Source organism: Aquimarina aquimarini (genome assembly GCF_900299535.1).
In the GTDB taxonomy this organism is placed as follows: domain Bacteria; phylum Bacteroidota; class Bacteroidia; order Flavobacteriales; family Flavobacteriaceae; genus Aquimarina; species Aquimarina aquimarini.
Window position 1 is genome coordinate 57,672 of the sequence record NZ_OMKE01000035.1, and the last position, 57,671, is coordinate 115,342.

Consider the following 57,671-nt stretch of genomic DNA (forward strand, 5'->3'; position numbering starts at 1 on the left):
TGCCACTTCTGGAGGTGGATTTTATAAATACTTCCAAAACAACTTCATGCATTATGACCAAAACACAGGACTAAAAAGCAATCGAGTATATGCTGTGCATGCTACAAAAAGTGGAATATGGGCATCTAATTCTGAGGTTGGCCTAGTACATATCGATTCTTTTGGGATTCATCATATCCCACAAGAAGAACGTTTGTCTGATGTAAAAATCAAAACACTTACCAGTGATCGTCGCGGCAACATCTGGGCAGGTACAGAGGGCAAAGGAATCTTATATAAAGAAGTGCACAAAATTGATAGCATCATTAGAGATACTATCAGTAATAAAAATCTAAGAGCAACTACTATTATAAAAACAGATACCATTACAAAAATGGTATTCAAAAATCACATTATTGATACTGATAAAGGGTTATTATCAGATTGGATAAGAACCATACAAGTAGTAGGTCGAACAATCTGGGTAGCATCGTATTCTACTGGGATTGCAAAACTTACTTATGACCCTAAAAAGGGACGAATTATCTCCTCTAAAAAATTTACTCAAAAAAGCGGAATAAAAGATTTACAAATTAGAGATATGAAACAAGATTCTCTTGGTAAAATCTGGTATGCGACTCAAAATGGGCATTTGGGATATATACATAGAAATAGAGTTACCCATCTAGGTAATGTTTTGAATCAAACCACCGCCATAAGCACCTTGTTATTTCATAAAAACAAACTCTATATAGGTACCGCGGGAAGAGGAATATGGTGGTCTGATTTGGGAAAAAACATCTCTTTCAAAAAATTAAAAGGTAGAAAAAGACCCTACTCTGATAATATCTACCAAATGATATTTGATGAAAAAAATAACCTCTGGGCAGGTAGCGAACGAGGAGTGGACAGAATAGAGCTCAATCAATCCAATGATATTGTAGATATTTTTCACTTTGGGAGAAATGATGGTTTTTTAGGAATCGAAACCTGTCTTAATGCGGTGACAAAAGACAATCAAGGAAATTTATGGTTTGGCGCCATATACGGGCTTACCAAATACCAGCCTACAGAAACTACCAAAACAACTATCAAACCAAGCATTCATTTTGAAGATGTTGAAGTAGCCTATCGCAGTGTAGATTCTATCCAATTAAATACCTGGGTAAATAGCGATCACATACTAAAACTAAGCCCTAACCAAACAGAATTATCATTTAGCTACAAAACAATTGATCTGGATCATCCAAATGACGTAGAATATCGTTGGAAACTAAACACCTCTGAATGGAGTCCCTGGTCTTCTGACAATAAACAAAATCTTGCTGGATTAGCTTATGGAGGACACTCTTTTACGGCACAATCCAGAAACTACCGATGGGAAGAAAGTGACCCTATTTCTTTTCGTTTTTTTATTGACAGCCCTATCTATGAGAAACCTTGGTTTCAACTCACTGTACTAGGAGGGATCATACTCATATTAGGAGGATACGGATTCTCTTATATTAGACGTGTAAAACGAAAAAACAAAATAGTGCGTGAACGTTTACAAATGCAAAACCACTTGCTTTCACTAGAACAAAAAGCATTGCGATTGCAAATGAATCCTCACTTTATCTTTAATGCACTTAATGGAATAAAAGCAATGGGAACCAGTAACCCTATTCGCATGAACACTACCATTAATACATTTGCCACATTGCTAAGAGAGACATTATATAATTCTAGAAAAGATCACATTACGCTAGGACAAGAAATACAAACCATAAAACACTATATAGAAATAGAGCAATTAATGTCTAATAAACCGTTTACCTATGATATAGTGATCGATTCTGATTTTGACCCCGAAGAAATTTTGATTCCACCAATGCTCATTCAACCTTTTATAGAAAATGCAATCAGACATGGTATCCTAAAAGGCAATCGAGAAGGTAAATTAAAAGTACAATTTCATACTACCGAAGATTTTTTACATTGTACTATATTAGACAACGGACAAGGTATTTTTCAGTCTCAAAAAAACAAAGCCAAAACAGATCACCAGTCTATGGCACTTACAGTAACTCGAGAACGATTGGAATCAATCTCAGGAAAAGACTCATTACATATAAAAGAAATTATTAAAGATGGTAATTGTGTAGCAGGAACCGAAATTATGTTTAAGATACCATTACAAACAGATTATTAAAAACACACTATGCTTACAGCTATTATTGTAGAAGATATGCCCGATGCGCTTCAGCTTTTAAAAAGTGATCTAAAAGCGAATCATCCCGAAATAAAAGTAATTGACACCGCACAAAGTGTAGTAGAAGCCGCAAAATCATTACGCAATACAGAACCCGATATCTTATTTTTGGATATTATGCTTGGTGATGGTACTGGTTTTGATATTCTTGAAATATTTCCTGAACTAAAATCTAAAATAATTTTTGTTACAGCTAGTGATGAATTTGCCATAAGAGCCTTTAAATTTGCGGCAATTGATTATGTATTAAAACCATATTCTAATGAAGAATTAGGACAAGCAATTGCGCGAGCAAAAGAACAAATACAACCCAACAAAGAACGCCTTGATATCCTTAAAGAAACGCTGTCTGCTCCAGAACAAAAACCAGATAAAATATCATTACACACACTAGACAAGATCATTATTGTAAGCCTTGATGATATTATTCGTTGTGAATCTGACAGTAATAATACTATTTTTTATCTGATGGATGGGCAAAAAATATTTGTAACCAAAACATTAAAATACTTTGCTGATATGCTCAAAAATTATCAGTTTTTACGGGTACACCAAAGTCATCTGGTAAACCTACAATGTATTAGTGCTTTTATAAAGACTGATGGTGGATATCTCATGCTAAAAAATGGAGAAAACATACCTGTATCAGTACGTAAAAAAATAGAGGTGATGGAAATTCTGGATCGTTTGCATCGATAACTAGATATAATACTATTTACAAATTAAAATTACTGGTGTAAAAATTTAGAAGTACTACTATTATAGGCATTCAGAAAATGAATTTTTCCATCAAAAAAAATTTAAATATTGATTCCCCTCTTTAGACTAAAAAGAGAGAGGGTATGGTCTATAGATACCTCCTATTTTATTTCTAATAGATTAGCAAAATTAACATCGCTATAGAAATGCGACAGACAACGCTATAAAAAAGAAATACTTATATTTTTTCTTGTTCAATCTCCATATCAATAAGATGGGCAAATGCTCTTATTGCTCTATCATGTTTCGTTACAAAAGGGTTAGTAGTATCCCATACATACCCAGCCAGAACAGCACATATTTGTCTTTTTACTTCTGGATTTTCTGGTTGGTGAAAAAATAATTTCTGTAGATTACCTGTGTACCATTCCTTTACGTAGGATGCAAAAACGTTCACCCCTCCTTTGATATATTCTGTATATTCTTGTTCCCAATCTATATTTTTGCCTTGCAACTCTTTGGTCACAAGCTTTGCTGCCAATAACGAAGACTCGGTAGCAAAGGTAACTCCAGAAGAAAACACAGGATCCAAAAATTCTGCACTATTACCTGTAAGCACATACCCTTTTCCGTATAGTTGCTTTACCGATTTTGAATAATTTTTAATAAACACAGGTTCAAAAAGAAAATCAACATCCTTAAAACGGTCATAAAAGTAATTAGATCGTTGTAGCATTTGCTGTAACTTTTCTGTTGCATCCCCTTCAAACGAATCCAAATACTCTGTAGGCCCCACATAACCAATACTTGTAACTCCATTAGAAAAAGGAATTACCCACAACCAAGTTTCTGTATCGATTACATCAAAAGTGATCAAAGTTCCCTCTGTTCCTTCGGGTCTTCTTATATCTTCTACATGCGTAAAAATCGAAGAATGTTTTGGTAATTCTGATGGTTTTTCTAAATCCAGCAATCTTGGCAATACTCTACCATAACCACTAGAATCAATAACGTATTTTGCAGTAACAATACTATCATTACCTTCTTTATCTCGTATTGTTGTTTTTGAAATAGCGCCTTCAAAATCTATTGCAATCACTTCTTTTTCAAAAGCGACATCAACTCCTTTTCTAGTCAGTTCATTGGTCAAAGCCATATCAAAATCAGCTCTCGGCACCTGCCATGTCCAATCCCAACCTTGTGTATGTTTTTTACTAAAGTCAAAATTACATACCTTTTCACCTTTTAAAAACCGTGCTCCCGATTTGACTTCGAACTGTTCTGTTTTCAAACATTCCAACAATCCTACCTCCTCAAAATGATCCATACATCGTGGTAAAAGACTCTCTCCTATCACAAATCTGGGGAAAAGATTTTTTTCTACTACCTTTACTTTAAAACCCTGAGTATGCAAATAAGAAGCTGCCACACAGCCCGAAGGCCCTGCTCCTATTACTAAAACATCAATATTTTCATCATTCATAATGCTACTAGACTCATTAATTCCTTAATTATTATAAATTTGCAAACCAAAATAACTGTTTTATTTTTGGTTATTAAAACAATATTCACAAAATTTCGAGCAAAATTATAGATGCAAACACTTAACGGGAAAATAGGAATACAGGATTTTTACAATATCATATTCAAAAAAGAATCGATTGCCATAGACAAAAGTGTTTTAGCAATTGTAGAAAAAAGTTTTAACTTTTTAAAAGAGTTTTCTGAAAACAAAGTCATTTACGGAGTAAATACTGGGTTTGGCCCCATGGCCCAATACAAAATAAATGATGAGGAAAGGAATCAACTACAATACAATTTGATTAGAAGTCACGCATCTGGAACAGGAAATCCTATTCCTCCTATGTATGTAAAAGCAGCTATGGTCGCTCGTCTAAACACATTATGTCTTGGTAACTCTGGGGTTCATAAATCTGTAGTCGATGTAATGACCTTAATGATCAATAAAGATATTACCCCACTCATTTATGAGCATGGAGGTGTTGGAGCTAGTGGAGACTTAGTACAACTGGCACATCTAGCCTTGACTTTGATTGGTGAAGGAGAAGTATTCTACCAAGGAGAAAGAAAAGCAACAAAAGAAGTTTTTGAAAAAGAAAACATAACCCCTATTACAGTTGCGCTTCGAGAAGGGCTTGCTATCATGAATGGCACCTCTGTAATGACAGGGATAGGATTAGTAAATACCGTCTATACAAGAAGACTACTTAACTGGATGGTTTCTGCTTCTTGTGCAATTAATGAAATTGTAAAAGCTTACGATGATCACTTATCATATGAGTTAAATCACGCAAAAAAACATATTGGTCAACAACAAATTGCCAAACAGATGCGTACGCATCTAGAAAACAGCTCTTTGACAAGAAAGAGAGAAGAATATTTATATACAGACCAAACTGAGGTAACCGTTTTTAAAGAAAAAGTACAAGAATATTACTCATTACGTTGCGTTCCTCAAATCCTTGGTCCTGTACTTGACACTTTAAATAATGTAGAGAAAATTCTTGTCGAAGAAGTAAATTCTGCCAATGACAATCCGATTATAGATGTAGAGAAAAAACATGTATATCATGGAGGGAATTTTCATGGAGACTATGTTTCTTTAGAAATGGATAAGTTAAAAATTGTAGTTGCAAAAATGACAATGCTAGCAGAACGTCAATTGAATTATTTATTAAACTCTAAGCTTAATAACATATTACCTCCTTTTGTAAACCTTGCCAAATTAGGACTAAACTTTGGAATGCAAGGAGTACAATTTACAGCTACATCTACAACTGCAGAAAACCAAATGCTATCAAACCCTATGTATGTACATAGTATCCCCAACAACAATGACAATCAAGACATTGTAAGCATGGGAACCAATGCCGCCTTGACCACAAAAAAGGTGATCGAAAATGCATTTGAAGTTATTGCAATTGAACTCATTACCATCGTACAAGCTATCGAATATCTAGAGGTAAAAGATGATATTTCTTCTGAAACAAAGAAAATGTATGATGCTATACGAAATATAGTTCCTATATTTACAGAAGATGTCGTTATGTACCCTTATGTGAATAAGGTGAAAGATTTTATTATAAATAATGAAACCAAAGAAGCGTAATGTATACTAAATACTTCTTAATTTTTATACTTTTTATCCACTCATTAGAAGTGTCTGCTCAAAAGCTGGCACTTGCTAATACTGATGGTAAATTTGGTTATATCACAACAACAGGAGATTGGCAAATCCCTGCAACATTCAAAAGTGCAAAAAACTTCTCTCAAGATCTTGCTGCCGCAACAAACGATAAACTTTGGGGGTTTATAAACAGAAAAGGAGAATGGGTCATAAAACCACAGTATGACAAAGTCAAAGCGTTTGATTCTGGAATAGCTGCAGTACTCAAAAACAAAGAATGGTTTTACATTGACACCAAAGGAGAAAAAGCTTTAACCGATATCAATACGGATAAAATCTATGATTTCAAAAATGGATATGCGATCATTAGAAATGAAGACAAGATTGGTTTTATCAATACAAAAGGAGAGGTTGTCGTTGCTCCAAAATTCTCAAAAGCATTTAACTTTGTAAATGGATATGCCAAGGTAAAAGAAAATGAAAAATGGGGACTAATAGATACCTCTGGGAACTATTTTGTAAAAACTATTTTTGATAAAATAAGCAATGTCTACAATAATCATATTATAGCATTCAAAGATGAATCATACGGATTAATCATCAATGGAGAATTCAAAGAAGTAGCAGGGGCCCAAAAAATATGGGATTTTTCTATTAATAAAGATATTACCTATGCAAAAAAAGATGATAAAATTGGATATATCAATGCTAGTGGTGATTGGGTAATCGAACCGACTTTTGACAAAGTTCGTGCATTCAAAAACGGCCTTGCTCCTGTAAATAAGGATGGAAAATGGGGATACATAAATACCTCAGGTAAAACAATAATACCATTTACCTTTAAGGATGCTGAAATTTTCAGTACTGATGGCTTAGCCCCTGTTAAACTCAAAAAACTTTGGGGTTTTATTGATACAAAAGGAGCCCTCGTTATCAAAGACGGCTATGAAATAACAGCTGGTGGTTTTTCCATTTTCAAAAAAAATGCACAAAAAGGTTTTGTAAATGGCCTAGCAAGAGTAAAACACAAAAAATCTTGGTGCTTTCTAAATACCAAAGGAGAAATTCTCAAAAATACGTGGTTTGAAAACTTAGAGCTATTTAGATAGCATTATTACTTAGTGCTCTAAAACCAAAAAATCTCCTTATTAAACAGAAAACAATATCATACTAAATGAAATGTGCTTTAATCACCGGTGGTTCCAGAGGAATTGGAAAAGCAATTTGTATACAACTTGCAAAAGATACCGACTATCATATATTAATAAATTACAATAGTAATAAAACTGCTGCCGAAGAAACCTTGGCGCTAGTAGAAGCTACTGGTCAAACTGCCGAGATTATTCAGTTTAATGTAGCAGATGCAGAGCAGGTAAAAGCAAAACTAGATACTTGGCAAGAAAACAACAAAGATGCTATTATAGAGGTCATTGTTAATAATGCTGGGATTACCAAAGATGGCTTATTTATGTGGATGCCTCAAAAAGATTGGCAAAACGTAATAAACACCTCTCTTGATGGATTTTATAATGTAACAAACCATCTAATTCAGAAATTGCTAAAAAACAGATACGGTAGAATTATCAATATCGCCTCTGTATCTGGTGTCAAAGGAACAGCAGGACAAACAAATTACTCTGCAGCAAAAGGAGCAATAGTAGGTGCCACAAAAGCATTAGCACAAGAAATTGCCAAAAGAAAAATTACTGTAAATGCAGTTGCCCCTGGATTTATCAAAACAGATATGACCAATGAACTAGACGAGAAAGAACTCAAAAAACTAATTCCTGCCAATAGATTTGGTGAGGCAGAAGAAGTGGCACATGTCGTTTCTTTTTTAGCTTCTAAAAATGCATCGTATATTACAGGGGAAGTAATCAATATAAACGGAGGAATTTATTCGTAACTTACATATGAAAAGAGTTGTAATCACAGGAATGGGGATATATTCTTGTATAGGTAAAAACCTTGAAGAAGTAAAAGCATCACTATATAACGGCACATCAGGTATTGTCTTTGATGAAACCAGAAAAGAATTTGGATATCGTTCTTGCCTTACAGGAATGGTAGCAGAACCCGACCTAAAAAAAGCACTCTCAAGAAGACAACGCATTAGCCTAGGACAAGAAGGCACATACGCATATATCGCTACAATTGAAGCCTTACAAAACGCTAATATCGATCAATCTTTCCTAGATCAAAACGAAGTAGGGATACTTTATGGAAATGATAGCACAGCAAAATCAGTGATCGAATCTGCTGATAAAATAAGAGAAAAAAAAGATACTACTTTGGTAGGTTCAGGAGCTATTTTTAAAGGAATGAACTCCTCTGTAACTATGAATCTATCTACTATATTCAAACTAAAAGGAATAAATTTTACAATTAGTGCAGCTTGTGCCAGTGGATCTCATGCTATTGGTATGGCCTATCAGCTTATAAAAAGCGGACTGCAAGATTGCATCATTTGTGGTGGGGCTCAAGAAATAAATAAGCTTGCCATGGGGAGTTTTGATGGACTAGGAGTATTTTCAACTAATACAGAAAACCCAGGAAAGGCCTCTCGTCCTTTTGACACTAATCGTGACGGACTAGTACCTAGTGGTGGAGCAGCAACCCTTATTGTAGAAAGCTATGAATCTGCAATCAAAAGAGGAGCTCCTATTTTGGGCGAAATCATAGGGTATGGATTCTCTTCTAATGGAGATCATATTTCTACCCCCAATGTTGATGGCCCCTCTATTGCTATGAAAAAAGCAATACAACAAGCTGATATAGAAACATCAACTATAGATTATGTTAATGCCCATGCAACCTCAACACCTGTAGGGGATGCAAATGAAGCAAAAGCAATCTTTAATGTATTTGGAGAAAACGGCCCTTATGTAAGCTCTACAAAATCAATGACAGGACACGAATGCTGGATGGCAGGAGCTAGCGAGGTCATTTATTCTATGCTTATGATGCAACATTCATTTATTGCTCCAAACATAAATTTAGAACATCCTGATGAAGATGCTACTAAACTAAATTTGGTGAATAAAACTCTAGATAAAAAAATTGATGTATTTTTGTCTAATTCATTTGGATTTGGGGGCACAAATTCCGCATTAATAATAAAAAACATAAAAGTAAAAGATGAATAAAGAAGTTATTATTGAAAAAATAAACGACTTTCTTATTGATGAGTTTGAAGTAGAGGCAGAAGAAATATCTCCTGAAGCAAACTTAAAAGAAACCCTTGAACTAGACAGTCTTGATTTTGTTGATCTAGTTGTTGCTGTAGAATCTAATTTTGGTGTAAAGCTTGTAGGTGAAGACTTTGTAGATATTGTCTCTCTTCAAAATTTTTATGACTTGATAGAAAACAAAATAAAAATGCTATAAAAATACATGGATACTGAATGGAAAGGAAAATCCAGAGGTAGTGTACTAGGATATAAAATTTTTGTTTTTCTAATAAAAAAAATAGGACTAAGCGCTGCTTATCTTATTTTATATTTTGTGGCTATATATTTTTGTGTTTTCTCCTTATCAAGTAGTAAAAGTATACATTATTACCTACACAAAAGACTTGGCCATGGTAAATACAAGAGTATTCTAAAGATATTTAGAAGCTACTATGTTTTTGGTCAAACTATTATTGACAAAGTAGCCATATCCTCAGGTCTTAGAGATAAATTCACCTATACATTTGATGGTGTAGAACTTATAAATGAAGCACTACGGCAAAAAAAAGGAGGCATCCTTATCAGTGCTCATCTTGGAAATTTTGAAATCGCCGAACATTTTTTTGGAGAATTAGAAGAAAACGCCTCGATAAGTATTCTCACCACCAATACAGAGCATACCGCTATCAAGGACTACCTAGAAAGTGTAATGCAAAAATCTGCTATCAATTACATTTATATTAATGAAGATCTTTCTCACATTTTTGAGATTAATGCTGCATTAGCTAGAAATGAAATTGTATGTATCACAGGAGATCGCTATCTTGAAGGCTCAAAATATTTAACACAAGATTTATTAGGGCAAGAGGCTAGGTTTCCTTCTGGTCCTTTTCTTTTGGCCTCTAGATTAAAAGTTCCTATTCTCTTTGTTTATGTAATGAAAGAAACCAACACACATTACCATTTATATGCTAGAAAAGCAATAGCAAAACAAAGAGATGCAAAAGGGTTATTAAAAGAGTATACAGAAAGTGTACAATGGATATTAGACAAATATCCATTGCAATGGTTTAACTATTTTGATTTCTGGAATGTAAAAAACAAATAAATGAAGCATGTATTAGTCATTCACTACTCTCAATCTGGTCAACTGTCAGAAATTGTTAACAATATTGTTGCCCCTTTAGCTTCATCAGAAGAAATAACAATTACACATCATAGAATAGAAATGGAAACTCCTTACCCTTTTCCTTGGGATAAGAAAAAGTTTTTTGATGTTTTTCCTGAGTCATTTCTTCAAATACCTGACAAAATAAAGCCTGTTCCTTCTGATATACTAAATCAAAAATATGATTTAATCATACTTGGTCATCAAGTATGGTATTTATCACCTTCGATTCCTATCAATTCTTTTTTAAAATCAGAAGATGCCAAAAAATTATTAAACGACACACCTGTAATTACAGTTATTGGTTGTAGAAATATGTGGATTCAGGCACAAGAAAAAGTAAAAACACTGCTAAACTTATGCAATGCAAAATTAGTTGGCAATATCGCTTTGATAGATAGGCATATTAACCACATCAGTGTATTAACTATAACGCACTGGATGTTTACTGGAAAAAAAAGCAGGTTTTTAGGATTTTTCCCAAAACCTGGTGTTTCTGAAAAAGATATAAACGATGCAGTAAAATTTGCCTTACCAATACAAAAAGCTCTACTTACCAATAATTATGCAACCCTACAAGACAGCCTTTTAAAATTAGATGCAGTAAAAATCAAACCTTTTCTTGTCCTTGTAGACAAAAGAGCCAATGTTTTATTCTCTAAGTGGGCAAACCTTATTTATAAAAAAGGTAAAATCAATACCGCAAAACGTAAGAAGCTACTTATTTTCTTTAACTATTATTTGTTATTTGCCATTTGGATAATTGCACCACTAGTTTTTATTGTATTTTTGGCTACTTATTTTTTGGTCTATCAAAAAATAAACATAAATAAAAAATACTACTCATCCGTCATCACAAAAAACGATTAATGAAAGAAGTATACATCACTCGGATATCAAAATTTTTACCCAACGAACCCGTCAGTAATGATCAAATGGAGGAACGATTAGGTATTCTTAATGGCACCGTATCAAAAGCCAGACGAGTTGTTTTACGTAACAACCAAATAAAGACTCGTTATTATGCACTTGATACTGATGGTCAAATAACACACAACAATGCAGAACTTACCAAAGAAGCAATAGCACTTTTATGCGACGCTGATTTTACAACTAATGACATCCAAATACTCTCTTGTGGTACAGGAAGTCCTGACCAGATACTACCATCACACACTGCAATGGTTCACGGGCATTTAAAAAACGGAAATCTTGAGATCAATTCTCCTTCGGGAGCTTGTTGTTCTGGAATGAATGCTTTAAAATATGGATATATGGCAATCAAATCAGCACAAAACACAAATGCTGTATGTACTGGTTCTGAACGTGCTTCTTCATGGATGAAATCTGACGTTTTTGAAAATGAAATTGAGCACCTTAAACAATTAGAAGAAACCCCAATTTTGGCATTCAATAAAGATTTTCTTCGTTGGATGTTATCAGATGGTGCAGGAGCATTTCTTCTAGAAAATCAACCCAATGGTAATTGCCCGCTAAAAATAGAGTGGATGCAAGGGTACTCTTATGCATATGAGTTAGAAGCTTGTATGTATGCAGGAGGAGACAAGCAAGAAAACGGAGAATTAAAACCATGGAGCGAATATCCTTCTGAGGAGTGGGCACAAAGATCATTATTTGCTATAAAGCAAGATGTCAAACTACTCTCAGAAAATATTCTAACAAAAGGAGTCGACAGCCTAAAGAAAGTGCTTGACAAAAATAATCTCAAGCCTCAGGACATCACTTATTATCTACCACATATCTCATCCTATTATTTTAAAGAGACCTTATATCAAGAGATGAAAAATCAAGGTATAGAGATCCCTTTAGAAAATTGGTTTATGAATTTGAGCAAAGTAGGAAATATTGGATCAGCATCTATTTATATTATGCTAGAAGAACTTGTTGCTTCAGGGAAATTAAAAAAAGGAGATACTATTTTATTATCTGTACCAGAAAGCTCTAGGTTTTCTTATACCTATGCATACCTAACCGTTTGTTAAAATGAAAGAACAGAGTTTACCTATTACAAATGTTTCTCACTTGATCCCTCAAAAAAAACCTTTTGAGATGGTCAGTGCCTTGCTAGCATTCTCAGAAACAAGTATTACCTCATCTTTGACAATTACTGCTCAAAATATCCTAGTAACGAACCATCAACTCACAGAACCTGGACTCGTAGAAAACATGGCACAAACAGTAGCCTTGCATACTGGTTATGATTATTTTTTAAAAGGATCCCCTGCCCCTATTGGCTATATAGGTTCTATAAAAAAAGTGATCATTTCGTCTCTTCCAAAAGTAGAAGAAACCATCACTACAAGAGCAGAAATATTACATGAGTTTATGGGGGTTACATTGGTGCAAGTAGACATATACAACCCCAACAAAGAAGTAATTGCTTCTGGGCAAATGAAAACAGTTATTGCTAATCAATGAATAAACTTGAAGAACTAGACATCAGTAAATTTTTACCTCATCGGGCTCCATTCTTGATGGTAGATAAGGTGTTAACACTAGATGATACACATGTATCAACTTCTTTCTACATAAAACCCGATTGTATCTTTATAGATAACCAAGTTTTTAACGAAATTGGTTTGGTAGAAAATGCGGCACAAACCTGTTCTTCTATTGTTGGTAAAAGCTACTTTGATGATGATGATCTTGAAGGGAAAGGCACAAAACTTATAGGTTTTATAAGTGCCATAAAAAAAGTCTCTATTACAGACCATCCTTCTATTGGGAAAACAATTATTTCTACCGCTGTATTAAAATCTAGATTTGATACTGAGCAATACAGTATATGCACTTTAAATTGTGAAATCCATGAAGAAGACAAAGAATTATTATCTTGTGAGATGAATTTATTTATCCAGGAAGTAAAATAAGTGATTATGAAAAAAAGCGATGTCCCTCAAGATAATAGCAGTTTAAAATCTGGTGATTTTAAAGAGCTATGTTATGCCGTTAATGAGGATGGAGAATATACAACTGCAAATAGTAGTGGATGGGAACCCAAAACCATTGCTTTAGACAATGCTATACAAGAAATAAATGAGCGTGTGGCACATGCAAAAGACAAGGTAATCAATAACCAAACGAGCCCTATAGAATATTATATGGAGCTTCATAAAATGGATATTTCTATTTTATCCAGCTATGTAGGTATTTGGAAATGGCGAGTAAAAAGACATTTTAAACCTAAGGTATTTCAGAATCTTTCATCAAAAATATTACAGAAATATGCTGATGCTTTTGAAATCACTTTAGATCAACTAAAAAATATTGAACATGGAGATTAATTTTACACACCATCAATCAGCACATTGCGAAAACGGTGTTGTATCCAATCTTATGAAACACAATGGTTTTGATGTAAGTGAGCCAATGGCTTTTGGTATTGGGTCTGGCCTGTTGTTTTGCTACATTCCGTTCTTAAAAGTAAACCATGCCCCTGCCCTTACCTACAGAGCTATGCCAGGTCTTATTTTTAAAAGATTTGCCAAAAGAGTAGGTATAAAAATAAAAAGAGAAAAATTTAAAAATCCAGAAACTGCCAAAATACGTCTAAACGAAAACCTTGCTGAAAATAATCCAGTAGGGTTACAAGTAGGAGTATACAACCTCGTTTATTTCCCTGATGAATATAGATTTCATTTTAACGCACATAACCTTGTTGTTTATGGTAAAAAGGGTGACACTTATCTAATAAGTGACCCTGTAATGGAAACGGTTACCACGTTGACAGAAAAAGAACTCGAAAAAGTTCGTTTTGCCAAAGGAGCTTTTGCTCCCAAAGGGCACATGTATTACCCAATAGATTTTCCTAAAGAACTGAATATAAGAAAAGCTATAGTTAAAGGCATCAAACATACCTGTAGAGACATGTTGGCTCCTGTACCAGTAGTAGGCGTAAAAGGAATTCGTATGGTTGCCAAACTTATTCGTAAGTGGCCAAAAAAGAAAGGCGTAAAAGTTGCCAATCATTATTTGGGGCAAATCGTTCGTATGCAAGAAGAAATAGGAACTGGTGGAGGTGGTTTTAGATATATATATGCTGCATTTTTGCAAGAAGCAGGAAAGCTTTTAGAGAATGACAGCCTTACTCAATTATCTACAGAAATGACAGAAATTGGAGATTCGTGGAGAGATTTTGCTCTAGATGCTTCTCGTATATACAAAAATAGAAGTGCAAAAGATGATGCCTATAACAATATAGCTTCTCAACTAGACGACCTCGCAAATAGAGAAGAAGCTTTCTTCAAAAAATTAAGGAAAGCCATATAAGATACATATGATTAAAATCGAACAGCTATCAAAAAAGTATAAAAGTGCAGAGACCTATTCTGTAGCTGATTTGGATTTATGTATTCCCGAGAAGGAGATTTTTGGGCTATTGGGGCCAAATGGTGCTGGAAAAACTACACTAATCTCATTACTCTGTTCTTTGATAAAACCTACATCAGGATCATTTACCATAGATAATCTCACGTATAAAAATTCTAATAAGTTAAAACAACGCATTGGGATTGTTCCTCAAGAATACGCATTATATCCTTCTTTGACAGCTTATGAAAACCTTGCCTATTTTGGAAGCATGTATGGGCTAAAAGGGACTGTACTAAAACACAAAATAAATAGTGCTATCGATATATTAGGTCTCTCAAGATTTACTCATAAAAAAGTAAGTACATTTTCTGGCGGAATGAAACGCCGCATAAATCTAATTGCAAGCATATTACATGATCCAAAAGTTTTATTTCTGGATGAACCCACTGTTGGAGTAGATGTACAATCAAAAAATGTAATCATCAAATACTTACAAGGTTTGAATGAAGCTGGAACTACTATAGTCTATACTTCACACCACCTTAACGAAGCCGAAAAATTCTGTTCCACTGTTGCGATTATAGATCATGGTAAAATAATTACTCAAGGACAGCCACAAGAATTAGTTTCTAATCAGAAAAATGCAAATAATCTTGAAGACGTATTTTTGGCATTGACAGGAAAAGCCCTTAGAGATCATGCATAAATTATGGGCATCTACATACAAAGAGTTTTTATTACTCACTAGAGATATTGGGGGAATTGCTATTTTATTTGTTATGCCGATAGTACTAATTATAACTATCACCATAATACAGGATAGCTCTTTCAAAACTATCGGAAATAATAAAATCCCAATACTTCTTGTAGATAATGATAATGGCACTGTATCAGAAACGATACACAATGGTTTAAAATCTTCTAACAGTTTTACAATTATTGAAAAACAACAAGAACATGAAGCCAAAGATCTCGTCTTTAAAGGAGAATATCAATTAGCTATTATTATCCCTAAAGATCTCTCTACAGATCTGAAGAAAAAAGTAGATCAAAATGTAGAAGGTATTTTAGAAAAATTTGGAGTTGAGGAAGAATCAGAAGAAATAAGCCTCAAACAAACTATTCCTAATAAAGAAGTTAGACTATACTTTGATCCCGCTACACAAGTAACTTTTAAGAACTCTGTAAAAAATGGTATCGATAAAATGATTTCTAAGATAGAAACGCAATCTATCTATAAAGCTTTTCAGGAACAGATATCTGATGATGAGAGTGAAGTTCTTTTTAAAACCGACAACTTTATTACTTTTAAAGAGATAATGCCCAAGCAAGGTAATAAAGAAATTATACCAAACTCTGTACAGCACAATGTACCAGCATGGACTTTATTTGCCATCTTTTTTATCATTGTGCCGTTATCTATAAATATTGTAAAAGAAAAAAACCAAGGAACCTTTGTAAGATTAAGAACAAATCCAGTTTCATACGCTACTGTTTTAGGAGGAAAAACAGCAGTATATCTTGCTGTATGTATGATTCAATTTATTATAATGCTACTTATAGGAGTTTATATATTCCCTAAACTCGGGCTTCCTGAATTAGAAATATCTGGCAGATTACTTAATCTGTTTATTGTTGCTTTTTTTGCTGGATTGGCTGCAATTGGATTAGGTTTATTACTTGGTACTATTGCAAAAACTCAAGAACAATCTGCTCCTTTTGGGGCTACTTTTGTAGTTATTCTAGCTGCTTTGGGAGGCGTCTGGGTACCTGTCTTTGCAATGCCTCAATTTATGCAAATTATATCTAATATTTCACCAATGAATTGGGGGCTAAATGCCTTCTACGACGTATTTTTACGAAATGCTAGTATTATCGAAATTGTTCCCGAAATAATATTACTTTTATTATTTTTTATAATAACTGTTTTAATTTCTATTGTTTATAATGAAAAGAAACATGCGGTCTAAAAATAGTAAAGAGATAAGCTTTACAACACAAATCAGAATACGTTTTGTAGAAACAGATCCTCTAGGAATTGTCTGGCATGGTAATTATATTCAATATTTTGAAGATGGCAGAGAAGCATTTGGAAGACATCATGGCATTTCTTACTTAGATCAAAAAGAGTTTGGTTATGCAACACCTATTGTAAAATCAAGTACAGAACATAAATTACCGTTACGATATGGTGATATTGCCACCATAAAAACAGTATATGTAGATAGTCCTGCAGCAAAAATGATTTTCAGATATGAGATTTATAACCAAGATGAGAAATTAGTATGTACAGGAGAAACCATACAGGTATTTGTTTCTGATATTGGCAATGGCGAATTATCATTAACAATTCCTCAATTTTTTCTAGATTGGAAACAAAAAGAAGGTCTTATATAAATGAGTAAAGTCTATCTATCATATAATAATATAACATCGCCTCTTGGTTTTGACAGTGAAACTGTAGTAAAGAACATTCATCACCAAAAATCAGGATTACGACTTATAAACGATAAAAACATTTTACCCGTTCCATTTTATTCGGCAATAATACCTTCAAAAGATGTATCAAATGACTTTGAACGGCTAAACATCTCTGGAGATTTTACTCGTTTAGAAAAAATGATGATTTCTTCATTAAGCAAAGTAATTAAAGCTTCAAATAAGCCTTTGACAGACCGTACTGGATTAATTATTTCTACCACCAAAGGAAATATTGATGTTCTGGATAAGAACAGTACATTCTCAAAAGAACGAGCAAACCTTAGCACCTTAGGAAAAGTGATTAAAAACACATTAGGATTCAAAAATGAAACTATTGTTGTTTCTAATGCCTGTGTGTCTGGAATTTTATCTGTTGCAATTGCAAAACGCTATATCAACCAAGGTATTTATGATGATGTGTTTATTGTAAGTGGTGATATGGTAACAAAATTCATACTCACAGGGTTTAATTCATTTCAAGCACTGAGCGACACCTTGTGCAAACCATATGACAAGGATAGAACTGGAGTAAATATTGGTGAAGCTATTGCCAGTGTTTTGGTTACCAATGATAAAAATGAATTACCAAACGAAGCTGTTGTCATTCTAGGAGAAGGCGCGTCCAACGATGCCAATCATATTTCTGGCCCTTCCCGTACAGGAGAAGGATTGTGTAGAAGTATTGAGTCTGCATGTAAAGAGGCAAAAGTAACCTCTAGTGACATCGACTATATATCTGCACATGGCACAGCAACATTATTTAACGATGAGACAGAAGCTATTGCTTTTAACAAATTAGATATGGGTGATATTCCTTTAAACAGTCTCAAAGGATATTTTGGACATACGTTAGGAGCTTCTGGATTGGTAGAAACAATAATTGGTATGCACTCACTATATAACAACACACTATATGCCTCATTAGGTTTTGATAAACACGGAACATCAAAGCCCTTAAACATAATAACAAAAACAACCACAAAGCCATTAGATATATTTATAAAAACTGCCTCTGGATTTGGAGGCTGTAATACAGCGGCGATATTCAAAAAAATTAAATAACTTATTATTCCAACACTATGCCCGTACAAACCATTAAAGCGATAGATGCAATTCAAGAAGCTCAAAAAATAGCATTCGCTCCTTTTGTTTTTCAAGCAACAATCTCATTGAGAAAACTAGGGATTTTAGATCTTATTTTTGAACGAAGAAAAAAAGGAGGAATCACACTAGAAAATATTGCTAAAGAATTATCGATTAGTGAATACGGAATTAGTGTATTGTTAGAAATTGCTGAAAGCTCAAATATTGTAAGTAAAAATGAAGGTAATGCATACGAGTTAACTAATATTGGTTATTTCTTAAATTATAACAAAACAGTCGATGTAAATATCAACTTTACCAATGATGTATGTTACAAAGGACTACACCATCTTAATGATGCTATAAAAAATGAAAAGCCTGAAGGATTAAAGGAATTGGGCAATTGGAATACAATATATGAAGGACTCTCTCAATTAGACCCAGAAATTCAAAAATCCTGGTTTGAGTTTGATCATCATTACTCTGATGATATTTTTCAGGAAGCATTAGAAATTGTATTTAGAAAAAACCCAAAATCAATATTTGATATTGGTGCAAACACAGGAAAATTTGCTATTAGCTCTTGTAACTATAATGAAGATGTTGCTATAACAATGATTGATTTACCTGGCCAATTAAAAAAAGCCCTCGCTTCTGCAAAAAACAATGGGTTTGAACATCGTATCAAAGGACACCCTATAGACTGGTTATCAGACAACCCAAAAATCCCTACTGGTGCAGACACCATATGGATGTGTCAGTTTCTTGATTGTTTTTCTAAAGAAGAAATTCTGAAAATATTAAAAGTCTGTGTAGCATCTATGGATGATACAACCGAGCTTCTCATCATGGAAACTTATACCGACAGGCAAAAGTTTGATAATGCTAAATTTATTCTGGAAGCTACATCTTTGTACTTTACAGTTCTTGCCAACGGAAACAGTAAAATGTACAAGTCTACAGAATTAATCGAACTAGTAAATAAGGCTGGATTAGTTATCAAAGAAGATTTAGCTGTAGGTGAATATCATACTATACTTGTTTGCAAAAAAAAGTAATCAATTTATGAAATCAGAGTTTCGTATAAAATCATTTTGTCATGTAAAAAACAATACCATTTCTTTTAATGGCTCTGTTATATATGAAAACCTAGAAAGTCCTGATTTTTTAGCTTTTGCCAAAGCAGCATATAGAAATTTTGACATAAAGTACTCCAAGTTTTTCAAAATGGATGGGTTAAGCAAACTAGCACTTTTAGCTTCGGATGTGATACTGAAAAACGAACATCTGGATTCTCAAAAAGAAAATAATATTGCTATTGTATTCTCTAATAAATCCTCTAGTTTAGACACTGATAGAAAACATCAGAGTTCTATCGAAGATGCAGACAACTACTATCCTAGCCCTGCCATATTTGTATATACTTTACCTAATATTTGTATTGGTGAGATAAGTATAAAATATAAACTTCATTCTGAAAATAGTTTTTTTATCTTTGACAGCTTTAATGCTGAGCATTTATTAAACTATTCAAATAGTTTATTATCAATTGGCAAAGCCGATGAGGTACTTTGCGGATGGGTAGAATATAATGGAACTACATATGAAGCATTTATGTATCTGGTTTCAAAAGAAGGAATAACACAACATACAAAACAAGACATAATAAAATTATATACTATATAACATGGAGGTTTTAAAACAAGAACTTAAGGAAAATATTATTGAGCAATTAAATCTTGAAGATATAACTGTTGAAGATATTGCTGATAATGATATCCTTTTTGGGGATGGTTTGGGTCTAGACTCAATCGATGCATTAGAACTAATCGTAATGCTAGACAAGAACTATGGAATCAAATTGACCGATCCCAAAGAAGGTCGCGAAATTTTTGGATCTATAGAAATAATGGCTAAATATATTACAGAGCATAGAACCAAATAAATTCTAAGATCCCTGAATGAGTAAAGGAGTAGCAATAACTGGAATGGGAGTAGTATCTGCTATTGGAAACAATGTTGCAGAAAACTACCAATCACTTATAAATAGCAACAAAGGAATTTCCAAAATTTCTAAAATTGACACTATCCATAAAAATGATATTATGGTTGGTGAGATTGCTTCTACCAATTCAGAATTAGAACAACAACTGGGTCTTTCTACAGACAACAACTATTCTAGGACAGCATTATTAGGGGCTATTGCCGCCAAACAGGCAGTGCAAAATGCTCAAATCACAAATATCAATAGCTATAAAACTGGGCTGATCTCTTCTACAAGTGTTGGTGGAATGGATATGACAGAGACCTATTATTATGACTATCTTGAAAACAAAAGTTCTCAAAAATATATTGATGGTCATCATGCTGGAGATTCTAGTCAAAAAATAGCAGAACAGTTAGGAATCAAACAAAGTCTAGTTACAACCATTAGCACTGCATGCTCTTCTGCGGCAAACGCTATAATGCTCGGAGCTAGATTGATAAAATCAGGAAAATTAGATCGAGTAATTGTAGGAGGAGCTGATTGCCTTTGTAAATTTACTATTAATGGATTCAAAACCTTAATGATTCTCTCTGACACCTATAATACTCCATTTGATGAAAACCGAAAAGGACTTAATCTAGGTGAGGCTGCTGCTTTTTTGGTACTGGAATCTGATAAAGTTATCTCGGAAGAAAAAAAAGAGGTTTTAGCATATGTAAAAGGGTATGGCAATGCGAATGATGCGTATCATCAAACAGCTTCTTCAGAAAACGGAGATGGTGCTACACTAGCAATGCAAAAAGCACTAAAAGTTGCTAACTATACTGCAAAAGATATCGATTATATCAATGCTCATGGTACAGCGACTGGCAATAATGATTTATCAGAAGGACGCGCTATTTTACGTGTTTTTGAAGATAACGTACCTGATTTTAGTTCTACAAAAGCATATACTGGGCATACATTGGCAGCGGCTGGAGCAATCGAAGCTGTATATGCAGTCCTTGCGCTACAAAACAATATAATATACCCTAATCTGAATTTTAAAACTCAGATGAAAGAGTTTGATATCACCCCTCAATTAGAACTTAAAGAAAAAGAACTACAAACAGTTTTGTCTAATTCATTAGGTTTTGGAGGTAATTGTTCTACGCTGATTTTTTCTAAAGAACAATAATAGTATTGTAGATAAAGAATTAAATATATTATTTAATCACAAAGAAACATGAGTGCAGTCTATATAAGCGGTCTCGGATCGATTTCTTGTCAAAAAACATTTGATAACAATGAGTTTTTAGACGAAATCATTACCTATACAGATACTGTAATAACCGCTGTTAACCCCAACTACAAAGAATATATTAAACCTGCCGCTGCACGTAGAATGGCAAAGGGTATTAAAATGGGCGTTGTAGCTTCTAGAATTGCTCTAAATGATGCAAACAAAGAACAGATTGATGCGATCATTACTGGAACAGGAATGGGGTGTGTAAGGGATTCAGAGAAATTTGTAAGTGCTATTATCGATAATAATGAGCAGTACCTTACCCCTACCTCATTTATACAATCTACTCACAATACAGTTGGCGGGCAAATCGCTCTAGAGCTTCAGTGCAAAGGGTATAATTTTACTTATGTACATGCCAGTGTATCTTTTGAATCAGCATTACTAGACGCCTCTTTACAGCTAGAAAATGACGAAGCCAATACAATATTGATAGGAGGAGTTGACGAACTAGGAGATCATACGGTTGCCATTCATAAAATTGTAAATCATATCAAACCAGAAAAGATAGACTCTACTGCATTATTAAACGCTACAACTGAAGGTGCTGTATTTGGAGAAGGCGCCAACTTTTTTGTAGTCTCAAATAAAAAACAAGCATCGAATTATGCCGAAGTTTTGGCTATAACTACATACAATACTGTTTCTAAAAACAAAATACAGCAACTCGCTCAAGAATTTTTACAAGATAATGGTATAAATATTGGTGACATAGATGCTATTGTACTAGGCAATAATGGTGATGTAAAACACGACTCGTTTTATCATGAGCTTAGCTCAGGAATATTTCAAAACACACAACAAATATACTATAAGCATCTGTGCGGTGAGTTTAACACTGCTTCTTCTTTTGGACTATGGTTAGCATCCAAAATATTAAAAACACAACATTTGCCTGATGTAGTTAAAATCAATAATAAGTCAATAACAAATTATACAACCATTCTATTATATAATCAGTATAGAGGAGAAAATCATAGCTTCACTTTACTACGTAAATGCTAAGTTATAACAAGGTAAACAAAGTAACACTGGTCATCTTTTTGGTTTTGCTAATAACCAATTACTGGATAGATCTACCTATATGGCTTTATTTCTTATTAGCTTTCACATGGTTTAATGTTACCGCATTAGGGTCTTCATTTATACAATGGAATTATCATTTTACATCTCTTAATTCTAATAAAAGTATTACTAAAAAACAGATAGCTATTACCTTTGATGATGGACCAAATCCTGAATTCACTCCACAGGTATTAAACTTATTAAAAAAGTATAATGCTAAAGCTACTTTTTTTTGTATCGGACAACATATTAACACCTACCCTGAAATTGTGCAAGATTGTATAAAGCAAGGGCATACCATAGGTAATCACACTTATTCTCATGCAAATACTTTTGGTTTTTTTGAAACAAAAAAAGTAATCTCAGAATTAAAGCAGACCAATGCAATCGTAAAAGAAAAAATTGGAGTCACTCTACAATTATACAGACCTGCTTTTGGTGTTACTAATCCAAGGATAAAAAAAGCATTACAAGTTACAGGTTTACAATCTATAGGATGGAATGTACGATCTTTGGATACCACCTCTAGAAATGTAAATACGATATTAAAACGAATAACAACTGGTTTGTCTCCAGGTGATGTTATCTTATTACATGATACAAGCGCTAAAACAATTCTTGTTTTGGAACAGTTATTGTTATTTTTACAGCAACAAAACCTAGAATCTGTCACTATAGATTCTCTATTTAAGATAAAAGCATATGCCTAAATTTATTTTTTTACTCCTTTTTATTACTACTACACTAGCTGCTCAAACAAAAATGAGTACTATAGAGGCTAATGCTCTAAAAGAAAAAGTAAAAACTTATGCTTCTACTATAAACACTATTTCTAGTGATTTTACACAGTACAAGCATTTGGATTTTTTGGCCAATGATATTGTTACTTCAGGAAAAATGGCTTTCAAAACCCCAAATATGGTAAAATGGGAATATAGTAAGCCTTTTAAATATTCGGTAGTATTCAAAAACCAATCACTGTATATCAATGATAATGGTAATAAGAATACTATAGACATTGGGTCGAGTGAGCAATTCAAGCAATTGAATAAATTGATCATCAATAGTGTAAAAGGAGATATGTTTGACACCAATGAGTTTAGTATCAATTACTATAAAAAAGGCAAAAATAGCGAAGTCCATTTTAATCCTAGAGACGAGAAATTCAAAACATTTATCAAAGTATTTCATATTACATTTAATACAAAAGGTGATGTTATTGAAGTAAAAATGATAGAGCCATCTGATGATTACACCACTATCATATTTAATAACAGAACAATAAATACACCTCTGGCAGATGAGATATTTGCTAATTAGTTTTTGTTTTCTTTGTGTAGGATGTGCTTCTTATCCAAAAAAAAATAAGTTTGAGAAAAAAGAAACTTCTGATACTTTCCTAAGGAATACACATTTCTCTGATAAGACAGAAGATTATATATACAAAGCATCTATTGATATTTACAAAAGGCATTTTGGAGGTATCTTGATTATAAAAAAAATAAATGATGCAAATCATCGTGTTGTTTTTACGACAGAAATGGGTAATAAAATTTTTGACTTTTCATTTATTGATAATGATTTTACTGTAAATCATATTCTTGATGACTTCAATAAAAAGATATTGATTTCTATTTTGAAAAAGGATTTCAGAACATTGATCAAAGAAAATATGAAACTCACAAATACGTATTCTCATCATGAGGATCTTGTTTTTGAAACCGAAATAGACAAAAAAAAACATTATTATTACCAAACAGATAATAAAATAAGTAAAATCGCCAGAGTTTCCAACGGAAAAGAAAAGGTAGTTTTTACTTTTTCAGAAATTAATGATACTATTGCAAATCTGATTACAATTGAACATAAAGGAATAAAACTTAAAATTAGTTTAAAATCAATTTAATAAAGTACAAACACAATTACCCCTAAGACATAATCTCAACAAATATGCTACTAAAAGATTTTTATAAAACCAATACACTAGAAACTGTTGATAATATCTCTACTGCCACTATCACAATCAATAAAAACCATGAGATTTTCAAAGGTCATTTTCCTGGAAATCCTGTGACTCCAGGTGTATGCATGATGCAAATCATAAAAGAACTGACAGAAGGTGTTGTTGGCAAAGAGCTTTTTATGGAGTCATCTAGTAATATAAAATTTATGGCTATTATAAATCCTGAGAAAACCCCTGATTTGGTGTTGACACTTGATATTACAGAGGAAGATTTGCACTACAAAGTAAAAAATATCACCAAATTTGAAGATACAGTAGCTTTAAAACTTACTACAAAATTCAAGGTAAAATAGTTTTATTATATCAAAACTGACTGATTTTATCTCTATTTACTTAAAAAACCATATAAATGAAATTCTTACTCATATTCGTTTCTCTATTACAATTCACAACATTTTCTATAGATGTGAATATGATTAGAAAAGCATATAAGGTTGCTGCGCATGATAAAACGAAAATAGCTGAGTTAAATAAATTACTTTTTTCGGTAACAAAACAAGACAATGCGACATTAATAGCATACAAAGGAGCAGGAATAGCATTACAAGCCAGACAAAAAAAAACAATTAAAGAAAAAAAACGTCTATTTATTGAGGGAATCTCGTATCTAGAATATGCAATACAAAAGAATCCTAATGCTATTGAACCTCGCTTTATAAGAATAGGAATACAGGAGAATACTCCTAAACTTTTAAAATATAAATCTAATATAGAAGAGGATAAATCATTTCTTCTAAAACATTACAAAACGATAACACCAAAAGTTTTAAAAAAACAAATAGGAGAATACATTTTACAGTCCAAATCTTTTAGTGATAAAGAAAAAGCAGTAATTTTAGTTCCTAAATAAACCGAAACACTTCATTGAGTGATAAACCAGTGTACACAACAGATTGAAGCATTTAATGTATGTGTGATAATCCCTACCTACAATAACTGTAACACATTACGACGAGTTATTGATGGTGTATTACCATATACTTCTAATATTATTGTGGTCAACGACGGTTCTACCGATACGACCCCGAGTATATTAGAAAAATACTCACAGTTACACCAAATTCATATCCCAAAGAATAAAGGAAAAGGCAATGCCCTACGTGTTGGGTTTACGTATGCAACGCAACACGGATTTGATTATGCCATAACAATAGATTCTGATGGGCAACATTTTCCTGAGGATTTATCGACCTTTATGACTACCCTAGAAAATGCTGAGAATAAAAACATACTACTTATTGGTGCCAGAAATATGGATCAAGATAGTGTGCCAAAAAAGAGTAGTTTTGGGAATAAGTTTTCTAATTTTTGGTTTTGGGTAGAGACTGGTATACAGCTTATGGATACGCAGTCTGGGTATAGATTATACCCATTACAGTCACTAAAAAACATAAAATTTTATACTTCAAAGTTTGAATTTGAAATTGAAGTTATTGTAAAAGCTGCTTGGAAAGGTGTAGAGGTACAAAATGTCCCTGTAAGAGTATTATATGATATGACCGAACGGGTTTCTCATTTTAGACCATTTAAGGATTTTACAAGAATCAGTATTCTTAATACTTGGTTGGTTATTGTTACCTTTTTCTATATAAAACCCAGAAATGCCTTTCGTAAAATTAAAAAAAAAGGATGGAAACGTTTTTTTTATGAAGATTTTTTAGAAAGTCATGATTCTCCACAAAAAAAGGCACTCTCTGTTTCTCTGGGGGTTTTTATTGGATTATCACCACTATGGGGGTTTCACTCTGTAATTGTTATTTTTCTCGCGGTTGTTTTACAACTGAATAAGGTAATTGCTTTTGCTTTTTCTAATGTAAGCTTCCCTCCTTTTATTCCATTTATCGTTTTTGCTAGTTTAAAACTAGGAGGTTTTATTTTGGGACACAATTATTCTATTTCGATAGATGAGATTACAGAAAATTATGATTTTCTAAATGATTTAAAAACATATATTATTGGTAGTTTTTCTTTAGCTATTATTACAGCATTAATTCTAGGAACCTTGAGTTACATTATTCTCTCGTTATTCAATAGAAAAAATAATATTTCATAATGGATACGTTTTTTATAAAAGTATATCAAATTATCTTTTCCAAAAAAATATGGAGTAGTATTGCTATGCTTTTCTTATTCTCGGGTTTAATTTTTGTAGCTACAAGAATTGAGTTTGAAGAAGACATTACAAAATTAATTCCTACCAATGATAAAACTAGTGATGCTCAAAAGGTACTGAAGACGGTTAATTTTGCTGATAAAATCATTGTAAATATTATGCTTGATTCTGTAGGTTCTGTAGATGACCTAACAGGTTATGCAACTTCTTTTATAGATAGTATTACCAAAAAATCAGGCACCTATATCAAAAACATACAAGGTAAAATAGATGATGATAATGTCCTTACTACACTAGATTTTGTGTATCAAAACCTACCTCTATTTCTAGATGAGCAAGATTATAAAACAATACATCATAAAATTCAAAAAGATAGTATTGATGCTATAACGAATCAAAATTATAAAACCTTAATTTCTCCTACAGGGCTTGTTGCTAAAAAAACAATCTTAAAAGATCCTTTTGGATTATCATTTATTGCACTCAAAAAACTACAGCAACTTAATATAGGAGATCAATTCACTTTATATAATGGGTACTTACTTACCAAGGACAAGAAAAATATTTTGTTGTTTATCAATCCCGCCTTAGAATCTAGTGAGACCTCAGAAAACGCAAAATTTGTCGCAGATTTATATGATGTCAATTCGCAACTTAACACTACCTATCAAAATAAAGTAAAAAGTGAATATTATGGAGCAACATTAATGGCTGTATCCAATGCACAACAGATCAAGACAGATATTCAAATCACCATCAGCATTGCACTTACGATACTGTTAATCATTTTGGTACTTTTCTATAAAAAGATAACCATTCCGATCATATTATTTGTTCCAACATTATTTGGAGGATTACTGGCTATTGCCTTATTATTTTTGATACGAGAAAAAATATCTGCCATATCATTGGGTATTGGCTCTGTATTACTTGGTGTTACATTAGATTATTCATTACACATCCTTACTCATATAAGAAGTAATAACTCGATTAGTAATTTATATAAAGATATTAGTAAGCCAATTTTAATGAGCAGTCTTACTACTGCTTGTGCATTTTTATGTCTTTTATTTTTGAGCTCTCAAGCATTGCAAGATCTAGGGATTTTTGCCGCAACTAGTGTATTAGGAGCTTCTTTTTTTGCTCTTATTTTTATTCCACAAGTATATCGGGATACATCAAAAAAGAAAAGCAAGAAAACTAGCATTGATACCTTGGCTTCTTATAATCTTCACAAAAATAAGTGGTGTATTATTGGTTTGGCAGTAGTTTTATTACTTAGTGTTTTTACATATAACAACGTCTTTTTCAATAAAGATTTAGCGCAATTAAATTATAAATCAGAGATTCTAAAAGATGCAGAAACACGATTAGATCATTTATTGAACATTGCCAAAAAATCTATGTATATCGCTACCTATGGCAATAATGAGCAAGAAGCGCTAAAAATTAATGATCATATCTATAAAAAGTTATCTGAGCTTAAAGAACAAGATGAGATAATAGATTTTAGTTCTATTGGTGCCTTTGTACACTCAAAAGAAAATCAACGTCAAAAAATTAATTTATGGCATCAATTCTGGAATACACAAACTATACAAAATACCAGAACTAATCTTATAGAAAGTGGAGAAAAACTAGGTTTTAAACACAATGCGTTTCATCCCTTCTATACATTATTAGATAAAAAATTTAATCCTATATCTGTTCAAGATTACACCGCCTTAACAGCTTTTACACTGGATGATTATATCTCTACCAAAAATGATTTTACTACAGTAACTTCTTTGATAAAGGTAGACCAACATAATACAGAAAAAATACGAAACCTCTTTAAAGATAAGCAACAAACGATTCTTATAGATAGACAACATATGAACGAAACTTTTTTAGGTAATCTAAAAAATGATTTCGATACGCTTATAAAATATTCATTGATTGTTGTTTTACTTATTCTATTCATCTTTTATAGAAGTCTTTCTCTTACTATCGTTACTAGTATTCCTATATTTTTGACTTGGTTATTGACTATCGGTATAATGGGGCTATTGGGAATTGAATTTAATATATTCAATATTATTATCTCTACATTTATTTTTGGTCTTGGTATCGACTACAGTATATTTATTACAAATGGATTATTGACAGAGTATAGAACAGGAGAAAAGACATTACCTACTCATAAAACATCTATTATTCTCTCTTTGATTACTACCATTTTGGGAGTAGGGGTATTAATCTTTGCAAAACACCCTGCCTTATACTCTATTTCTATAGTTTCTATCATTGGTATTTTATCTGCTGTTTTTGTTGCCTTTACTATTCAACCTATTCTATTTACTCTTTTTATAGGCAGTAAAACAAAAAGACCCATTACATTGCGATTATTGGTACACTCTACCATCTCTTTTGGTTATTTTGGTATCGGTGGGCTTTTACTCTCTATATGTAGTGTAACCCTGATGAAGATCATTCCTATATCCAAAAAAATTAAAATGAAATGGTTTCATACCATAGTTTCCAAGTTTATGAAATCGGTATTATATTCTAATCCATTTGTAAAAAAAGAAATTATTAATCCTCATAATGAAACCTTTGATAAACAAGCTATTATTATTGCCAACCACACTTCATTTCTAGACATTTTGACTATTGGGATGCTACATCCAAAAATGATATTCCTGGTCAATGATTGGGTGTATAATTCTCCTATTTTTGGAAAAGCTATCCAAATGGCAGGATTCTACCCTGTATCTAGTGGTATAGAAAATGGCTTGGATCATTTACAAGACAAAATAGCACAAGGATATTCTTTGATGGCTTTTCCAGAAGGGAAAAGATCAAATACCAATGCTATAAAACGGTTTCATAAAGGAGCTTTTTATCTTGCAGAAAAATTTAATTTAGATATTATCCCTGTTTTAATTCATGGTAATTCTGAGGTATTGCCAAAAGGCACTTTTATCATCAAAGACGGAAGCATTACTGTAAAAATACTGGATAGAATCACTGCAAAAGATCCTCGTTTTGATGATCTATATTCAAAAAAGACAAAACAAATCAGTACCTATTTTAGAAAAGAATTCAGTGAACTACGAAAAGCAATTGAACAAAGTGATTATTTTCATAAAATCATTTTAGAAGAATACCGATATAAAGGAAATATAACTTACAAAGATGTTTACAAAGATCTTGAGACAAACAAAGAAACCTACTATCGTATTATCAATACAATAGATAAAAAGAATACGGTTATTCACCTTTCTAAAGATTCTGGGCAATTAGATTTTCTAGTATCTTTAGACGCGCCAAATCGCAAGCTTATAAGTTGTATAAAAAATGATGCATTGCGAACTTTGGTAAAAAACAGTTACATAACCAATAATCATAGTAAAATCACAATTACTAACACAATACAAAAAGCACTAGCAGAACAAGCTAAAACACTCATTATAAACCTCCCTGATATAGATAAAAACCAACTAAAATCTATATTAGAACAAAAGTATGATACTATCATTTTATTGAAAGAAGGAATACAGTATTTAAAAAATATTGAGTCAGAATTTTACAAAAATGAACATCATAGTGATAACCTTATTATCTTGAAAACTATAAATGGCACTAAATAAAATGAAAGATCAATATAATGTTGTAATTATTGGAAGTGGTCTAGGAGGATTGATCTCTGCTAATATATTGGCAAGAGAAGGGTATAGCGTCTGCATATTAGAAAAGAATAATCAATATGGGGGGAATCTACAAACTTTTGTAAGAGACAAGACTATTTTTGATACAGGAGTACATTATATAGGTGGGCTTTCTAAGGGTCAAAATCTTTATCGATATTTTACTTATCTAGATATTATTGATGATCTAAATCTAAAAAAATTAGATGAAGATGGTTTTGACATCATTACTTTTGGCGAGGATGCTACAGAATACAAACACGCGCAGGGGTATCAAAATTTTATAAAAACACTGCTGGATCAATTTCCTGATGAAGAGAAAGCAATTAGAACATATTGCAAAAAACTAAAAGAAACATGTGATCAATTCCCGCTATATCATCTCAAAAACGGTAAATCTTATATTGAAAACATTGATCTTTTTGAGTTAGGCGCCAAAGAATATATAGATAGCATAACAACCAATAAAAAACTAAAGGCTGTTTTATCTGGCTCAAACCTATTATATGCTGGTGATGCCAAAATCACTCCTTTTTATGTACATGCCTTATCTGTAAATTCATATATCGAGAGTGCATATCGATGTGTCAATGGTGGTGGCCAGATTTCTAAAGCTTTGATTAAAAAACTCAAAAAATTTGGTGGTGAAGCTTATAAATATAAAGAGGTGGTCAAATTTAATTTTGAGGATAAAAAAATAACCTCTGCGATTACAACAGATGGAACCGAAATCAAAGGTGATATCTTTATCTCTAATGTAGATCCTAAACAAACATTAAAACTTATTGGAGAACAAAAGCTTAGAAAATCCTATGTAAATAGGATACAAAAAATAAAAAGTGTGATCTCTGTTTTTAGTGTTTACATTGTACTAAAACCTAAGTCATTCAAATACATAAATAAGAATCATTATCATTTTAAAAATGAAGATAGTGTATGGAACAGTCAAAATTACACGCAAGAAAGCTGGCCTGAGACTTATATGATCTCTATGGGGGTAAATAAAAATATGGATGAATGGGGAGAGAGCATTACAGTAATGACCTATATGCATTATGATGAAGTGGCTCCTTGGGAAAACACTTTTAATACCGTAGCGCAAAAAAATGACAGAGGGCAGACTTATGAGGAATTCAAGGCTCAAAAAGCAGAAACCTTAATTAAAGAAATTGAGAAAAAATTTCCCAATATCAGAAACTGTATTCATGATGTATATACTTCTACTCCGCTATCGTATAGAGATTATATTGGTAATAATCGTGGATCGGCTTATGGGTATATCAAAGATGTAAATAATCCTCTAAAATCTTTTGTTCATCCTCGTACCAAAATCAATAATTTATTATTTACAGGTCAAAGCCTTAATATGCATGGCATTTTGGGGGTAACAATCAGTGCTGTAATTACCTGCTCGGAACTACTGGGTAGAGAATATTTATTAAATAAGATAGTTGAAGCTACTATAAAAAAGGAAGACCCTCTTTAAAATTTAAGGTTACAATCAGTACTAAAAATGCTAAAAAGACAATAGTTATGAACATCAAAAAACGCATAATACCAAGGTTTTTATGCTATCTGGCGTTACCATTTCTACTTATCTCCTGTGGAATTTCTAAATCTTTAAAAGATGTTCCAGACATTAGCGCATATAATAGTGATATTACCCAGCGGATACAACTATCTGACACCACTTTTGTAGCTGGAGAGAGCTTTCTTACCAAAAATAAACAAGGATTATGGGAGTTCTATGTTACAGGAGACCCTCTAGAAAGAGGGTTACTTACAGGGCATCTAACTCAAGAACTATTTCATAATCAAGAACATGCTTTTTTGTCTAAAGTAAATGAACTTGTACCTTCAAAAACAAAACAAAACTTACTAAGGAAATTTTTGGCATGGTTCAACAGAAAAATGTATTTACATGTCCCAGAAGAATATAAAACTGAAATTTATGGTCTTTCCAGATATGCCTCTGATACTTATAATCATATTGCAGATCCATATTTGAGGATTCTTTATTTACATGGGGCTCACGATATTGGTCATGCGTTACAAGATCTCGCCCTAGTAGGGTGCTCATCGTTTGCTGCCTGGGGAGATAAAACTGAAGATGGAAGCTTGATTATTGGCAGAAACTTTGATTTCTATGCTGGAGATGATTTTGCCAAAGAGAAAATTATTGCCTTTACAGCTCCCAATCAAGGACACAAATTTATGTCTGTAACTTGGGGAGGAATGATTGGTGTTGTCTCAGGTATGAATGAGCACGGACTTACTGTTTCTATCAATGCTGGGAAATCAAAAATTCCATTAATAGCCAAAACTCCTATATCTATTGTTACTCGAGAAATTTTGCAATATGCATCTACCATAGAAGAGGCTATTGCAATCGCAAAAAAAAGACAGGTTTTTGTTTCTGAATCAATATTTGTAGGAAGCGCAAAAGATAAAAAAGCAATCTTAATAGAAGTGTCACCAAAGAATTTTGGAGTATACGAGGTACCTAACTCTAATCAACTTATTTGTTCTAATCATTTTCAGAGTAAACCCTATGCTAATGATAAAAAAAACAAAGCGCATATCAAAGAAAGTCATTCACAGTACCGCTATGAACGGATGCAGGAGTTATTGCAACAAACCCCTAAATTAACTCCAAAAATTGCTGTTGATATCTTACGAAATAAAGAAGGGCTAGATAACAAAAAAATTGGATACGGTAATGAGAAAGCACTCAATCAATTATTAGCACATCATGCTATTGTTTTTAAACCTGAACAACGATTAGTCTGGGTATCTTCAAACCCATACCAATTAGGAGAATTTGTGGGGTATGATCTAAACAAGATATTCAAAAACTCATATAAAAATGCAAAAAACACAACGCTTGCAGATCCACACCTTACTATAGAAAAAGATTCTTTTCAATATACTACAGCATATAAAAACTATGAGCGTTACAGGCAATTGAAAGATACAATTAGTACTGCTATCAATACAAAAAAAAGTCTTTCTCCTGATATTCTCAAAAATATACAAGATAGTAATCCTCAATATTGGGAAGCCTATTATATTGCAGGCAGATACTATGAGCAACAAAAAAACTATATTGCTGCCTTACGAGCTTTTCAACAAGCAAGTACAAAAGAGATTACTACGTTTCAAGATCAACAAAAAATTGAATCGTATATCAAAAAATTAAAAAGGAAGGTAAAAAAATGATTCCCGAAATAGAAAAAGCATCACTGGATCAGATCAAAATGATACAGGAACAAAAACTAATCGAATTAATGCAGTATCTATCTGATCATTCTGCATATTATCAAGGAGTTTTTAAAACCCACAAGATACTTCCTTCTTCTATCAAAACGCTAGACGATTTGGTGACCATTCCTGTTACTACAAAAGAGCAACTACAACAATATAATGATGACTTTATCTGTGTTGATAAACGTGATATTATAGATTATGTTACTACTTCTGGAACTTTGGGAGAACCTGTTACATTTGCTTTGACAGACAATGATTTAAAGCGTCTTGCTTATAATGAGGCTATTTCTTTTGCTTGCGCAGGGGTACAGCAAGATGATATTTTACAATTGATGACCACTATTGATCGTCGCTTTATGGCAGGGTTAGCTTATTTTTTGGGTGCGCGAGAACTGGGAGCAGGAATTATAAGAGTAGGTGCAGGAATCCCCGAATTGCAATGGGATTCTATCCTCAAATTCAAGCCTACCTACCTTATCGTAGTCCCTTCTTTTTTATTAAAACTTATTACCTATGCTAAAGAACATAATATTGATCTTAATTCCTCTGGAATAAAAGGTGCTATTTGTATCGGTGAGTCTCTTAGAGATCAAGATTTTACGTTGAATACGCTTGCAAAAAAAATAAAAGATCGCTGGAATATAGAATTGTACTCTACTTATGCCTCTACAGAAATGAGTACTGCATTTACAGAATGTAGTGAGCAACAAGGAGGACACCACCACCCTGAACTTATCATTGCAGAAATTCTAGACGATCATAATGTTCCTGTTTCTCCTGGAGAAACAGGAGAACTTACCATCACCACTTTGGGGGTAGAGGCAATGCCTTTATTACGGTTCAAAACTGGTGATATGGTCAAAGCACATACTACACCTTGTGGGTGTGGTAGAACTACGATGCGATTAGGCCCTGTAGTAGGAAGAAAAAGACAAATGATTAAATACAAAGGAACTACTTTGTATCCTCCAGCGATGTATAATATTCTTAATGATTTTAGTGAGGTAGATAATTATATCATAGAGATTTCTCATAACAACATTGGTACCGATGAAATCCTAATCAAAATAGCTGTACAATCTCCTACAGAAGAATTATTGCATGATATAAAAGATCATTTCAGAGCAAAACTTAGGGTTTCTCCAAAAATCGAATTTCATGACAAGCAATATATTCAGAAATTGCAATTTCCTAAATTGAGTAGAAAACCTGTCATCGTTATTGATAAACGATAAGAGCTAAAACAAAAGTAGAAGTATAAAGAATGAAAACTACTTCCTAACATTAACCATTTGTATATTCTCTATTCATCTGCTAGCAACTTCTTTTTATCAAAACCTTTAAATATCAAAAACAACCCTAGAAATAATTCTAAAAATGCTGTTGGTACATTTAAAACCAAATATTCTGTTGTAATGATTTCTACAACTTGAAATAAAACTAAAATACTTGCTAATAAAGACAAGGTTGTCCCTAATAATCCCCATATAGAAATCCATTTGGGAACTAATTTTGATTTTATCAGTAAAGTATACATCATAAAATTACTGACACATAAAGTCAAAATCATGAATACATGGTTTATATAATCACGTGTAATTTTAAGCATATTCCCTACGATCTCAACACTCAAAATAGCATTGGGTAAGTCTTTTGTAAATTCTTGGCTCAACGCTAAAATTGACAACAATACTATGGTGCCTATTACTACAAGTGTTGATGCTATTATTCTAAAACTCAAAAAACCAATCGATAAAGCGGCTCCAAATCTTTTGACCATAGGATATAACAATATCCCAACACCTACATATATCAAAGACATCATAAATTGTGAAGCTGCCCCCAAAAGTACTTGATAGGTATTTGTAGAAGCCTCGATTAGATACTTTTCAGAATCAACTGCTGGAGTAATACTAAAGATACCAGCGACCATACTTGCTATAAATAATACCCCTATTAACGCACTTTCTCTTTTTATCGAATTCATGGTTTCTTTTTATACTACAATATACTATTCATTTACTGTTTTTTGAGGGTTTCTAATTTTATAAGATACATCATATTCTATTCGTAATAGAGTCCAAATCTTCTAGATTTCAGGTGATGTATTGATTGATAACGATATGTTATTAGAGCTTTTTTATTTTTCAGATTCTATTTTTTCAAGTCTTGATTGTAATTCTATAAATTTTTTATTTAGTAAACTTAATTCCTCATTCTTTTTTTCAAGCTTTTCAATTTTTGAATCTTGAGATTTTAGTTTTTTATCTTGTTGTATGGTATATAGTGTTAACTCTTCTATTTTTTGTAGTAGTCTAGCATCCATTTGCCCTAAAAAAAACCCATCTTTTTTCACTTCTTCTGCACTCGGTATATCTTTTAAATGTCCTTTTTCTTTGATATGAGTTTCCACTTCTTGTAAAGTCGGGAGTACATATTCTTTATCAAAAACAAAATCTGCCCATTGTGCATGTAAGGCTACTTTTACTTCTTCGGCAGCAATTCTCCCTTTTACACCTAGTTTAAAACCTTTCGTATTTACGACTCCAATACCAACATCACCAGTATTTGTAATTCGAAATCTTTCAACATTATTAGTCCCTATAGAAAAACTCTTATTAGCGATTGTTCCTAATATCATATTTCCATTAGAGTACATAGTATTTCCATCAAGATATAAACTTGATTCATTATCCTGAATTCTTAAACCTGCATTAGCAGGAGTAACCGATGGAAAACCTCCAGTGGTTGCATTTCTATAGATATGAACAAGTCCGTTTGATGGTGATCTAGTACCAATACCAACATTACCAGCATTTGTAATTTTAAATCTTTCAACATTATTAGTCCCTATAGAAAAACTCTTATTAGCGATTGTTCCTAATATCATATTTCCATTAGAGTACATAGTATTTCCATCAAGATATAAACTTGATCCATTATCCTGAATTCTTAAACCTGCATTAGCAGGAGTAACCGATGGAAAACCTCCAGTGGTTGCTTTTCTATAGATATGAACAAGTCCGTTTGATGGTGTTCTAGTACCAATACCAATCTTGCCTCCTAAGTCATTTAAGATAATATCTCCACTATAAATACTATCCTTTTTGCTTCGTATAAAAAGGTTCCCATCAGGAGCCTGATGTTCTAATACAAAATGATTGTTATTATCTCCAGATGTTCTAATCTTAAATTTATTTTCAAATTGAATTCCATTAGCAGCACCTAAACCACCTAAATGTAGTTTTGTTTCTGGGTTAATTGTTCCTATACCAACATTTCCATTTGCTAATTCAGTAATCTGTGATTGTGCCTTCACTCCAAAAGTGATTCCAAATATTACTATGTATAATAGCCTTGTTTTCATTACTATGTTTATTTTCTATTTATATAGATATATGTCTTCGATCTTAAAATTGTTACCTTATAATACTATAAATAATTACTAGTACTTGCCTTCATATTCACTTAGTTTCATTCTATTTCTTGAATTTTAAGCACAAATTCATCGAATAACTTTTGTTCGTTTTGTTTTTCTTTTGATATTTCTGATATTTATAATAACATATTTTATCATTTACTAGCTATTATACCTTTATCTCTAGTTCTTTTTTCAGCAATCCTTTTCCTCCTGCCATTAAGCTTTTTATTTTTTTGTTTTCAATTAATAAATCCACAATTATTAAACTTGGTGATGGTTCTTTCATGTATTTACCTTGTTGAATATAAAAACGTTTTTTCTTATTTTTTAAAACATCAAATAAATAACATGCAAGTGGTCCCGCAGCCATTCCTGTTCCTGCTTCCTCTAATATACCATACCGTGGCGCAAACATTCTTGAGGTAGCATCTTTTTTTGAATCCTCTGTTTTATTAGAAAACACATAATATCCTATCAGATCAAGTTCTTCGCTTATAGTATTTATTAGATTGAAATCGGGAGTTATATTCTTTAAAACTTCAATATCCTTTACTGGAATAATAACAAATGAATTTCCTGTATTTACTAGTTTAATAGGTACATTGGATATGAGATCTGTTTTTTGTAATCCTAAAGATTCTAGAATTACATTTTCTTTGTGACTCATATCTAAATAACTAGGTGCTAACTGTTCCATAAAGGCTAGGTCACCTGTTAATTTTATTTTTCTTCTACCATCTATAGTTTCTTTTGAAGAATTATTACTCTGTACAGCTCCTATTTGTTGTAAATATGAAAATGTTGCTACAGTAGCATGCCCGCAGTGTGCTATTTGTTTGGTTGGCGTAAAGAAATCTAGCTTAAAATCTTCTGTATTGGATTTTGAAACAAAGGCCGTTTCAGATAGCCCTACTTTTTTTGCAATGGCAAGTTTATTTTTAGCAGATAATTTATCCGCATTCAATACTACTCCTGCAGGATTACCTCCTTTATCATTTTCTACAAAAGCACTTAGTATATGTACTGTAATTTTTTTTGAATCGTCCATGTTAATCATTTTTTTGAATTGTTATACCTAATGGACGTTTGGGGTAAAGAAAAGACGTAGCTTATTTTAATTATCTTCGAAGTCTATCAATTTTCCTGAGTTATCGGATTCTACATTTGGGCAATCCAAAATATTTTCTTTCAAAATTCTTCTTGCTTTTTGAACTCTTGATTTTGTTCCCGAATAAGATAATTTTAAATGTTCTGCCAGTTCTTTTTGAGAATAATTTTTAAAAGATGTTAGAACAATTACTTCCTTGTGTATTGAAGTAAGATTCTCTATTTTTTTAGCAATGCAATTACTTAGTTTTGAATACTCAAAATTATCACTTTCTACCTCTGGAATATCTAAATCATCTATAGGTAGGTTTTTTATTTTTACTTTTCTGAAATGATCAAAAATTGTATTCCTAGTAATTTGATATACCCAGGAAGTAAGCTTAGAGCTATGTTGTAATTGATGGATTTTAGTTTGAATTTTTAAAAAAACCTCTTGATGAATATCTTTTGTTATTTGTTCATCTTTTATTTTTTCTAAAATAAATCGATAAATTTCTTCATGTAAGTCAACCCAAATAGTATTGATTTCATTTTTCATCTTTTTTTAGCGTCTATAAAATGTAACATGATTAAATATACTATCTTTTTTTGTTTAATCCGCGATCAAAATTTTGTAGAATACCTCTTAATATTCTCACACCAAAATCGGTCTTTATTCTTATGTTATACCAATAATATACTCTTCTGGTTTCTTTTTTCTATATCGTAAAACTTTGACAGGAAGAGGAGTTGGATTATCACTTGTCAATGTAGCATTATACGTATGGCCATTTACCACATATTTATAAATATGAATATACTCTACACTCCTTGTCATAACTTGTTTACTGAAAGTTTGCTCAAAAGATTTTACTGTTGATTCCCCTACTAATGTTCTGTTGAATATTGCTTTTATTCTTGGCCAACGTTTCTTCACCTTGATACGACGCAATTCTTCATATGCCTCCCTTTTCTGTTTCCGTTCCCATTGAACTGCTCTTGTCTGCACCTCATCACCTTCTCCTGTAAGTTTTATAAGTGTAATTTCTGCATGCTCAGCTATTGCACTCATATAGCTTTCTATAGTAGCGTTTTGATGTGTAATTTTGATCATCTTTTTTACTAGAGGGATCGCTTTTTGATCACCTCTAGTACCAATAATAGTTAGTGCGGTTTTAACTACTTTTTCTAAGGGATGGTCTAACAGTTTGTATAAAAAATTCTGTGCACGAGTATCTCCTTCCTTTAATCTTTTATGTAGCCATCGGTACAATGCATTTTCTACAAATGGATTATCGGCCGATAACATATCAAATGCATGTTGATAAAGATCATCATCATTATACATGGGTGATTTTCTATCTACTTCATAAATAACCCATTTCTCATTGGGTGCAAAACATTTATTTATCGTATTGTTTGACTCATAAAGTAAGGTTCCATCTTGTGTCCAATATCGATCCCTACTATTTAATCGATCATACTCTCTAATTAATACCCCTTGAGGATTGTATTTACGAAAAAAATAATCCCCAGCATGCTCATTATTTCTTGAATAGCTTGATAAGGTTCCTGATTCATACCACTTGAACTTCTCTTTTATCGCTTCGTCTTCTTCATAATACCCATCTTTGGCTAATTGACCATTTGTATGAATCTGCACACACCTTCCGTTTCGAACGCCACCTCTCATTGTATCTTCACTTATTAATCCTCTAAATTCAGACCATGCAACTCCATTAAATGGCTTTTCATTATAATAATATGATCCTTCATCCAAAATATATGGATCTTGCACATACTCTAAATCATTATAGCTAACACGAGGTTTTTCAGTAAAAAAAGGAATTCTTATTTTTTCTTTTTTCTGTAAACTCATTGCTTTTCTTCTTTTTAAACAATTCATGGATTATACCATTTTCACCTTATTGATATACAAACCTAATTGATTTCTTATTAAGTAAGAATTATTCACAATAAGGATTGAAACCTTTATCTTTTTTCGATGTATTTATCTATTAAAAAACAATTTACTTCTGCTTATAGGAACTTATCGAGTTGTCTTTCTTTAATCATTTCTAATTACATTATCATTTTCTATTTATCTTTATAGAAACACCATTCATCGGAAGTAATACGCATTTCGCCGAGAGAACAATTATTTCCTGCAATAAAAAGAACATCTTTATTGTTGCTGGAAAATAATTTTTAACTTAACTTAAAACACTAAAAACAATGAGTTTAACTTTTTTATTAATTGATGATGATGAAGTAGAACGATTAAAATTCGCACGAGTACTGCAAAAAAACGGCTATACACACAAACTGATAGAAGCAAAAAACGGAGAAGAGGCTTTACAACACTTAGAAAACAAAGAACAGCTACCTGATTTGATTTTATTAGACCTTAACATGCCAAAGATGAATGGTCTCGAATTTCTAAAAATCTTAAAATCTGATGCTGCTCTTAAATATATTCCAGCAGTTATTCTAAGTACATCTAATAATCATAGTGATCTAAAGGGCTGTTACGAAATAGGAATTACAGGATACATTGTAAAACCATTGAAATATCAGGATTATGAATATAAAATAAAATGTCTGGTAGAGTATTGGAGTATCAATGATCTTGTGCAATTATAATTTTTTAAGTATCGACGTATTATGAAAGGTATTGTATTTACAGAGTTTTTAGAATTGGTAGAAGATAAATTTGGATTGGATGTAGTTGATAAAATCATACAACAATCCAATCTCCCATCACAAGGAGTATATACAGCAATAGGCACCTATAACTTTTCTGAAATGTTAAGTTTATTGAATCATCTAAGTGAGCATACACAATTGAGTATTGATGACCTTCTTTTGGTCTATGCTGAACATTTTTTTAGTGTATTGGTGACTAGTTATTCTGGGTTAATAAATATGTATTCTGATCCTATCGAGTTATTATCCTCTATAGAAAATCATATTCATGTAGAGGTAAAAAAAATATATCCAGATGCAGAGCTACCCACCTTTGAAATACAAGAAAAAACAACATCCAAACTCGTCATGATATACAAATCAAGTAGAGCAATGTATAGCTTTGGACTAGGATTAATGCGTAAAACTTTTGAGCATTTTGATGCTACTGCAAATATAACCATGGAGAAACTAATGTCAGACGGAACAGAAGTAAAATTTAGTATCGTTAAAACAAATGGGTAATGACGAAATACATATTTTAAAAAGGGCTTTACAGAGAGAAAAATCGGCACGTAAACAGGCTGAAAAAATTCTTGAACAAAAATCAGGAGAACTCTACGATATTACTCAAAAACTAAAAAAGGCTAACAAAAAATTAAAAGATCAGGTAGGGAAAAAAGAATCTGAACTACAAGGAGTATTTGACAACTTGGTCGATGCATATGTACTTATGGATATATCTGGTAATGTTCTAGAAATGAATGATACTGCAAAACAGCTTTTTGGGTATGATATCGCACAAGAAAAACTCAATGTGGTAGGGCTTATCTATAAAGATGATTATCGCTATGCTATGGAATCATTTCAAGAATTGATTACAAAAGGTTCTTTTTCTGATTATCAAGCCAGAGTATATACTAAAAAAATTGGGGTAAGAACTGTACACATTAATGCCAGCCTTATCAGAGATAAAAACAAAAAACCAATAGGTGCTCAAGGAATTGTTACAGATATCACAGAGAAAATTGAGCAAAAACAAATATTCGAAGAGCAAAAAAAACAATTATCTATTATAGTAGAAAACTCTTCGTTGGGGATTGTATTAGCTCAATTTGGTAAAATACTTCAAACTAATAAAGCTTTTCAAGATTTATTAGGATATACTAAAGAAGAGTTACAACAAAAAGAGGTTAAGGATATTTCTGTAAAAGATGAATATGTGTCTGTTGCTGATGATCTCGAAAAAGTGTATACAGGGCAGATCGATAACTTATCTATAAACAAAAGGTATAAAAAAAGAGATGGCACTTCTTTTTGGGCAAAAACTAATATTTCTGCTGTACGAGATCATAACGGAAACATCAAATACCAAGTAGCTCTTATCGAAGATATTACCGAACATCTAGAATCTGAAAAACAACGTGATTTATTGGTGAAAAAATTAGAACGTAGTAATAATGACCTCAATGATTATGCACATATTGTATCTCATGATCTAAAATCTCCTTTGCGTAGTATGAATGCACTTATCACATGGTTAAAAGAAGATTATGAAGACACTCTTGATGATGATGCTCATAAATCGCTAGATATGCTACTAAAAAAAGTAGATAAAATGGATCACCTAATCAACGGGATTCTAAAATACTCTAGTATTGACAAACAGGAACATCCTAATAAAAATATTGCGCTCAACGATATTCTGACTGATATAATAGATGTTATTCATATTCCTAATCATATCTCTATATCTATCCCTCAAAACTTACCTATTATCAAAGGAGATAAGTTTAGACTACAACAGCTATTTCAGAACCTAATCAGTAATGCTATAAAATATAACAATAAAGAAAAAGGAACTGTAAAAGTCTCTTGCAAAGATCAAGAGGATTTCTGGGAATTTGCCATTTCTGATAATGGACAAGGTATTCCTAAAAAATATCATGATAAGATATTTCAGATATTTCAAACATTAGATGATAAAAAAGAATCTACTGGAGTGGGGCTATCAATAGTAAAAAAAATTATTGATCTATATAATGGTTATATATGGATTGAATCGCAAGAAGGAATTGGAACTACTTTTTATTTTACTTTAAAAAAATAACCTATGAACGAGACCCCTAACCTTATTTACATCAAAGAACTTTCTGCTGGCTCTCAAGAGTTTGAACAAAAGCTGATTGCTATTGTAAAACGAGAATTCCCAGAAGAAAAGAATGAGTTTTTTACTAACTATGCCTCAAAAGCATACTTAATGGCAGCAGAAAATGTGCACAAACTGAAACATAAAATAGGAATGCTAGGTTTTGAATCAGGCTATCAGATCACTATAGATTTTGAAGAAGGTTTAAAAAAGAATGATACTTCGTTATATTCAAAATTTATAGTAATTTTAGATACCATAGAACATTTTCTTAAAACGCTTTAAAAAACCAACTTATATGAACTGCATAATTATAGATGATGAAGAGACTTCTAGGTTTATTATAAAACAACTATGCTCACAAGTAGAGGAGCTAAATGTAAGTCAGGATTTTCCTAATGCAATTCAGGCTATCAAGTTCTTAAACAAAGAAGCTATAGATCTTATATTTCTAGATATTCACATGCCTGATTTTACAGGGTTTGATTTTATAGATACCTTAAAAAATCCACCACAGGTAATCCTAACTACTTCTGATAAAAAATTTGCTCTTGAAGCTTTTGAATATGATTGTATTGTAGATTATTTGGTAAAACCTATTACTTTGCCTCGGTTTCTAAAAGCAATTCAGAAAGTAGAAAGTACTCCAAAAACCACACCTGTAATAGAAAAGGCTGCTGAAACCACCACTACAAATCAAACCGAAAAAAACGAACTCTATATAAATATCGATCGTAGATTGATTAAAATAAATATCCCCACAATCAATCTGGTAGAAGCCAAAGGGGATTATGTTTTAATCAAAACAGAAAAACAGAATTATACGGTACATTCTACCTTAAAAAAAGTAGAAGAAAAACTACCCGATGATCTTTTTCTAAAAGTACATCGCTCTTACATAATAAACATCAAAAAAATTATTGATATAGAGGATAACAGCGTTCTTATTGCAAAAGATGTGGTTCCTGTAAGTCGCTCTAATCGCCCTGAATTAATGAGACGATTAAACTTACTGTAACCATCTTAAAACCAAAACATATAATATAATCAACATAATTTTTTAAATAAAACTGTGTTGAAAAACTTCTTACACCTATCTAAATTATTAGGTATTTCATTTTTTTGATTTCACCTAAATATATTGTACACCAAATTTTAAACCCCAATAAAATATTATCTTATAACTTATTCAACCTCCTACACAATCAACTCATCTACAACAAACTACAGCTTATCGAATTATCTTCTCAAAAAAGCAGGTATCCATTAGTTTTGACTATCAGAACACTAAACCCATACCGCAATGAAAAAAATAACTACTCTTCTCGTCCTACTAATTACTTTTTCTATATACGCCCAACAACCTTTTGATTGTGATGAAGGTAATTTTTATCAAGTGATCTCTGGTGTAATGAAAGCTTATGACCCTATCACGGGTTCATATTCTGATGGATTACATAGCTATTCTTCTTATAATGCGGGTGGATATAATGTGGTTGACAACTATTTATATGCTATCAAAAAAAGCGATAAACACTTACTGAGAATAGCAAAAGACATGGTAGTTGACCTAGGAGCTGTAACTCCATCAGGAACAGTAGTCTTTGGTGGTGGATATGCAGCAGATGTTGATCCAGATGGAAACTTATGGGTTTTTCAGAATACTACCAAAAATACGTTTCATAAAATAACAAATTTAAAAGATTATGACGGCACATCCTCTCCTGTTTTTGAGGTTATTACAGCTGATCAAACGTCCCCTAGTACATGTGCCGATATCGCATACATCAATGGTGCTTTTTATGGAGGTAGCAGAGGAAAATTATACAAATGGGATCTCTCATCTGGAACTCCTATGTTTTCTAGTAAAGATGTAACCAATCTTCCTAGTAGTACATTTGGAGCAGCTTATGCAGATGTCAATAATCGACTGTATTTATCAGACAATAGTGGCGGACTTTATCTAATAAATGACTATACGAGTGATACTCCTACAGCAACATTACTAAATCTTACCGAAACTACAAACTCTAATGATGGCTTTAAATGTGCTAGTGGTATTTCTCCCCTAGATAAAGATCAAGATGGTGCTTTGGATTCTATGGATATCGACAGCGATGGTGATGGAATCACAAATACCGTAGAATGCAATGGTATAGACCCTTATGGGGATAGTGATGGTGATGACCTGTACAATTACCTAGATAATGATACTAGTGGTAACGGAGATAATGTTGTACAGGATGATTTTGACAGAGACAGTGATGGGATTCCTGATTTCTTTGATATTGATTCTGATAACGATGGCATATATGATATTGTAGAGGCAGGACAAGGTGATAAAGACTCTAATAATGACGGAATTTATAATGGACTAGATGCCAACTTTATAGACACAGATGCAGATGGATTAGCAGATGCTTTTGATCCAGATCAAACTGGTACAAACCTACAACTAATTGATACCGATAATGACACTATCTATGATTGTTACGATATTGATTCTGATAATGATGGAATTGTAGACCTTATAGAAGGGCAAGATGCTACTTCTTATCTTGGATTATCTAATACCGATGTTGATAATGATGGATTAGATGATGCTTTTGATTCTGATTATGGAGGAACAACAAACGGTACAATCAATACAGATGGCACAGATACTTATGACCACCTCGATACAGATTCTGATAATAATGGTATATCAGATAGTACTGAAGCATATGACAGTGATGGTGATGGAGTTGCTGAAACTACTTTATCAGGAATTGATAATGACCAAGATGGGCTGGATGATAGCTTTGATTTAAGAAAAAGTAGTTTTTCTACTGATAATGGTGGGCAGACTCCTGAGAGTTTTCCTATCCCAGAAATTTGCGATAGATATAATTATCTTGGTAGTTTCTCTACCGACGGAACCCCACAATATCTTGACGGGCAAGATGTCGTAACTCAAGAAACGATAGATATGATTAATGGCGCTTTGCCAGAAGGATATCCTGTACCTGATTTTAATCCACACTATATTACATCTGGATATGATACTGATGTGGTGGTACAAGAACAAGCTGATATATGGGTTACTTTTGTAGGAGAAGGAGCGGGATATAGAAATACATTAGGGTTTTATACCTATGACACCAATACTCCTTCTTCATCTATTCCAGCACCAGAAGATATTACGATTATTTTTCCTAACGTATCTGCAGTAGGTAGTGGTGGCGGGTTACAGATAGGCGATAAAGTAAAAATAGGAAGTTTCCCCCCAAATACGGGTATTGGATGGGTATTATTGGCCAATGCGTGGGAAAATAATTGTGTTGGAACAGGATACTGGCAATTATATTCTAATCCTGATTATAACCCAGAGAGCGATGCTACACTAAGGTATCATAATGTATTGCTATCAGATCCCGATAACGAAAGAATTATTTTAGGATTTGAAGATATAAGAAGAGATTATGCCTCTTGTGATCAAGATTTTAATGATGCCTTATTCTATATCACAGCAAGTCCATACACCGCAATCACCACAGATAATTATGTAGATATTGATACTGCAACCGATGTAACTTCTGCTAATAACGGGGGATTAGAAAGCAACGGGGATTTAGCAAATCTGATCGCCCAACGAAATTTTAATCGTACAAAAACAAACCGTGTTTTTAATACAAAAAAGGCACAACAAAAGTTTCAACCAAGTGTAAAATCATATAAATCCAGTAATGGCGAGGATTTAAGTACTTATTTCCCAGAGACAGGAATCTTTAAAACAGAATCTACCTATGTATCGAGTCCTGATGATTTATTGGGGATCACAAATGCAAATGCTGTATTCTCTGTAGATTACTATAACGGACAAGAAAGAGTGGCTGCTGCACTAGCAACATCAACAGAAGGAACTGTTTATGACCATTCAAAAACAATTTGTGATCGATTAAATGGCTCTAAGTTATTAGATGTAAGAACTGTAAACATAAAAAAGCATACTCTAATAAGTACAAGAATAGAGAGAGCTACTGGCGAAATAGAATACGCAATCGCTTTTTCTATCAAAAAAGGAGAATATGAAAATGAAATCTATAGTTTATGGAATATAGACAACTACCCAGAAGGAGATTATATTAATTTTCAAGTATGGGGAGGTTCTGTACCACAAGTTGCAAATATTGCAAATCATATTCTGGATTCCTTTTTAACAAATAAACCACTACGAAGTCATAAAACCAATAAAACAGTGCCTACAGTATTTGTAGAAAAAGGATCGTATCGTAATGGAAAACTCATACTTAATATCGTCAATAAATTTGGTGCAAGTCATATCAATTTCTCAGGAAACATAAGAGCAACCGAACTATCAGAAGAACGTAATATGACTCAAACAATAGCACTGTCTGGAGCTTATAATGAACAAATAAGCATAAATACTGGAAACCTTTTTGATATAGGATTCTCTATTGCAACAGAAGATTCCTCTCAACTAGATGCCCTTTACCTAGCCGATGGCCCTTGGGGTATAGATTATCTAGATCAGGGAGCAGTTATCCAAAATTTTGAGATCACACAACACAACCCAGAAATCAAAGACAATAGCTATACTATAGAACGTAATGCCGTAGTAGAAGGCGAAGTAAAAGAAACTATAAACTTATTCAGAAATATTCTGGCAGGTGAACTTACACTGGATGTGTCTGATTATGATGCAATACAATTTGACATGCAAGCTGATAAGGATATAGAAATCATATTAGTAACCGAAAATCTAACGGATTGGAATAATAGGCTGAGATATACAATTGATGCTTCTTCAGAAAATAAGACATATACCCTTTCTTTTTCTGATTTCTCTAACGGTAGCAAAAGTAAAGAGGGTATAGGAAATATACGAAGCGTTGTATTTTCTATTCAGGGAGATTACCAAAACTTCTCTCCATTCTATCTAGAGGTGGCTAATCTTGGTTTTACAAAAATACCAACGACTACTCCTGACCTTGAGCCTGAAAGTGAAAACGAAGAAATTGCTCTTGCAGAAACAATAGAACAAGTTACAATAACTCAACTTAGCAATTACCCTAACCCATTCAAAAACAACACAACGATCCAAGTGCCTCATACACACGATGCATTAGAAATAACTGTAGTAGATATGCTAGGAAGAATCGTTCGACAAGGAAGTATTGTGACCAATAATAATACTTTCATTTTTGAAACAAAAGACCTTACGTCTGGGGTATACTACTATATTCTCAGAGGAGATAACAAGCAACAATATAAAGGTAGTTTTTTGATACAATAATTATTAAGATTGGTTTTTTTTCAGGATTTGGGTAATAGCGAGGATAATTATACATATTATCCTCGTTATTTTTTATTTTTCTACCAAACCTCAAAAAAATCAATAACTAACACATAATCAATAAGTTAAATCTATTTCCTTTCTTTTTATTCTTAGTAGATCAGAATACAATTCTCATATTTTTTTATTTTTTTTTTAGCCAGTTTCAAAAAATGGTACTTGTGCGCTGTAATATTGCATAAGAAATTTAGTCCAATGACACAGATTTATAAAAAACCATTTTTTGCAACCTTGATTTATCTTAAAAAATCTATTAAAGTAAATCAATTATCAAAAAAATAAATCTGCCTTTAAATTATTTGTATGAAAAAACGACTTTTAGGTATTCTAATTCTGGTACATGCTATGACTTTTGGTCAAGAAATTACTGGATCCAACCCTCTTAAAGAAACTTTACAGGTTTTTCCAGTTACACCAGAAGCATCTTCACTAGGTAGCTATGGGAATGTTCCTGTAAATTTAGCTTCTGGTAAAATCAACTACACAGTTCCTCTTTATACTATAAAAATTGGTGATTTTGAATGGCCAATCTATTTATCTTACAATTATAATGGGTTAATCACAGAGGAAGATCACCCAATGACAGGAATGGGTTGGGACCTTATCGCAAATGGATATATCATTAGGCAAGTTCGCGGTATGGATGATGATTTTGGTAATCAAGCATACAAAGACAATACTATTGTCCCTTTTTTAAAAGGAGATTTTAACCATCTTTCACTGGCAGAAGTTGATAAAATTCGATATCAGATATATGACAATGTAGCCAACAGAAATTATGATAGTCAACAAGACAAATATAGTATCAATGTTCCTGGATTAGATGGTAGTTTTGTCTATAATGAAAAAGGAGATATTGTATTCATTAATTATAAAAATTATAACATTGTTAAAACTGCTAATACCTTTAAAATCACAAATGAAAAAGGGATTATCTATCATTTTGATATATTTGAAACAGCAACCTATGATTATTATGCTTTCAATGAGACAGTAAGCTACTCTGTTCCTGTAAACTATTTATTAACCAAAGTACAGTTGCCCAATAATAAAGGGAATATTGTTTTTGAATATGCTCCTACAGAAGTATATACCAAACGAGTAGTATCAGAATCTCAAACATCAGGAGTGGCTGTAGCTACAGAAACCAAAACAGGATATACTTTTGGAACACTAACCCGTAATAGACTTAATAAAATCATTTTCCCTAATGGAGAAGTAAGGCTTAGCACTACTAGTTCTATAGATGAAAGTATTGCTACTTTAGCCCTAAATAATATCTCTGTATGGAACAATAGTAAACAAATTGTTAACTATGATTTTACCTATGATAGGCCTGACAAAAATAGAAAAACACTCATAAAAATAATCAAAAGCAATGCAGAAATGACTCTCCCATGGTATGAGTTTATATATCATTATTACCCCACAAATCTTCCTATCAAAGATAATTACAAAACTCAGGATTTTTGGGGATACTATAATGGTAATAGAAATTCATTGCTAGGTGGTGGTCGAGGAATTGTTCCTGAAAAAACCATCTCAGGAGCCTTAAAAGAAATTAAATACCCCACAGAAGGATCTACTAAAATTTTTTATGAGCAAAACAGCTTAGGGTCCAGTATTGTAAATACTTCAAATTGTAGTTATTCTCATAATAAAGTAAAAAGTGGAGGTTTCCAAGCCACTCCTGGTGGTGATCAAAGAATGATCGATGAAATTATTGAAGTTCCAAAAAATAGTGTAATTAGTGTTTACGCCAGAGTTATTTTGGGAGAAGGAGCAGATAATAACCATTTTGGCGCAGAAGCTCAACTTCAAATTAAAACAGATTCTGGAAGCTGCGGTTATAATAAGGTTAATATGGACTTTTCTATATTTGGAGAAACCATCTCTTGTAACCAAACTAGGGATTGTAAAGATTATTATTCTGAACATAATGAAAAATTAGGGTACACACGAGATGGAAAAGTTCGTATTACTGGTAGACTATGGGCTCCTGTTGGCACATCGGCTAGAGTACGATACATAATAAATTATGGTACAATGAATGGTGGAGAAATTAGCCATAGATATGTTGGAGGAATACGAGTAAAGAGCACAATCGATTATGATAATAATGGCAACCAAATCCGTAAAGATTATAAATATATCCTTGAGGACGGGAAGCCAAGTGGTATTTTAGTTGGCTCACCTGCATCTTTTGAATATAGGACTACAGAAAGAAAAAACAATCATTCTGTCAAAAAAACCCATAGGGTTGCCAAAAGCATGCAAGATTTCACTAGTTATCAAGGAGCTCCCATATTATATAGACGAGTAGAAGTTTTAGAAAATTATGGCCATAACGGAAAAACAGTAAATCATTATTCTTCATTTACAAACGGAGGAGGAGGATTTCCTTATGTTACACCAATAAATAATGACTGGAAAAAAGGAAAACTCTTAAAGTCTGAAGTATTCAAAAAGGGGAACAAACCAAATGGTCCTACATATATAAAGCAGAAAGAAACCATAAATGAATATGAAGAAGTATTTCCTTTTGGTAGAAGTATACAAAGTACCAAAAAAGCTTATGGAATGGCTGTTTCCCGTATAATGTATAGATATAAGGGAGAGGGAAGTCATTTTGTTCTGCAAGAAGATATTTCACAAGATTATGTTAAGAGTTTTTATGTAGACTATCCCAAAGAGTATAAATTAAAGAAAACAACTACCCATGAGTTTTTTAACCTCAATAATTCAACCACAGACACATTAACCAATGAGGTTGTATACGCATATGATCACCCATATGGTCAACTTAAAACGCAAACCGTAAAAGATAGTAAAGGTTCTACCATTGCAACTACTTATAGATATCCATATGATATCAATACAAGTAGTAATAATGCTTTGATTTCTCAAAACAGGATTAGTACTCCGTTGACTGTACAAAGCAAAAAAAATGGAAACACACTTTTTACTCAAACTACAACCTTTAAAAGGTGGGGAGGTGAAATTCTTCTTCCTGAAATTACCAAAACAATCAAAAAAGATCTTACACCTGTATCACAAATTGTATATCACAGCTATGATAATCAAGGATACCCTCTAGAGGTATCTGAAGATAGTGGCATACACATACTATTTGTTTGGGGGTATAACAATACGCAACCAATTCTAAAAATCGATAATTCCAGTTATACAGGTATGCCTAATACTGCAATGAGTTTGATTACGCAATTAAAAACCTTATCAGATACAGAGACAACAGTGACAGGGGAAACCAATATGAGAAATCTGTTTAATCAACTTAGAAATCATTCTTATTTTAAAAATTCTCAAATAACAGGCTATACTTACAACCCTTTAATAGGAGTAAGCAGTCAAACGGATCCCAAAGGATACACCACTTATTATAAGTATGACTCGTTTAATCGCCTTCAATATATTTTAGACAAAAATCAAAATATAATTAAAAAAATAAATTATAATTATGAGAACCAACTAATTAGTCAGCACGGCGCATTAACTATATTCCATACGAGACCTCTTGTTCCCGAAAAACCAATTATTTTTTCTACAAGATTATCTGGGGATACTAGTAAATTTATATATACTTGGTATATAGATAATATCAAAGAAGAATGTAATGTAAATAGTACTTCATTTACCAAAACTTTTACTAATGAAGGAGTTTTTGCAATTACTGTTATCGTTTATGATCCTAACACCAAAATTTCTGTTACAAAAACCATTACTGTTGATGTAAAATATCCTCCATTACTACAGCCTTTACTGAGTGATAATCACCCACACATACTCAAGAACACACAGACTACATATACTGTCTCTAATATTGGGGGAGGATCTGGTCGTTATAAATATGAATGGTATCTCAACAACATAAAACAAAGCAATAACACTGCAAAGTATTCGTATAATTTTCCTTCTCATGGTACGTATACCGTATACTGTAAAGTTATTGATATCAAAACTAATAAATCAATCGATAGTAATGCAAGAACATTACATGTTTACAATCCTATTACTATAACGATAAGTTCTCCTACTCATATTGTTAAAGGAACCTCAGTAACCTTTAAGGCTAATACTTATAACGGATCAGGAAATTATAAGTATGAATGGTATCTAAACAATGTAAAACAAAGTACTACTACAAACAATTTTTCTTATAGACATTTAACACCAGGAAGTTATAAGATAAAAGTAAAAACAATTGATAACTTGATACGCCCTACTCATTATAAGTGGAGCAGTGATCGAACCATTTATGTATATAACCCAATGAGAGTTAGTGCTACTCCTGGTTCAGGATTTATTAGTAACACTAATAGAAGTGTCACATTTAGACCAAATACCCCAACAGGTGGTTCTGGTCACAATACCCGATCAAATTGGAAGCTAAGAAAAATATCAAATCCTTCTTGGCAACGTACACTATCTAGTAATGGTCCTACCTATACTTTTGGAATTAGTGAAAATGGTGAATATGAAGTTACTATAGACTATACCGACACACGCACTGGACAGAAAGTAACATTACTTATGCCTGTCATTGTAAATAGAACCAGTGGCGGTGGTAACGGCGGCGGCAACGGTGGTGGTGGCGATGGCGGCGGCGGTAATGGCGGTGGTGACGGACAATGGTAATCCCAAATCAAAAAAACAAAAGTTGAAAATGACTTAAAAAAATAAACTGATGAAAACACATATTATATATATCATCCTATTCTTTTTGGGGATACAATTGCAAGCTCAAGTCTTATCAGACAAAAACTTTATATTCACAATGGTTCCACAGGTAGCAACCTCCATCTCAAGTCTAAAAAATGCAAATTGTAACACTATAGATGATGCAAGTGGTGCTATTGAGACCATAACATATTATGATGGTTTAGGCAGGCCAATACAAACAAGAGCAATCATAGCATCTATTAATCAAAAAGATATTGTTTCTCATATCTCTTACAACCCAAATGGTAAGCAAGACAAACAATACCTACCTTTTGAAGATATTAATGCATATACGGCAGGAACTTATAAAGTTGTTGATGTAGATACAGTTATTAATCAATATTACAAAAACACTTATCCAGATGATTTCTCTGGGATAATTAACCTCTCAGATATCAATGCGTATTCAGAAAGTGTTTTTGAATCCTCTCCTCTAAATCGTGTATTAGAACAAGCGGCTCCTGGTACAGCATGGAAAGCAGATCCTGCTAATGATACGGATCATACTATCAAATATGAAATCAATACTAATATCGCAAATAAGATTGTGTATTTTAAAGTAACCTTTAATAATCCCAATAATACTGAAGCTCCAACTTTGATAAAAGATGGATTTTATACTGCAAATCAATTATACATTTCGATCATAAAAGATGAAAATTGGCAGCCTGGACAGACGCATCCTGATGACCATACTACCAAAGAGTATAAAGATAAACAAGGTAGAGTAATTCTAAAAACAACCTATAATGCTGGCATAGCTCACGATACGTATTATGTATATGATGATTATGGTAACCTTACTTATGTCATTCCGCCTAAAGTAACTACCAATGATGGCGTATCTACTATAGAGCTATCAGAGTTATGTTACCAATACAAATACGATTATAGAAATCGATTGATAGAAAAGAAGGTTCCTGGTAAAGGATGGGAGTATATTGTATACAATAATTTGAACCTGCCAGTGATGGTTCAAGATACCCTTTTAAAACAAAAAAATCAATGGCTCTTTACCAAATATGATGCCTTTGGCAGAGTAGCCTATACAGGTAAAATAAAAATTACTGGTAAGACAAGAGTTCAGTTACAAACAGAAGCCACTAATTTTATCACAAACCTATGGGTCGTTAAAAAAAATGCTAACACTATTGGGGGTATATCTATGCATTATGATGATGGAGGATACCCAAAAGTTACTACTAGTGAGGTATTAACCATTAATTATTATGATGACTATGAGTTCTTAGGTACTACTCCCGCACAAGCTTTTATACAACCCGCTACTGTTTATGGTGAACCAACTGTAAATACTACCAAATCATTACCTACAGGAAGTAAAGTAAAAGTTCTAGACACGAATGACTGGATTACTACGGTAAGTTATTATGATAAAAAAGGACGTGCTATTTATGTTGCAAGCAAAAATGAGTACCTTAGCGTTACTGATGTTATAGAAACACAATTAGATTTTGTAGGTAAAGTGAAACAGAGTAAAACAACACATACCAAAGATACCAATACTCCTATTGTAACTATAGACACTTTTACGTATGACCATATGGGTAGGTTTCTTACACAAAGACAGTGTATAGAAGACCTGACTGGCACCAACTGTACCACCAATACTAATAATCTGCCTACTCCACCCCAAACAATAACAATATCAACTCCTGTTACAGAAACTCAGAATCATATAGCACAAAGACAGATCCTACTAGCTAATGGATTTAATTTTTCTGGAGCAGTTAATAAAAATTTCTCAGCTCAAATTAGAAGTCAAGAAACAACAGGAGAATTAATCGTATCAAATACCTATGATGCCTTGGGGCAATTAGCATCCAAATCAGTAGGAGGAGTATTACAAGATATATCCTATGATTACAATGTACGGGGATGGTTGAAATCGATCAATAACGGAGCTACAGACAACGGTGATTTATTTGGATTTAAAATCAATTATAATACCCCAGAACATGGGGCTACTGCCCTGTATAACGGAAACATTAGTGAAACCCAGTGGCAAACTGCCAATGATCATACACAACGATGGTATACCTATTCTTATGATGCATTAAATAGAATTAACAGTGCTACAGGCAATACTACTAATTACAACCTGAGTAATGTTACCTATGATAAGATGGGTAATATAAAATCCCTAACCCGAAACGGTTTTCAAAATGGGGCTAGCTATACAGGTATGGATATCCTTACCTACCATTATGATGCAGGTAATAAGCTACAAAAGGTGGTTGATACAGGTAATAAATCCTATGGATTTAAAGATGGTACAAATACTCAAGAAGATTACCGATATGATGCCAATGGGAATTTATATATGGATTTTAATAAAGATATAGGAGGAATCCTATACAATCATTTAAATCTACCAACACGTATAAATGTAGATGCTGCAAGAAAATATATACGTTACATCTATGATGCAACAGGAGTAAAGCAAAAAAAGATTGTAACAGAACCTAACAAGCCTAAAGTTATAACCGCCTACACAGGTAATTACGTCTATAAAAATGGTGCACTCCAGTATTTTAGCACACCCGAAGGGTATGCAACTCCAAATGGTACAGGATATCGATATGTGTACAATTATAAAGACCATTTAGGGAATACGCGTTTAAGTTACACCAAAAATGATGCAGGTACTCCTGAGATTGTAGAAGAATCGAATTATTATCCCTTTGGATTAACTCATAAAGGATATAACAGTTCTGTATCTTCTTTAGGAAACTCTACAGCGCAATTATTAAAGTTTGGAGGGAAAGAACAACAAGATGAACTTGGTTTAAACACCTATGATTTTGGAGCAAGATTTTATGACCCTGCTGTAGGCAGATGGTTTACTCCTGATGCTTTAGCTGAAAAATATTATTCTACTTCTCCATATACCTATGCACTTAACAATCCTGTAATTTATATTGATCCAGATGGAAATGCAGTAGAAATGTGTTGCGAAGGCTTACAAGGGTTTTTAGCAGGAATGGTTGATAATACTTTTGGAACAAATCTTAGAAGTCGAGGAAATACACAAGCTTTTAGAAATGGGGTTAGTACAGCAAATGGAACATCTTTAGCTATTTCAACTATATTATTAGTAGATGGTGCAGGAAGTACAGTAGCAGGTACAGGAGGTTTAGTTGCTTCTGGAGCTGTGGCATCTACTGGAGTTGGAGCTCCCGTTGGAGGAATTGGTGCAGCAGCAAGTGGAGGGTTATTAGCTAAAGGAGCAGCAGAACTTACCGTTGGAGGAATCATAATGTCCAATACCATCAGTAATATGAAAGCTGACACAGAGAATGGAAATGGTAGTTCTTCATCTAATAATAAAAATTCTGAAAGCAGTACATCCAAAAAAATAGAAGATCTAAAAGAAAGTTCAACTCCTGGAGATGATACTAAAGGTAAAACAACAAATTTTGATAGAAAGGGTGGAATGGATGATGCCAATAAGGTTTTTGATGATCTAAACCCTACAGATGTAAAAGATATTCCTAATGGGCGTAGAGGTGTTTTAGATAATGGGAATAAAATTAATGTTCGAAGTAACAGCTCTGATAAAAGACCAACTGTTGAAATACAAGACGGAAAGAAAAAGACTAAATTTAGGTTTGGAGAAAAACAGTAATTTTTATGTTTATGGATTTAATAAAAATTGAATTAAAAGGGCTTCCACAAAGATTGTTTTTATCAGGGTTATATGATGACATTGATGGTTTTAGACTTGTTTTAAAAGAAAAGATTAAAGATAAAAAATCATATATTTTAAAGTTTGATGGTCAAATAGCATATAGAAATGTAAATGAATCAGAAAGATTAAAAACATTAAATGACAATAAAGCTCTTTGTGAAGATCACACCTTTTTTTACACTAGAAAAAGTAATTTTATAAGTTGGATCATTGAAGAAAGCTACGATATAGTAAGTGAAGATGAAGTAACTCATTACTTACTTGCAACTCCTGAGGATATTATAGAGATAATATCTTTAGAAGAACCAACTTTAGAAATCATAAATTTGTGACATCCTGAAATACTCAATAGCTCGGATATCATAGCTCCCGCTACCGCGAAGCTTCGTGTCGTCAAAGATTGGCGGGTAAGAGTAAGCAGTACGAGTAAATAAAAGCAAAGAACCAGTTACAGTGATGTAGCTGGTTTTTGTTTTAAAGTATAAATCTATCCTTTCCAGAGTTTAGCAACGTTTTTATCAATCAGATAATCAGACATATTAGTGTTGTTATAGGTTACTTCTGCAATGTATCGTGCATATTGGTCTTTATTTTGTTTGGTGGTGGTAATGGTAATGATTGCACCCTCTGGGCAGAATTTTTTTGCTACTGCTCTGGCGTGTTTAGCTTGTCGTTCTCTGTATGCCACCGTATTGTTCATCTCAGGAGCATCAATACGTGCTAGTCTTATTTTTTGTGTAGTCTGTACATAGAATCCTAAATCAATCTCTACTTGCAGGGTATCG

General features: G+C 32.7%; 49 protein-coding genes (2 of these 49 cut by a window edge). 42 read left to right on the plus strand and 7 right to left on the minus strand.

The window, feature by feature from the left end; genetic code table 11:
- Both DG508_RS14605 and DG508_RS14610 read left to right on the plus strand, forming a co-directional pair.
- Positions 1 to 2,170: the 3' portion of a sensor histidine kinase gene (locus DG508_RS14605; RefSeq protein ID WP_159090850.1), read on the plus strand. It extends 890 nt beyond the left edge of the window; the window shows 2,170 of its 3,060 coding nt (coding positions 891–3,060); its start codon lies off the left edge, out of view; the stop codon is at positions 2,168 to 2,170.
- Positions 2,171 to 2,179: 9 nt separating this feature from the next.
- Positions 2,180 to 2,929: a LytR/AlgR family response regulator transcription factor gene (locus DG508_RS14610; protein ID WP_108868856.1), complete on the plus strand. Its 750-nt coding sequence runs from the start codon at positions 2,180 to 2,182 to the stop codon at positions 2,927 to 2,929.
- Positions 2,930 to 3,167: 238 nt separating this feature from the next.
- On the opposite strand, the gene DG508_RS14615 is transcribed toward DG508_RS14610, so the two are convergent.
- Positions 3,168 to 4,412 (minus strand): NAD(P)/FAD-dependent oxidoreductase, encoded by a 1,245-nt coding sequence (locus DG508_RS14615; RefSeq protein WP_108868857.1) that lies wholly within the window; start codon positions 4,410 to 4,412, stop codon positions 3,168 to 3,170.
- Positions 4,413 to 4,523: 111 nt separating this feature from the next.
- On the opposite strand from DG508_RS14615, the gene flxA reads away from it, so the two are divergent.
- The 31 genes from flxA to flxY all read left to right on the plus strand — a co-directional run bounded on the left by flxA (position 4,524) and on the right by flxY (position 34,975).
- Positions 4,524 to 6,059: a flexirubin biosynthesis tyrosine ammonia-lyase FlxA gene (flxA, locus tag DG508_RS14620; RefSeq protein ID WP_108868858.1), complete on the plus strand. Its 1,536-nt coding sequence runs from the start codon at positions 4,524 to 4,526 to the stop codon at positions 6,057 to 6,059.
- Positions 6,059 to 7,186 carry a WG repeat-containing protein gene (locus tag DG508_RS14625; RefSeq protein WP_108868859.1) on the plus strand — a complete coding sequence of 376 codons (1,128 nt, stop codon included), beginning with the start codon at positions 6,059 to 6,061 and terminating at the stop codon, positions 7,184 to 7,186. The genes flxA and DG508_RS14625 overlap by 1 nt, the downstream gene beginning before the upstream one ends.
- A 65-nt stretch (positions 7,187 to 7,251) precedes the next feature.
- Positions 7,252 to 7,983: a flexirubin biosynthesis SDR family reductase FlxB gene (gene flxB / locus DG508_RS14630; protein WP_108868860.1), complete on the plus strand. Its 732-nt coding sequence runs from the start codon at positions 7,252 to 7,254 to the stop codon at positions 7,981 to 7,983.
- Positions 7,984 to 7,990: 7 nt separating this feature from the next.
- Positions 7,991 to 9,223 carry a beta-ketoacyl-[acyl-carrier-protein] synthase family protein gene (locus tag DG508_RS14635; protein ID WP_108868861.1) on the plus strand — a complete coding sequence of 411 codons (1,233 nt, stop codon included), beginning with the start codon at positions 7,991 to 7,993 and terminating at the stop codon, positions 9,221 to 9,223.
- Positions 9,216 to 9,464 (plus strand): phosphopantetheine-binding protein, encoded by a 249-nt coding sequence (locus DG508_RS14640; RefSeq protein ID WP_108868862.1) that lies wholly within the window; start codon positions 9,216 to 9,218, stop codon positions 9,462 to 9,464. The genes DG508_RS14635 and DG508_RS14640 overlap by 8 nt, the downstream gene beginning before the upstream one ends.
- 6 nt (positions 9,465 to 9,470) lie before the next feature.
- Entirely contained in the window at positions 9,471 to 10,355 is an 885-nt protein-coding gene (locus DG508_RS14645) for an LpxL/LpxP family acyltransferase (protein ID WP_108868863.1), read from the plus strand.
- Complete coding sequence (locus DG508_RS14650) at positions 10,356 to 11,285, plus strand: NADPH-dependent FMN reductase family protein (RefSeq protein ID WP_108868864.1); 930 nt, start codon at positions 10,356 to 10,358, stop codon at positions 11,283 to 11,285.
- Entirely contained in the window at positions 11,285 to 12,418 is a 1,134-nt protein-coding gene (gene darB / locus DG508_RS14655) for a dialkylresorcinol biosynthesis protein DarB (RefSeq protein WP_108868865.1), read from the plus strand. Before DG508_RS14650 ends, darB begins: the two co-directional genes overlap by 1 nt.
- Before the next feature lies 1 nt (position 12,419).
- Positions 12,420 to 12,854: a hotdog family protein gene (locus tag DG508_RS14660; protein ID WP_108868866.1), complete on the plus strand. Its 435-nt coding sequence runs from the start codon at positions 12,420 to 12,422 to the stop codon at positions 12,852 to 12,854.
- Positions 12,851 to 13,306 (plus strand): hotdog family protein, encoded by a 456-nt coding sequence (locus DG508_RS14665; protein WP_108868867.1) that lies wholly within the window; start codon positions 12,851 to 12,853, stop codon positions 13,304 to 13,306. The genes DG508_RS14660 and DG508_RS14665 overlap by 4 nt, the downstream gene beginning before the upstream one ends.
- Positions 13,307 to 13,312: 6 nt before the next feature.
- Complete coding sequence (DarG, locus tag DG508_RS14670; protein WP_108868868.1) at positions 13,313 to 13,720, plus strand: flexirubin biosynthesis protein DarG; 408 nt, start codon at positions 13,313 to 13,315, stop codon at positions 13,718 to 13,720.
- On the plus strand, positions 13,710 to 14,705 hold the full coding sequence (gene darH, locus DG508_RS14675) for a BtrH-related acyltransferase DarH (protein ID WP_108868869.1): 996 nt from the start codon (positions 13,710 to 13,712) through the stop codon (positions 14,703 to 14,705). The genes DarG and darH overlap by 11 nt, the downstream gene beginning before the upstream one ends.
- Positions 14,706 to 14,712: 7 nt before the next feature.
- Positions 14,713 to 15,453: an ABC transporter ATP-binding protein gene (locus DG508_RS14680; protein ID WP_108868870.1), complete on the plus strand. Its 741-nt coding sequence runs from the start codon at positions 14,713 to 14,715 to the stop codon at positions 15,451 to 15,453.
- Positions 15,446 to 16,717, plus strand: a complete 1,272-nt coding sequence (locus DG508_RS14685; RefSeq protein ID WP_108868871.1) for an ABC transporter permease — start codon at positions 15,446 to 15,448, stop codon at positions 16,715 to 16,717. The genes DG508_RS14680 and DG508_RS14685 overlap by 8 nt, the downstream gene beginning before the upstream one ends.
- The gene (locus DG508_RS14690; RefSeq protein WP_234418239.1) at positions 16,707 to 17,144 is read left to right on the plus strand and encodes an acyl-CoA thioesterase; all 438 of its coding nucleotides are present in this window, start codon (positions 16,707 to 16,709) and stop codon (positions 17,142 to 17,144) included. Before DG508_RS14685 ends, DG508_RS14690 begins: the two co-directional genes overlap by 11 nt.
- Entirely contained in the window at positions 17,145 to 18,290 is a 1,146-nt protein-coding gene (locus tag DG508_RS14695; RefSeq protein WP_108868873.1) for a beta-ketoacyl-[acyl-carrier-protein] synthase family protein, read from the plus strand.
- A gap of 17 nt (positions 18,291 to 18,307) precedes the next feature.
- Positions 18,308 to 19,369, plus strand: coding sequence for a methyltransferase (locus DG508_RS14700; RefSeq protein WP_108868874.1), 1,062 nt, complete (start codon positions 18,308 to 18,310; stop codon positions 19,367 to 19,369).
- 7 nt (positions 19,370 to 19,376) lie between these two features.
- Complete coding sequence (locus DG508_RS14705) at positions 19,377 to 19,997, plus strand: 3-oxoacyl-ACP synthase (protein ID WP_108868926.1); 621 nt, start codon at positions 19,377 to 19,379, stop codon at positions 19,995 to 19,997.
- 1 nt (position 19,998) lies between these two features.
- Positions 19,999 to 20,256, plus strand: a complete 258-nt coding sequence (locus DG508_RS14710) for a phosphopantetheine-binding protein (protein WP_103863428.1) — start codon at positions 19,999 to 20,001, stop codon at positions 20,254 to 20,256.
- A gap of 16 nt (positions 20,257 to 20,272) precedes the next feature.
- Positions 20,273 to 21,475 carry a beta-ketoacyl-[acyl-carrier-protein] synthase family protein gene (locus DG508_RS14715; protein ID WP_108868875.1) on the plus strand — a complete coding sequence of 401 codons (1,203 nt, stop codon included), beginning with the start codon at positions 20,273 to 20,275 and terminating at the stop codon, positions 21,473 to 21,475.
- Positions 21,476 to 21,523: 48 nt separating this feature from the next.
- Complete coding sequence (locus tag DG508_RS14720; RefSeq protein WP_108868876.1) at positions 21,524 to 22,588, plus strand: beta-ketoacyl synthase N-terminal-like domain-containing protein; 1,065 nt, start codon at positions 21,524 to 21,526, stop codon at positions 22,586 to 22,588.
- Positions 22,582 to 23,358, plus strand: coding sequence for a polysaccharide deacetylase family protein (locus DG508_RS14725; RefSeq protein ID WP_108868877.1), 777 nt, complete (start codon positions 22,582 to 22,584; stop codon positions 23,356 to 23,358). The genes DG508_RS14720 and DG508_RS14725 overlap by 7 nt, the downstream gene beginning before the upstream one ends.
- Positions 23,351 to 23,968 (plus strand): flexirubin biosynthesis/transport protein LolA2, encoded by a 618-nt coding sequence (lolA2, locus tag DG508_RS14730; protein ID WP_108868878.1) that lies wholly within the window; start codon positions 23,351 to 23,353, stop codon positions 23,966 to 23,968. Before DG508_RS14725 ends, lolA2 begins: the two co-directional genes overlap by 8 nt.
- Complete coding sequence (lolB2, locus tag DG508_RS14735; protein WP_108868879.1) at positions 23,949 to 24,554, plus strand: flexirubin biosynthesis protein LolB2; 606 nt, start codon at positions 23,949 to 23,951, stop codon at positions 24,552 to 24,554. The genes lolA2 and lolB2 overlap by 20 nt, the downstream gene beginning before the upstream one ends.
- 44 nt (positions 24,555 to 24,598) lie before the next feature.
- Entirely contained in the window at positions 24,599 to 24,964 is a 366-nt protein-coding gene (locus tag DG508_RS14740; RefSeq protein ID WP_108868880.1) for a 3-hydroxyacyl-ACP dehydratase, read from the plus strand.
- Positions 24,965 to 25,020: 56 nt separating this feature from the next.
- Complete coding sequence (locus tag DG508_RS14745) at positions 25,021 to 25,521, plus strand: hypothetical protein (protein WP_108868881.1); 501 nt, start codon at positions 25,021 to 25,023, stop codon at positions 25,519 to 25,521.
- 18 nt (positions 25,522 to 25,539) lie between these two features.
- A complete protein-coding gene (locus DG508_RS14750; RefSeq protein WP_234418240.1) occupies positions 25,540 to 26,724 on the plus strand; it encodes a DUF2062 domain-containing protein in 1,185 nt (394 codons plus the stop codon).
- On the plus strand, positions 26,724 to 30,416 hold the full coding sequence (locus DG508_RS14755) for an MMPL family transporter (protein WP_108868882.1): 3,693 nt from the start codon (positions 26,724 to 26,726) through the stop codon (positions 30,414 to 30,416). The genes DG508_RS14750 and DG508_RS14755 overlap by 1 nt, the downstream gene beginning before the upstream one ends.
- Positions 30,403 to 31,959 (plus strand): phytoene desaturase family protein, encoded by a 1,557-nt coding sequence (locus DG508_RS14760; RefSeq protein ID WP_234418241.1) that lies wholly within the window; start codon positions 30,403 to 30,405, stop codon positions 31,957 to 31,959. The genes DG508_RS14755 and DG508_RS14760 overlap by 14 nt, the downstream gene beginning before the upstream one ends.
- Positions 31,960 to 32,006: 47 nt before the next feature.
- Positions 32,007 to 33,692 carry a C45 family autoproteolytic acyltransferase/hydolase gene (locus tag DG508_RS14765; RefSeq protein ID WP_108868883.1) on the plus strand — a complete coding sequence of 562 codons (1,686 nt, stop codon included), beginning with the start codon at positions 32,007 to 32,009 and terminating at the stop codon, positions 33,690 to 33,692.
- The gene (gene flxY, locus DG508_RS14770; RefSeq protein ID WP_108868884.1) at positions 33,689 to 34,975 is read left to right on the plus strand and encodes a flexirubin biosynthesis putative acyl-CoA ligase FlxY; all 1,287 of its coding nucleotides are present in this window, start codon (positions 33,689 to 33,691) and stop codon (positions 34,973 to 34,975) included. The genes DG508_RS14765 and flxY overlap by 4 nt, the downstream gene beginning before the upstream one ends.
- Positions 34,976 to 35,043: 68 nt before the next feature.
- Here the strand turns inward: flxY and DG508_RS14775 are convergent, their stop codons facing one another.
- The 5 genes from DG508_RS14775 to DG508_RS14795 all read right to left on the minus strand — a co-directional run bounded on the left by DG508_RS14775 (position 35,044) and on the right by DG508_RS14795 (position 40,153).
- Complete coding sequence (locus DG508_RS14775; protein ID WP_108868885.1) at positions 35,044 to 35,727, minus strand: DUF4386 domain-containing protein; 684 nt, start codon at positions 35,725 to 35,727, stop codon at positions 35,044 to 35,046.
- 153 nt (positions 35,728 to 35,880) lie between these two features.
- Positions 35,881 to 37,107, minus strand: coding sequence for a hypothetical protein (locus DG508_RS14780; protein WP_108868886.1), 1,227 nt, complete (start codon positions 37,105 to 37,107; stop codon positions 35,881 to 35,883).
- 220 nt (positions 37,108 to 37,327) lie between these two features.
- Entirely contained in the window at positions 37,328 to 38,209 is an 882-nt protein-coding gene (locus DG508_RS14785) for a PhzF family phenazine biosynthesis protein (protein ID WP_108868929.1), read from the minus strand.
- 66 nt (positions 38,210 to 38,275) lie between these two features.
- The gene (locus DG508_RS14790; protein ID WP_108868887.1) at positions 38,276 to 38,806 is read right to left on the minus strand and encodes a sigma-70 family RNA polymerase sigma factor; all 531 of its coding nucleotides are present in this window, start codon (positions 38,804 to 38,806) and stop codon (positions 38,276 to 38,278) included.
- A gap of 120 nt (positions 38,807 to 38,926) precedes the next feature.
- A complete protein-coding gene (locus DG508_RS14795) occupies positions 38,927 to 40,153 on the minus strand; it encodes a toxin-antitoxin system YwqK family antitoxin (protein WP_108868888.1) in 1,227 nt (408 codons plus the stop codon).
- 329 nt (positions 40,154 to 40,482) lie between these two features.
- Here DG508_RS14795 and DG508_RS14800 point away from each other — a divergent pair, with 329 nt between their 5' ends.
- The 9 genes from DG508_RS14800 (at position 40,483) to DG508_RS14840 (ending at position 57,218) form a co-directional block, all read left to right on the plus strand.
- Positions 40,483 to 40,890 (plus strand): response regulator, encoded by a 408-nt coding sequence (locus tag DG508_RS14800; RefSeq protein ID WP_108868889.1) that lies wholly within the window; start codon positions 40,483 to 40,485, stop codon positions 40,888 to 40,890.
- Positions 40,891 to 40,911: 21 nt separating this feature from the next.
- Positions 40,912 to 41,457: a heme NO-binding domain-containing protein gene (locus tag DG508_RS14805; protein WP_108868890.1), complete on the plus strand. Its 546-nt coding sequence runs from the start codon at positions 40,912 to 40,914 to the stop codon at positions 41,455 to 41,457.
- Positions 41,450 to 43,042, plus strand: a complete 1,593-nt coding sequence (locus DG508_RS14810) for a sensor histidine kinase (protein WP_108868891.1) — start codon at positions 41,450 to 41,452, stop codon at positions 43,040 to 43,042. Before DG508_RS14805 ends, DG508_RS14810 begins: the two co-directional genes overlap by 8 nt.
- Positions 43,043 to 43,045: 3 nt before the next feature.
- On the plus strand, positions 43,046 to 43,366 hold the full coding sequence (locus DG508_RS14815; RefSeq protein WP_108868892.1) for an Hpt domain-containing protein: 321 nt from the start codon (positions 43,046 to 43,048) through the stop codon (positions 43,364 to 43,366).
- 13 nt (positions 43,367 to 43,379) lie between these two features.
- Positions 43,380 to 44,099 carry a LytR/AlgR family response regulator transcription factor gene (locus DG508_RS14820; RefSeq protein ID WP_108868893.1) on the plus strand — a complete coding sequence of 240 codons (720 nt, stop codon included), beginning with the start codon at positions 43,380 to 43,382 and terminating at the stop codon, positions 44,097 to 44,099.
- Positions 44,100 to 44,384: 285 nt separating this feature from the next.
- Positions 44,385 to 48,377, plus strand: coding sequence for a DUF6923 family protein (locus tag DG508_RS14825; protein WP_108868894.1), 3,993 nt, complete (start codon positions 44,385 to 44,387; stop codon positions 48,375 to 48,377).
- A gap of 363 nt (positions 48,378 to 48,740) precedes the next feature.
- On the plus strand, positions 48,741 to 53,093 hold the full coding sequence (locus tag DG508_RS14830; protein ID WP_108868895.1) for a PKD domain-containing protein: 4,353 nt from the start codon (positions 48,741 to 48,743) through the stop codon (positions 53,091 to 53,093).
- A gap of 49 nt (positions 53,094 to 53,142) precedes the next feature.
- Complete coding sequence (locus tag DG508_RS14835) at positions 53,143 to 56,823, plus strand: DUF6443 domain-containing protein (RefSeq protein WP_108868896.1); 3,681 nt, start codon at positions 53,143 to 53,145, stop codon at positions 56,821 to 56,823.
- 11 nt (positions 56,824 to 56,834) lie between these two features.
- The gene (locus DG508_RS14840; RefSeq protein ID WP_108868897.1) at positions 56,835 to 57,218 is read left to right on the plus strand and encodes a hypothetical protein; all 384 of its coding nucleotides are present in this window, start codon (positions 56,835 to 56,837) and stop codon (positions 57,216 to 57,218) included.
- 155 nt (positions 57,219 to 57,373) lie between these two features.
- Here the strand turns inward: DG508_RS14840 and DG508_RS14845 are convergent, their stop codons facing one another.
- On the minus strand, positions 57,374 to 57,671 hold the 3' portion of the coding sequence (locus DG508_RS14845) for a thermonuclease family protein (protein WP_108868898.1). Its footprint extends 41 nt past the window's final position; 298 of the gene's 339 nt are visible here — the last part of the coding sequence; the start codon falls outside the window, past its right edge; its stop codon occupies positions 57,374 to 57,376.

Bases quoted from the DNA above. Each gene is read 5' to 3' on its own strand.
- DG508_RS14645 (WP_108868863.1), top strand. From the start codon at position 9,471: ATGGATACTGAATGGAAAGGAAAATCCAGAGGTAGTGTACTAGGATAT.
- DG508_RS14815 (WP_108868892.1), top strand. From the start codon at position 43,046: ATGAACGAGACCCCTAACCTTATTTACATCAAAGAACTTTCTGCTGGC.
- DG508_RS14785 (WP_108868929.1), bottom strand. From the start codon at position 38,209: ATGGACGATTCAAAAAAAATTACAGTACATATACTAAGTGCTTTTGTA.
- DG508_RS14790 (WP_108868887.1), bottom strand. From the start codon at position 38,806: ATGAAAAATGAAATCAATACTATTTGGGTTGACTTACATGAAGAAATT.
- DG508_RS14745 (WP_108868881.1), top strand. From the start codon at position 25,021: ATGAAATTCTTACTCATATTCGTTTCTCTATTACAATTCACAACATTT.
- darB (WP_108868865.1), top strand. From the start codon at position 11,285: ATGAAAGAAGTATACATCACTCGGATATCAAAATTTTTACCCAACGAA.
- DG508_RS14765 (WP_108868883.1), top strand. From the start codon at position 32,007: ATGAACATCAAAAAACGCATAATACCAAGGTTTTTATGCTATCTGGCG.
- DG508_RS14685 (WP_108868871.1), top strand. From the start codon at position 15,446: ATGCATAAATTATGGGCATCTACATACAAAGAGTTTTTATTACTCACT.
- DarG (WP_108868868.1), top strand. From the start codon at position 13,313: ATGAAAAAAAGCGATGTCCCTCAAGATAATAGCAGTTTAAAATCTGGT.
- DG508_RS14795 (WP_108868888.1), bottom strand. From the start codon at position 40,153: ATGAATTGTTTAAAAAGAAGAAAAGCAATGAGTTTACAGAAAAAAGAA.
- flxB (WP_108868860.1), top strand. From the start codon at position 7,252: ATGAAATGTGCTTTAATCACCGGTGGTTCCAGAGGAATTGGAAAAGCA.
- DG508_RS14840 (WP_108868897.1), top strand. From the start codon at position 56,835: ATGGATTTAATAAAAATTGAATTAAAAGGGCTTCCACAAAGATTGTTT.
- DG508_RS14725 (WP_108868877.1), top strand. From the start codon at position 22,582: ATGCTAAGTTATAACAAGGTAAACAAAGTAACACTGGTCATCTTTTTG.
- DG508_RS14825 (WP_108868894.1), top strand. From the start codon at position 44,385: ATGAAAAAAATAACTACTCTTCTCGTCCTACTAATTACTTTTTCTATA.
- DG508_RS14715 (WP_108868875.1), top strand. From the start codon at position 20,273: ATGAGTAAAGGAGTAGCAATAACTGGAATGGGAGTAGTATCTGCTATT.
- DG508_RS14700 (WP_108868874.1), top strand. From the start codon at position 18,308: ATGCCCGTACAAACCATTAAAGCGATAGATGCAATTCAAGAAGCTCAA.
- darH (WP_108868869.1), top strand. From the start codon at position 13,710: ATGGAGATTAATTTTACACACCATCAATCAGCACATTGCGAAAACGGT.
- DG508_RS14680 (WP_108868870.1), top strand. From the start codon at position 14,713: ATGATTAAAATCGAACAGCTATCAAAAAAGTATAAAAGTGCAGAGACC.
- DG508_RS14830 (WP_108868895.1), top strand. From the start codon at position 48,741: ATGAAAAAACGACTTTTAGGTATTCTAATTCTGGTACATGCTATGACT.
- DG508_RS14820 (WP_108868893.1), top strand. From the start codon at position 43,380: ATGAACTGCATAATTATAGATGATGAAGAGACTTCTAGGTTTATTATA.
- DG508_RS14710 (WP_103863428.1), top strand. From the start codon at position 19,999: ATGGAGGTTTTAAAACAAGAACTTAAGGAAAATATTATTGAGCAATTA.
- DG508_RS14760 (WP_234418241.1), top strand. From the start codon at position 30,403: ATGGCACTAAATAAAATGAAAGATCAATATAATGTTGTAATTATTGGA.
- DG508_RS14665 (WP_108868867.1), top strand. From the start codon at position 12,851: ATGAATAAACTTGAAGAACTAGACATCAGTAAATTTTTACCTCATCGG.
- DG508_RS14740 (WP_108868880.1), top strand. From the start codon at position 24,599: ATGCTACTAAAAGATTTTTATAAAACCAATACACTAGAAACTGTTGAT.
- DG508_RS14640 (WP_108868862.1), top strand. From the start codon at position 9,216: ATGAATAAAGAAGTTATTATTGAAAAAATAAACGACTTTCTTATTGAT.
- DG508_RS14625 (WP_108868859.1), top strand. From the start codon at position 6,059: ATGTATACTAAATACTTCTTAATTTTTATACTTTTTATCCACTCATTA.
- flxY (WP_108868884.1), top strand. From the start codon at position 33,689: ATGATTCCCGAAATAGAAAAAGCATCACTGGATCAGATCAAAATGATA.
- DG508_RS14610 (WP_108868856.1), top strand. From the start codon at position 2,180: ATGCTTACAGCTATTATTGTAGAAGATATGCCCGATGCGCTTCAGCTT.
- DG508_RS14705 (WP_108868926.1), top strand. From the start codon at position 19,377: ATGAAATCAGAGTTTCGTATAAAATCATTTTGTCATGTAAAAAACAAT.
- DG508_RS14805 (WP_108868890.1), top strand. From the start codon at position 40,912: ATGAAAGGTATTGTATTTACAGAGTTTTTAGAATTGGTAGAAGATAAA.
- lolB2 (WP_108868879.1), top strand. From the start codon at position 23,949: ATGAGATATTTGCTAATTAGTTTTTGTTTTCTTTGTGTAGGATGTGCT.
- lolA2 (WP_108868878.1), top strand. From the start codon at position 23,351: ATGCCTAAATTTATTTTTTTACTCCTTTTTATTACTACTACACTAGCT.
- DG508_RS14800 (WP_108868889.1), top strand. From the start codon at position 40,483: ATGAGTTTAACTTTTTTATTAATTGATGATGATGAAGTAGAACGATTA.
- DG508_RS14780 (WP_108868886.1), bottom strand. From the start codon at position 37,107: ATGAAAACAAGGCTATTATACATAGTAATATTTGGAATCACTTTTGGA.
- DG508_RS14690 (WP_234418239.1), top strand. From the start codon at position 16,707: ATGCGGTCTAAAAATAGTAAAGAGATAAGCTTTACAACACAAATCAGA.
- DG508_RS14775 (WP_108868885.1), bottom strand. From the start codon at position 35,727: ATGAATTCGATAAAAAGAGAAAGTGCGTTAATAGGGGTATTATTTATA.
- DG508_RS14660 (WP_108868866.1), top strand. From the start codon at position 12,420: ATGAAAGAACAGAGTTTACCTATTACAAATGTTTCTCACTTGATCCCT.
- DG508_RS14635 (WP_108868861.1), top strand. From the start codon at position 7,991: ATGAAAAGAGTTGTAATCACAGGAATGGGGATATATTCTTGTATAGGT.
- DG508_RS14720 (WP_108868876.1), top strand. From the start codon at position 21,524: ATGAGTGCAGTCTATATAAGCGGTCTCGGATCGATTTCTTGTCAAAAA.
- DG508_RS14650 (WP_108868864.1), top strand. From the start codon at position 10,356: ATGAAGCATGTATTAGTCATTCACTACTCTCAATCTGGTCAACTGTCA.
- flxA (WP_108868858.1), top strand. From the start codon at position 4,524: ATGCAAACACTTAACGGGAAAATAGGAATACAGGATTTTTACAATATC.
- DG508_RS14695 (WP_108868873.1), top strand. From the start codon at position 17,145: ATGAGTAAAGTCTATCTATCATATAATAATATAACATCGCCTCTTGGT.
- DG508_RS14810 (WP_108868891.1), top strand. From the start codon at position 41,450: ATGGGTAATGACGAAATACATATTTTAAAAAGGGCTTTACAGAGAGAA.
- DG508_RS14835 (WP_108868896.1), top strand. From the start codon at position 53,143: ATGAAAACACATATTATATATATCATCCTATTCTTTTTGGGGATACAA.
- DG508_RS14615 (WP_108868857.1), bottom strand. From the start codon at position 4,412: ATGAATGATGAAAATATTGATGTTTTAGTAATAGGAGCAGGGCCTTCG.
- DG508_RS14755 (WP_108868882.1), top strand. From the start codon at position 26,724: ATGGATACGTTTTTTATAAAAGTATATCAAATTATCTTTTCCAAAAAA.